We start from the raw sequence: 57,671 nt of genomic DNA, 5'->3' as shown, positions 1-57,671 counted from the left end.
GGAGATGATCAAAATTGGCAAGTCTATAAAGGGTTAATTACTGAATCTACAGGAACCCAGTCAGCAGTGAATGCCACCCGGGGACAGGTTTTAACCCATAACGGTCAAGCTATTTTGGCAGCATTTCATTCTGCTTCTGGGGGACATACCGAAAATGTTGAGGATGTTTGGAATGAACCCTTACCCTATTTACGGGGAGTCCCTGACTTTGACCAAGGAACTCCGGTGTTTGAATGGACAAAAACCTTCTCACAAGCGGATTTAAGCAAACGGATTTCCGGTGTCGGGAATGTTACGACGATGACCCCCCAACGGACTTCGGCCTATGGCAGTATTTTAGCGATGAAAGTGGTTGGGGACAAAGGAACGCGGGTGATGAGTGGGGATGATATCGCCTCAGTCCTGGGACTTCGCAGCACCCGATTTCAAGTCAGTCGCAAAAGTGGAACCACCAGTTTTCAAGTCACGGGTCGCGGTTTTGGTCATGGGGTGGGCTTGAGTCAATGGGGAGCCTATAACTTAGCGCGGGGTGGATACGGTTATCAACAGATTCTAGCCCACTATTATCGGAATACGGCTTTAGCAAAAATTGATGTTCGTTAACCGTAGTAAGTCCTTTAGGACTCTCTTATGATATTTAGAGATAGGAAAGAAGCCCTGAAGGGCTTACTACGGAATCAAGAAGCCCGGTCGGGCTTACTACGGGATCAGGGTTTCTGTCACTGCTAAAATTTGATCAAATTGAAATTCATTGGCTAATTTTGTCAGGGCAAACGCTAAAGCTGAATAGGGTTCAGGGATTTGCTCAATTAACTCAAAAATCCGTTTTTCTTTGGTACAAAGTACCGCTTCATGAAATTCCTGAATCCAAGTTGGAGGCATTAATACTAAGGAATCTAGGCTTAGGTTAGAAGGGTCGGATATTCCCTGTAGATTAGCCGTTGAACTTCCTGAATCATCGGAGTCGGCATATTCATATTCTAATCCTAAATAAGTTGCCATTTTTTCAAAAATAATATAATCTCGGAAGGGTTTACTCACAAAATCATCACATCCAGCCTGTAAAACTTGGGCGCGTTCTTCTTCAAAGGCATTGGCAGTTAATGCAATAATAATCGGGGAATTTTCCTTCTGGGAATAGTCTCGAATCCGCCGAGTTGCTTCCATTCCACCCATCACCGGCATTCGCATATCCATCCAAATTAAATGGGGTTGCCAACTTGACCACAATTCAATCGCTTCTTGACCATTAACCGCTTCTTGAACTTCAAACCCCGTCATCGATAATAATTGCACCAACACTTGACGATTTTCGATCGCATCTTCCACTACTAAAATTCGATAGTTGGGTTGTCCTGGGGCTAAACGAATCACGGATTTTTTAGGTGTTTGGGGTTGAATATCCTCGCCTTTTGCTAAACTCGCTTGAACAAAAAATCTCACGATTGTTCCTTTTCCTAAAATACTATTAACGGTAATATTTCCTCCCATCATTTGTACAAATTGTTGGCTGATGGGTAAACCTAACCCCGTCCCTTCCTTGGATTTTCTACCCGTTTCCGTTTGCCCAAAGGCTTCAAATAATAAATCAATTTCTTCGGCGGCAATACCGGGGCCAGTATCCTCTACTTCAAAGGTAATAGTCACGGATTTTTCAGTTGATAATCTTTTTATTTCTTGTTTAACCCGCAGAATCACAGACCCAAATTCAGTAAATTTGAGCGCGTTTCCCAGTAAGTTAATCAGAACTTGACGAAGTTTACTTTCATCTAATTTTAAATATCGAGTTACGGTTTGATCTCGTTCAAAAATTAAATTTAATCCTTTCGTTTCTGCTTTTAATTCCAGCATTTCTTCCAAACTATTCAATAAATGATAAAGATCACAAGTCGTTTCTTTTAAGGTGAGTCGTCCCGCTTCAATTTTTGACATTTCTAAAACATCATTAATTAAATCGAGTAAATGTTCTCCACTACGTTCAATAATTCCCAAAAATTCCCGTTGTATAGAGCTCAATTGGTGATGTTTAGCTAAAATTTGGGTAAAGCCTAAAATCGCATTCAAAGGTGTTCTTAATTCATGACTCATATTCGCTAAAAATTCACTTTTAGCCCGGTTAGCGGCATCGGCGGTTTCTTTAGCTTCTTGCAGTTGAGCTAAAAGTTTAGCCTGCTGAATAGCAACCCCCAACTGATTAGCAACTTGGGTTAAAAGACTCACTTCTCGTAAAGCCCAATGACGAGAATTACTATGTTGATAAGCTCCTAATAATCCCCAGAGAATTTCCCCCACAAAAACCGGAACTAAGATATACGCACGAATCTGAAATCCCTCTAAAATCCTGAGAGTAGACTCAGACAAAGAAATATTTAAAATATCATCAATAATTAAAGGTTCATGGTTTTGATATTGATTAATTGTGGGGTATTTTAAATGGGTATCTAACCAGAGGTTTTGATGTTCAGCTTCTGCTAAAGGAATTCCCCCAGAAAGCTTAGATTCAAAGATAAATTCTCCCAGACACTCTGAGATAAAATGATAGACAACAACCCGATCACATTGAAGAATTTGGCGAACTTCTTGGGTGGTGGAACTAAAGATAGTATCAATATCTAAGGTTTGACGAATTCGGTCAATAACCCTTGCTAAAGCTCTTTCCTGTTCGGCAACTTTTGCCTGTTCTTCTGAACGTTTTTGAGCTTGACTGAGGAGTTCTGCCTGTTGTAATGCTACCCCTAATTGTATAGCAATTTTCTGTACAAATTCAATTTCTTTTTTTTGCCATTGACGGGGTTCTGAACATTGATGAATACATAATAATCCCCATAATTCATCGCCTTTGAGTAAGGCTACAACTAAATTAGCCTGAATTTCAAATTGAGCTAAAATCTGTACATAACAATCTGTTAATCCTGCCTGATGAATATTAGGTAAAACCTGAACATGACCCAGGGGATAATTCTGAGCAAATTTTTCTCCAAAACAGTGATCTTCTATATGAGTTTCTAAGAGAGAACAAAAGCTAGATAAAACATTTTCTGAGACAAATTTTCCTTGATTCCAATTGGAATGGGGTTTAAATTTAAACACCGCCACTCGATCCGCATTTAAGAGTTGACGAACTTCCGCCGTCGCCGTTTCAAAAATAGTATTAATATCCAAAGTCCGGCGAATTTTATCAATCACTTGAGCTAAGGCTATTTCTCGTTCTGCTTCTTGAATTAAACTTTCCGATTGACGATGGAGTTCTGCTGCTAATATGGTTTCTAAATCTCGTTTTTGCTGTTCCGCTAGGGCGAGTAATTCCGCCTGTTGAATGGCTACACCTAATTGTCCACCAATTTGAATTAAAAAATTAATTTCTGATTTTTGCCAATGTCGAGGGCTTTGATTTTGATAAGCTGCCAATAAACCCCATAAATTTTTCCCTTGATAAATCGCAATAATCGCATAGGCTTTAGCTTCATACTTCTCTAATATTTCAATATAGCAGGGGGAAAAATTGGCTTTATAAATATCATTACAAACCCTAAATACTTCGCCTCGGGTGAAGTTTCCTCCTTGAGTTTCCTGTAAATAACTATCACTGCTGGAAAGATTAGCTAAGTATTTGACACTACATTCACTCACATTGCGTTTAAATTGTGGATCATACTGTTGTTCTTCAATTAAAGATTTCCATTCTTCTGTTTTCGATTCCACTAAAAATTCTCCAGTCCAATCAGAATTAAATCGATAAATCACCACTCGATCCGCTTTTAAAAGTTGACACACTTCTTGGGTTGTGGTGGTAAAAATCGTATTCAGTTGGAGGGATTGACGAATTTTATTGATAATTGCAGCCACGGCTATTTCTCGTTCAACTGCTTGATTAACCGCTTGGGTTAAATATTCTGACTGCATTTGTAACTGTTTAACAAATTCAGCGTGTTGTAAAGCTATTCCTAAATGGGTGGCAATTTGGCGGACAAATTCTATTTCTGACTCGTGCCATTCTCGAGGGCCAGAACATTGATGAATGCAGAGTAATCCCCATAAGTCCTTCCCTTTAAGCAAGGGTGCAACTAGATTAGCCCTAATCTGAAATTGGGATAATACCTGTACATAACAACGGGGTAATTTTGAGTCATAAATATCATTAGATTTCCAAATTTTGCCATGAAGATAATAGTTAATATAATGTTCCCCAAAACAATGATCTCTAATTTTGGCGGATAACGCCGGACGAAAATCGGGCAAAACATCCTCAGAAACAAATTCTCCCCATTCATATTTAGAATCGGAGTCAAACCTATACATCCCAACGCGATCAGCATTTAAAAGTTGACGAACTTCCGTGGCAGTAGACTTAAAAATACTATCTAAATCTAAAGATTCCCTAATTTTACTAATCACCGCAAACAAAGCTTTTTGTTGCGCCACTTGATAGGGTTCTGTACTCTTGATTTGCTCCAGTTGTAGGACTTGTTTTCGTAGACTGATAACTTCCTCAATCAATTGTTCTTGGGTGGCTGTATTTAGGGAAATGGGTAGATTTTCAGACATGGCTTTATTTAAGTAATGTAATAATACAATTTCGCCCCTGTTTTTTGGCTTGATAGAGAGCGCGATCTGCTAATTCAATCAATAGGAATGGACTAGAATCTAGGCAAGGAATCAGAGAGGTTATACCTAAACTTAAAGTAATATAAGAACTGGCTTTAGATCCGGCATGAACCAGTTGTAAATTTTCCACTTCCTGTTGGATTTTTTCGGCAATTTTATGGGCTTCTGATCCTTGGGTTTGAGGTAAAATAATCCCAAATTCTTCTCCCCCATAACGAGCAACTAAACCGGAATAACTGCTCATGGCTTGACTAATTGCTTGGGCGATCGCTCGTAAACAATCATCCCCCGCTTGGTGACCATAGGTATCATTATAGGACTTAAAATAATCGACGTCACACATAATCAAGGATAAGGGATTTTGTTCAGAACTGAGTCGCTGCCATTCCTGCTGTAAATAGTAATCAAATTGCCGTCGGTTAGCTGTTTGAGTCAATCCATCTAAATGGGCTAACCGATCTAATTCTTGGTTGAGTTTCTGTAGTTCCAGTTGAGATTTTTGCAAAGCTGCTTCAATTACTTTGCGAGCTTGAATTTCCTGTTGTAACCTTTCATTTTGTGCCAGTAAAAGTTGATGTTGAGTTCGTAAAGTTAAGTGATTTTTAACTCTGACTAATACTTCTTCCACCTGAAAAGGCTTAGTAATATAATCAACTCCTCCCACACTAAAGGCTTTAACTTTATCTAAAACATTATCTAAAGCACTAATAAAAATAATCGGAATTTCCGCCGTAATCTGATCGGATTTGAGGGATTCACAGACTTGATATCCGTCAATATCGGGTAACTTAATATCCAGAAGAATTAAATCCGGGGGTGCTGCTTTAGCTGTTTTTAATGCCATCACCCCTTTTGTCACCCGCCTAACTTCATATTGATGTTCTGTTAACATTGTAGATAATAGTCTTAAATTATCAGGTTTATCATCTACTAATAAAATGCTTCCCAAGGGAGATTCTGAATTTGCAAAATCAATCATTATCAATATTGGGGGAAAGTTTAAAATTAATTATGAACGAATTAGTATCTAAATTTTAAGGATTTAAAAAATCAAAAAATTTGATCATCAGTTATTGAGTTTATTTTATCATAATTCTACACCGTTTATTAACAAAATGATGCTTCTGATTGTGATCAATTAAACTGACAATCCGTAAAATTACTTAATTCTGCTTAATACTAAAATCTTCATCTGGGTGTCATACCTTTGCCACAGTAATGTCATATTCAACCTGTAACTTAAAGAATATCGGGGCAAAACACCGAACAACCCCTTAAATCCTTATAAATAGAGGTATTAATATGAAATCTGATTTTGATGCTTTAAATTCTTCCGTAGAATCCCCCCGTTTAGAATGGACGCAAACACCCCGTCCGACTCAACATCCGAGAACCCAATCTTTAACTTCCTTATCTTTAGTTTTATTAGGAGTAGGGGCAGGAATTGCCGGGATGTCTATTCTACCTCAACTCCAACGCCCTCAACCCACCCCCGCGACGGTGACATCCCCCGTACCTCCGACCGCCCTTGGGGCTCCGGTCAGTGCCAACCCGGGGACAATTGCCACTCCCGACCTCGTGGCTTCCGTGGTACAGCGTTTTGGGCCAGCCGTTGTCCGAATTAACGCGACCAAAACTATTGAAAATCAGATTCCCCAACAGTTTAATGATCCCCTTTTTGAACGTTTCTTTGGTTCCCAAATGCCCAATACTCCTAAACAGGAAATTGTTCGGGGTTCGGGGTCAGGATTTATTGTTAATTCCAATGGTCGAATTATTACTAATGCTCACGTTGTTGATGGGGCAACAAAAGTATCGGTTGTCTTAAAAGATGGTCGTCAATTTGAAGGAAAAGTAATTGGGGCTGACCCGGTAACAGATGTTGCTGTGATTCAAATTCAAGCGGATAATTTACCGACTTTAACTATTGGTAATTCTGAGACTTTACAACCGGGGGAATTAGCGATCGCCATTGGCAACCCATTAGGATTAGATAATACCGTCACTGTAGGTATTATTAGTGCCACAGGTCGTTCGGGAAGTGAAGTTGGTATTCCCGATAAACGAGTCAGTTTTATTCAAACCGATGCCGCTATTAATCCGGGTAATTCCGGTGGGCCGTTACTCAATCAAAACGGTGAGGTAATTGGGATGAATACCGCAATTATTCAAGGCGCTCAGGGCTTAGGATTTGCTATTCCGATTAATCAAGTTCAACGCATTGCCGATCAAATTTCCACCACAGGAAAAGTCGAACATCCCTATTTAGGAATTCAAATGGTCACGCTTTCTCCTGAAGTCAAAGAAAGTTTAAATCAAGATCCAAATAGTCCGATTAGTGTGAATGAAGATCAAGGAGTTTTGATTGCCCGCGTTATGCCTAATTCACCCGCCCATCAATCAGGATTACGCGCCGGAGATGTGATTATTCAAGTGGATAATAACCCCGTCACAAAAGCCGATGAAATCCAACAAATTGTTGAGAATGTAACGGTAGGAAGTCAGTTAAAAATGCAAATTAAACGTCAAGGTCAACCCCTGAATTTAGACGTGAAAACCGCAGCTATCCCCATTAATCAGTAATCACTAATCAGTTGATATAGCAAATCTAAATCAACTGTATAAATAGAGACGTGCCCGAGCGCAGCGATGCCGTAGGCTATTGGCGCGTCTCTACGTCATGTTAAAGATGAATGATTACTAATTACCGATAGGATCATGAACAGTAACTAATTTTGTTCCATCGGGAAAAGTGGCTTCTACCTGTACGTCATGAATCATTTCAGGAATCCCCTCCATCACATCTTCCCGCCTTAAAATTGTTTTTCCATAACTCATTAATTCCGAAACTGTTCGTCCTTCCCTAGCCCCCTCTAAAATAGCAGCAGTAATATAAGCAACGGCTTCAGGATAGTTTAATTTTAGTCCTTTTGCTTTCCTTCTTTCTGCTAATAAAGCAGCCGTAAAAATTAATAACTTATCTTTTTCTTGCGGGGATAATTGCATAGATTTATCTTAATAATTTTTAAGCCATTAAAGTTGCCAGACGCGAGGTTTGACAATTGATTTTCCCGTATAATTTTGACGGAGCAACTGCCAAACATCCGTAAACCAGTGTATCACCTCTTGGGTCGAATTTCCTCGATAGCGACAGAGTAATCCTGATATTAATTGGGTCACTCCAGCTTGACTAGAAGTTTCTCGCTCTGACCACAATTGTCTGATACTATTAATAACATCTTCAGAAACAGATTGTCCCACCCAAGTTAAGGTGGCAATTACAGGTTGTCCTGCCAAACCATGGGGACTATTCAATATTTCTTCATTGGCTATAAACCCCTGTCGATCAATCCAAACCGGACAGCCATTTTGCCAGATTTCTGTACAGGATTTCCACTGTCCTTGATTGAATATTTCTCCCCTCGCTGTGCGTCCAAATCGGGTAATTTCCCATCCCAAATAACAAGCGTCAGGAGCTAAATTAACTCGGAGATTTTGACTAAAAATAGCTCCATTAAAGATAATTACTTCCCTGGGAATAAACTCTAAATAGGCTTGTTTTTGGACTTCAATATTAATAATATTGTGAGCCGTTTCTCCCGAACTTCGATAAATTTTACTAGCTGCGGGAGTGGTTAATACTACTTGGGTTGTGGGTTGTAAATTAATAGTTTGGCAGAGGCGATCGCCCCCGACCATTCCTCCGGCCGTATGTAATATAATACTATGGCAGATCTCCTGACCTTCGGGATAAAAAGAACGTTGAATTTTTAATGGAGCTTGACTATAAGCTTTAACTAACTGAGTAGAATTGTTAATTTTTTGATAATCTAACTCCAATATTCCTTGCCATTGGGAGGCATTGATTTCTAAATTTTTCATAAAAGTAGTAAGCCCGACCGGGCTTCTTCAAGTTTTTATCATTGCTAAACCAATAATTATACATCGTTATTAATGTTAGTTTTTACTATTAACTCTAGGGAATTAATACAGCCCTAAAGGGCTTACTACGGGATATCGTTATTAATGTTAGTTTTTACTATTAACTCTAAGGAATTAAGACAGCCCTGAAGGGCTTACTACGGGATTAAGTGAGACTTAATAAATTTAATGATAGCATCTAATCCTTGTTGGGTTTTTAAATTGGTAAATACAAAGGGTTTGTTTCCTCGCATTTTTTTCGCGTCCCTTTCCATAATTCCTAAATCTGCACCGACTAAGGGCGCGAGGTCAATTTTATTAATCACTAATAAATCGGATTTGGTAATTCCTGGCCCACCTTTGCGGGGAATTTTATCTCCGGCGGCTACATCAATAACATAAATCGTAATATCCACTAATTCCGGGCTAAAGGTTGCCGCTAAATTATCCCCACCACTTTCTACAAATAACAGATCTAAATTATTGAATTTGGTTTCTAATTGTTCAATGGCCGCTAAGTTTAAAGAGGCATCTTCTCTAATAGCTGTATGGGGACAACCTCCGGTTTCTACTCCTAAAATACGATCGCTTTCTAAGGCTTGGGAATTAACCAAAAATTGAGCATCTTCTTGAGTATAAATATCGTTCGTAACTACCGCTAATTGATAGGAGGTTCGCATTTGCTTACACAAAACATCAACTAAGGCTGTTTTTCCTGAACCCACTGGCCCGGCAATTCCAATTCTTAAACCAGACATAAAATTAAGAGAAAAACTATCTAAATTAATTATACCATAAATTGATATAATTAACTTCTAAATAATCGACTATATTGGGTTTCATGGGCCATACTTGCTAAGGCTAACCCCCAATTACAACTCACTAAATCCTCATCTTCTAATTGTAAAATAGCTGTAGCTGTTGATTCTATTTCCGGGTGTAATTGTAAGAGTAAAGTTTGACCCATAGTTTGACCCAAGGGAATTAGTTTTACCCCAGCATTAATTAAATTAGTCGCCCAACTATAGAGATATCCCAGTAGGGCATTTTTGAGATCAAGATCCCAATATACTGCACCTAGTCCAAATGCGATCGCATAATTACAAGGTTTGCCCACTTTTTCCGTCCAATCTTTCAGAGGAGGTAACTCTAAATCTGTTTTTTTTACCTTTTCCAAATTAACTAAAAGCTGGATTAAAGTGTTCCCCATCTGCCAACTTTGTTGGCGCAATTCTGCCGTTTCTTTCGCCGCCGTTGACCATTGATTCCAATAATTAAATTGGTTATAATCTTGATTAATCACACAGCGATAAGCCCGAACCATTAAGGCAGCTTCTAACCGAATTGCGCCATAATTCAAGTCTTGAATTAACCACTGTAATAAACTAGAATGATCAGTAATAACTTGAGTTTCCACTAAGGTTTCTAAACCTTCAGAATAACTATAAGCACCCAAGGGTAAAGCCGGACTTGAAAGTTGTAATAAATTTAAAATCATTATTCGTAATTCGTAATTCGTAATTATTAATGATCATGTCCATAAGCTCCCCGTTCAGGATAAAAAGGAGCAATTTCTTCTTGAATTGTTAATCCTTGATGCACTAACATTGAAGATAATACAGGATCGGGGGAAAATCGTAAATAGTCGGCGGTAATTTCTAACTGAACATGACGATTTCCTAAGTGATAAGCCGCTTTTAATAAATCGAGGGAATGGTTAGCCCTGACCGTAATAATAGGTTCAGGTTTAGCAACAACTTTCGCCCAAATATCTTGAGCATCAGAGGTTAATAAATCCCCCGCCTTTAAAATTATTCCCCTGGGAAGACGAAGATAATAGGTTTCACCCTCTAAAGTTTCAATATATTGACGGGTTTTTGTCCGTTGTTCTGCGGTTAGAGCGAGATGAACTGTAACTTGTTGATTCTCTTTCTCTAAAACTAATTGCGTAAAAATAATCATAATTGCAGGTAATATGCCTTCAGATAGATGAATTTAAGCCAGGATTTTAGGTACATTAATTAGGACAATCTCATCTAAATCAATTCGTTTTTAATTGAGATGAACCTTGGGAAAAACCTATGAATAATCAACCTCGAAATCAACCCCATTCTAATCGGGAGAATCCTGACCCCGTAAGGGATGAATCTATTCGTCAAAATGAAAGAGCTAAAGTCAATAATGAGACCGCTTGGGGTACATTAATTGGTATAGGAGTTGCCGTATTATTATCACTAGGAATTGGTTCTTTAGTTTGGCCGACTTTATTTAAACCCGATGCTTCCAAAGCCCCAACCGTAGGGCCAGGACAATCGGAATCTAATCCCCCCAAAACCCAAGCCCCAGGGCGAGATACGGTGATTATTGAGAAAAATCGAACTCAAGTTGTCCCTGTTCCCGTACAAGTGCCCGAACCTAAGCCCAATGTTAACGTAACAGTTCCCCCTGTGGCTCCCCAACCCGCTCCCAATGTTAACGTAACAGTTCCCCCTGTAGCTCCCCAACCGGCTCCCGATGTTAATGTAACAGTTCCTTCGGCGGCTCCCCAACCCGCTCCCAATGTTAACGTAACAGTGCCTCCGGCCGCTCCTGAAGCTGAACCAACGAAGGATGAAGTATTACCAGAAACCAATTCTAGTCCCACTTCTGAGCCATCTCCCCCAGCGTCTGGGGACACTGAAAATTAAAACCCTATTCCGGTGTTCCGGTATTCCCTGTTCCCTGTTCCCTGCTATATAATGGAGAATTGTCTAAATTCAATCAGATTCAATGAGTCCAGTAATGGTTAATACGGGTTTGTCTCCGATTCGGGTAGGAATTTTAGGATTTGGCGGGCTAGGACAGGCAGCAACAAGGGTTTTAGCCCCAAAACAGCAAATGCAGTGGGTAGCTGTGGCCGATCAAAAGGGTTATGCTTATGATGCGGACGGACTGAACCCGAATCGCTGTATTGAGATCTATCAATCTCAAGGGTCGGTGGGATATTTAGAACCCCATGGGGTTTTGAGTAATAACAGTATTGAAGAATTAGTGAAAACAGCCCCAGGGGTTGAGGGGTATTTTCTGGCTTTGCCGAATTTACCTAATGATTTTATGGCTAGTGTGGCTAAAACCTTTATTCGGTTGGGATGGCGAGGGGTCTTAGTCGATGCGATTAAACGCACCAGCGCCGTGGAATTATTATTAGAACTCAAAGATGAGTTACAAGCCGCCGGAATTACCTATATGACCGGATGTGGGGCTACCCCCGGGTTATTAACCGCCGCCGCTTCCCTCGCCGCCCAAAGTTATACGGAAATTCACAGCGTTAAAATTACCTTTGGAGTCGGGATTGCTAATTGGGAAGCCTATCGCGCTACCATTCGAGAGGATATTGGTCATTTACCCGGATATACGATTGAACAGGCTAGGGCGATGACCGATGCAGAAATAGAAGCTTTATTAGCAGAAACTGGCGGGTTACTGACCTTGGAAAATATGGAACACGCCGATGATATTATGTTAGAGTTGGCGGGTATTTGTTCACGAGATCGCGTTACTGTCGGTGGAATTGTAGATACTCGCAACCCCAAAAAACCTTTAAGTACAAATGTTCAAATTACAGGCCGAACCTTTGAAGGGAAAGTTTCAACCCATACCTTTACTTTAGGGGATGAAACCAGTATGGCGGCTAATGTTTGTGGGCCAGCTTTCGGTTATTTAAAAGCAGGAATTCAACTGCATCGTCGAGGGATTCACGGTTTATTCACGGCGGCGGAAATTATGCCTCAATTTGTTAGATAGTAGGGAATACTGCAACGGAAAGAATTAGGAAGAAAAAGCGATCGCTAACTGTTAAAAAACTCAGGGAGATTAACATTCTACCTGAGTTATAACTTTATTTTTTATACCCTTATAAATAGATTAATGCACCCTTAAATCTAATTTTAACAATGGATTCAATTGTTTAATTACAGCCTAACTTAAAGTTATTGATTTTAACAATAAAGTAGCGGCATGATGAGTACCGCTACTATTAAGTAAGATGAGATAAAGGCTGAGGGTCTCAACAGTGTGAGACAGATATTAACGTCATTTCTAAGGAGTTTGGGACGATTAACTTAATCATCGCTTTCCTAGTGAGATTGACGACGACGGGAAGCCAGCATTCCACCGAAGGCTAAACCTAAACCAACGAGTGTGGCGGGTTCGGGAACTTCAACGGGAGGAGGAGTAACGGTGGTGACGTTAGCAACAAACAAGGAAGCATGGGACAAAGCCCGACCTTTACCCTTATTAGCCGAAACACCAACGGTGTCGAATACTCCATTTAAACCTTTAGACCAATCATAATCTTTGAACAGATAAGCACTGTAGGTGGTGCTGCTTTTCAAACTGACTACAAATGTGTTGAATGTTGGTGGTGTTGTGGTGAAACCCCAATCCCCTTTAGAAGAATCATAGTCTGCATTAAAACCAAACAGTCCTGTTTGACCTGCTTCCGACTTACCGCCGTCTGACCAACTTACTGTTTGATTACTATTAAATTCAGTGGTAAATAAACCGGCGTTGAGTTCAGTCAGTAAAGGATTCCCTGATCCTGTATCGTTTCCTGTAAAAGAACCCTTACAAGCGGTAGAGTTGACTCCACCTAATGAGATATTACTGGTGCTACAGAGGTCTTTTCCTAGGGTCGCTGCTTGTGTTGGGGCTGCGACTAGGGAAACGGCGACTCCGGTGGCGAGTAAAGTGGAACCGATAATTTTAGATAGTGTGGTGTTCATCTCAGCCTCATCCTTTTCATATTTTGGTCTGGCGCTTGGGTAGAAACAAGGGTCTTGAACTGTGCGGTTCTTGATTTCCTTGTTCTACCTTGTTACCAATATTACGCAATCGGTTTGGGGTTGTCTATAGGTTTTGGCAAATATTGGTTATTTTTACAGAAGGTTTACAGTGGGTCGGTACAAATATAAAGGGATGATGAAATTAGCTCAAAAAACCTTTCTATAGGATGTGTGGACTTTATATCTACTTCTAATAAACATGAAGGTTTGAAGATAAAAGTTGTGAGTGCGATCACAATATTCCGTACAAACCTCTCCGTATGTAGGCACTAAATTATACTTAATCCCCTGCAATATCCGCAAAAAAATGAAGATCAGCATCAAGTTTTTGACCGTGGGAGCTTTTTTGAGGTCTTAAATGGGAAAACTCAAGCCTTTAAGGGGAATTTGTGGTTGAGAGGGACTTAAGCCTTTGGATTGTAGAAGGACACCAAAGTTGCCTAAACCCATCGGATCAATTAAAGAGTGTAAGCATTCTCGTCGTTGTAATACTTCCGAAATAGAATAGTTTGAAGGTTGGGAGAGCGCGGCGATGCGATCACCTAACCCTAAAGCCATTAAAAATAAAGCCTGTTGTGTAAACCCAACCGCATCAATTCCCCAGTCTTTCCCATACCGTTCTAAGGCGGTAAAGTTAACATGGGCGGTAATATCTTGGCGACCAATATTCAGATAGGGATCGTTATGATGACTATGTTGATAATAACATTGTAGAGTTCCTTCTTTGCGACTGGGAAGGTAATATCTTTGGGCGGTGTAACCATAATCAATTGTTAGAATAAAACCTTGATTCAGTTTAGTGGCTAGGGTTTTGATCCAGTCTAGGGCGACTAAATTAACCTCAGTTCGATATCCTTCTGGATAAAGATTAGAGCATAAATCAATATCGATTAATTTAAAATATTCTGTAATTTTTTCTGTAGAAACTTCAGCAATAATTTCTTTAAATTTAACCTCTGCATCTAAGGTAATATAAATTTCTTGAAGTTGTTTGTTTTGAACAACAATTTGATGGACGGGAAAAGCATCTACTAATTCATTAGAGAAAAAACAACCGATGATCTGATTATTGGGAATATCCTCTAGGTTACACCATTGAATTGATATTGCATCGGAGAGAGTTTTTTTGAGTTGGTGTTGTTGTTGAGCTTTGAGGAAGTTAGATTTTTCGATAATAATATAATTTAACCTTTTAAAAAATTCAGGATATTTTTTTTGTAAATATAACAGAATATCGCTGGCTAATATTCCCTGTCCCGCCCCCATTTCTACCAAAGTAAAGGCGTTAGGACAATCCAAAATTTCCCACATTTGGAAAAATTGTTCTGCTAACATTTCCCCAAAGTCTGACCCTAAATAGGGAGAAGTAACAAAATCTCCTTCCGCGCCCAATTTGGGCTTATTAATGCTATAATATCCATATTCTGGGTGATATAAAACCCAGTTCATATAATCAGCAAAAGTAATTCTATTTTGAGGATTATCCTTAATTTTTTGAGCAATAAAATCACATAAATTCAAATTGTTTTGATGATCCATATTCAATAATTATTCATAATATTAATAAAGTCCCCGTTGTTGTGCTTCAGCACTTCTTGAAAGAGCGGCTAAAGCCCAACAACAGCACAACAACAGCTTAACAACGGATTAGGGTTGATACCGAATATTAGCATCTTTTAGGCGGTTTAAGGCTTCTCCCAAGCGATCGCAATCTGCAATTAAACTAATTCTAAAATAGCCTTCTCCACCCATACCAAAGGCATTTCCAGGGGTAAAAACTACACCCGTTTGTTGTAAAACCGTGAGGGCAAAATCCGTGGAATTCATCCCCGGAGGACAGGGAACCCATAAATACATTGTAGCTAAGGTTTTAGGCACATTCCAACCCAATTCTGCTAACCCTTTAATTAAAAAATCTCGCCGGGTACAATAGCGTTCCTGTACTTCTTTGAGGTAAGAATCCGGTAAACTTAAAGCCGTTTCTGCGGCCGCTTGTAACGCCGAAAATACCCCATAATCTAAATTAGTTTTTAAGGTTCTTAACCCCTGTAAAACCTTAGAATTTCCCACCGCAAATCCCACTCGCCAACCTGCCATATTATAGGTTTTAGACATAGTGTGGAATTCCACCCCAATTTCCTTTCCCCCAGGAATTTCTAATAAACTGGTAGGTTGATAACCGTCAAAGGCTAATTCGGCATAACATAAATCGTGAACCAGCAGAATTTGATATTTATGGGCAAAGGCAACAATTTCTTCAAAAAATTCCCTGGGGGCGGTTGCACCCGTGGGATTACTGGGATAATTAAAATAGAGAATTTTAGCTTGTTCAGCCACAGAATCAGGAATCGAACCTAAATCAATTAACCAGTTATTTTCCGGTTTCAAAATAATAGAATGAACCTTTCCCCCGGCAATAATTGGCCCGCGAAAATGCACGGGATAGGAAGGACTCGGAACTAACACTAAATCCCCCGGATTAATATAAGCTAAAGCTAAATGACCTAATCCTTCCTTTGACCCTAATAGGGGTAAGGCTTCTCCATTGGGGTCAAGGGAAACACCATAACGACGGTGATACCAATTAGTAATTGCTAGTCTAAAATTAGCCGTTCCTTCAAAGGGTGGATAGCCATGATTCGCCGGATTTCTTAATGCTTGAATTGCGGCTTCAACAATCGGTTGAGGGGTGGCGCCATCGGGATTTCCCATGCCTAAATCAATTAAATCTAAGCCCTGTTGACGGGCGTTGGCTTTCAATTCATCTAAACGGGCAAAAACATAAGGAGGTAAGGCTTGTATTCGGTCAGCAGGGCTAATCCAATCTAATGTCATTGGTCGATGTGTGAGGTTAAAACTAATGTGTTCAGTAGAAGAAAAAAATCGATTCTGATTTAAGGTTTTGACAATGAAACAGAATAATTCAATCTCTAACCCTAATCGGTGATTCTTTATTTTCCCCTGATCGGGTCTGCTTTTTTTCTTCCCTTCTCAATTCTTAATTCTGATATCGCAGTTTGTCTACGACTCTGGGTAAGAGTCTTTGGTGTTCCCCACTCGTAATTCGTAATTGGTAATTCGTAATTCCCCTGGGGAAGTTGTTGATACCATGGCCGCCATTAACTGTTCGGGAACCACTTTAAAGGGTAAACGGTGAATATCAGAACGCTCATTACAAGCAACTTCGGCAGCTTTTCCCAGTTCAGCTAAGGTGATTTCCCCCATCCCCAAATCATTCAGGGTTTGGGGTAAACCTAAATCGGTGTAAAACTTTAATAATTGTTGTCTAGCAGTGGCTGCGAGTTGGTTGCCCTGTACCATTTCTTCTAAACGCAGTTGTACTAAAATCCCAAAGGCGACTTTTTCCCCGTGTAAAGTCCCATGACTAGCCGCAACATGGGTTAAACCATTATGAACGGCATGGGCCGCCACCGTGCGACATTGAGCGCCCCCAATGCCACCAATAACTCCGGCGAGTAATACCGTTGCATCGACAACTTCCCGCCAAGTTTCGCCACCGTTGTCTTGTAACGCGGTTAAGGATTTTTGTAATAATATATCTCGCAGAACTCGCGCCTGTTGTACCGCAGCGATCATGAAGGTTTGCTCGGAATTCCCACTACTGACCGAGGCTTCATACCATTTCGCGATCGCATCTCCAATACCCGCTACTAACATCCGTTGGGGGGCGGTTTGAATTAAGTTATAGTCCAAAATCAATAAATCGGGACAACGGGCTAAACTGACATCATATAAAAACGCCCCATCCTCGGAATAAACGTTAGAAAGGGCTGTCCAAGCGGCGCAGGTCGCCCCAGAAGTGGGAATGGTAACGATGGGGAGATGGCATTGATGGGCGATAAGTTTAGCCGCATCCAGGGCTTTTCCGCCCCCCGTCCCAATAATAAAATCTGCTTTATGGTTGGTGACGGCTTGACGTAGGGTGGTTAAGCTAGTTTCGCTACAGTCAACCCCATAGGACACTTGAGAATATTGGAGTTGATGACGTTCTAAAATTGGTTGTAGAGCTTGGAGGGTGAGGGGTAAGGAGCGATCGCCCCCAATGATTAAGGGACGTTGACCAAAACCTGCGATCGCCTCTCCTGCTTGTGTTAAGGCGTTATTGCCGCGTAAAACTTGGGCTGGGGCAATATTTAAACTCACAACCGAAGTCGATATTAGATTCTGGGTTGAGGCGGTTTGAGGCATGGCAAGTCTAGTCAATGGTGCTAAATCCCTGATTGTAGCGTATTGTTTTGGTGATTTGGGTAAAGAGTTAGCAATTTTATCAGCCGTTTTTAATTTAGGGATTTAAACAATAATATTGTTGTAAAAGTCTATTAGATTTATTGATTATGGCTCCAAAATAAATACATCCATCGGAAAGTCAAGATGAAATTGCTGAAAATACAATCACGGCAGAATTTATCATAATTAGTGGAACAGTGGTTACAGCAGTGGTTTCCCAATTCCTAGTATCAGCCTTTATAAAAAATAAACACTTCTGTCAGCGACATATAGCAATCCGCGCCTTCGAGACGGAGGTTATAACATTTTAATACTGATAGAAACAACCAGAAGTATTGCCCCAGATCCGGCGTTCCTTGTTCCGTTTTGCTCAAGAATTTTGAACACAACTCAAATAGGATTACTATATCAAAAAATTCGCTCTGGCAGAATTTATATTTAAGATTTATCTTAAGAGTGAAACCTATACAGAGAAAACAAAAAGCTAACAAAATCCAATCTGAATTTCTGAAATATATATATTTAATTTTGATTTTAGTTATTAGAATTATCTCATTATTCACTTGAGTTGTATTTTTTAATATAAACAAGATAGATAGGTAAAAACTGAAAGTTTTTTTATATAAGTAGGTGGTCATAAATAAAGTCAACAATAGAAAAAATTGTTTAGGATAATTCTTGAGAGTTACTCAGGGAATTAAATCGCAAGCGATCGCAGGTACAATCATTTCTTTCGTTTCTATCTTCAATGGCTTGAATCACAGCTTGGCTCAAATCATATTCATCTTCAAACATTCTTCCCGCCAGTTCATGAGTTTTTAATTGATGCCATTCTGGTTCGATTTCATTTAATTCAGGGCTATAAGCAGACAGGAAAAAAAATTCTAATTTTTTGTCTTGCCACTCCCTTTCTTTTTCTTGTATTTTTTGACTTTTATGGACGCTATAGTTGTCTTGAATCAGTACGGTAATTTGTCGAGTATTTTGAAAATGCTTTTCAGCTTTTTCCGCTTGCCAATCTATAAATTTTATGTAATTCTCACTTGTAATTCCTGACAAACTTAAACCGTACTCAAAACTTTTTCCTTTTTCTAATACTCCAATTACATTCAATCTTTTTCCTCGCTTTTTCGTCTGGTTTATTTGTTTCTGCTTCCCCTTTTTTACATAGGTGTAACTCACAGGACTCCATAAACAAAAACCTGCCTCATCTAAATATTTTAATCTGACCAAACCCTCTTCTTCATAACGCTTTAACGTCTCCAAATCTCTTTTCTTGCTCGCTGTTTTTTCGGGATTCTGTTTTTTCTTTAAACTGGCTTTTGTTCTTTTCCAGCGCCAGTCTTTTTTTTTTAAGATTTTTCTAATTCTTTCTGCGCTTAGTGCGCTCCATCACTAAACATTAATATATCTATTCTCTGCCTTGTTCTTTTCGGAACTTTCTCTTGCTGATACAGAGTTAGTAGCTCTTGTTTTTCTTCTTCTGTTAGTTGAATTCTTAACCTGAGTGGCATGACTATTCCTCTGATATTTATTCATTTCTGATTTTAACTCTATTTATGACCACCTACTTACAGGAAAGCAATTCTGTTAAGTTTTCCAATCATCAACAATGGAATCAGAAAAGTGGATGGAAGAATGCTCTAAATAATCTGCGCTTAATTGTCCAACCTCTGTTACTATTGGGATTGATTTATCCCTGGTTAGATATTTTTCCTAACTCCGATTTGTTGCTGGGATTCAATCAACTCATTGGTATAATGAATGAATTTAAACCCTTTTATTCTTCTGGATAAATTAGTTGATTTACTACTAGCTTAATTCGGAGAGTGACAAAAGAGGGATATATAGGAATCCGCGCCGAGGTTTTAAGATTTGCTCCTTGCTGTGCTTTAGTTTCCGAGTGATTTATGATTATGAGTTATTCAAAATTTTGTATCAGTTTGATATATTTTATATCGGTTTGATATATATTTTATATCGGTTTGATATAAAATTCTGTGGCTGTATACTTGTACGGATAAATTAAGGGTCTTAATTAAACCTTAACCCAGCATTTTTGTAAAAGTTCTGTAAAATCATCCGGATAGTTTGATGGCAAGTTTGACAACATGAGAATTTTCTTATAATTTTAAGTTAGCTCAGAAGACAATCTCTACTGAGTGATAATTACTGGTTTTAATTAATACCATTTTGTTTGTTGGTGCACGCAAATTTTTGCTTTATGCCAATTTTATGCACCCATTTTTTTTGCAAAAATTTTAAAGGAGAATCCTTCAAAATGCTTACATTCAAATTGAGAGAGCAATGACTTACAGCCAATGACTATAGTGATCTAAGCCTCAATGGATCAACATTTTTCAAGGCTTAACTTAATAATGTCTAATGTGTTGAAACAGCTTTAAGAGTCACTAACTTTGAACAAGCAACGTTACTCAATAGCGATTACTTGTCCTAAAAACTTAACCCCACTCATTCTTTAACCGAAAACGTTAAAGCTGAGTTTCAAATATTTCTCAATTCCTTAAACTTTCTTGGAGACTTGCATCTATGACCGCCTTAAACTTTGCAGAACAAAACTTAGTCGGAAACAACTTCCGAGGTCAAAATCTCAACGGTTCCACTTTTTTCAAAGCTCGACTGGAAAATGTCCGATTCGACCCTAATAGTTCAGGAACTCGCACCCAACTCCGAGGAACTAATTTTTCCGAATCTTCTTGGATTGGTGTTAACGCCAGTCAAGCAATCTTTGCCCCTAATGCTAACTTTAGTGCCGTCAATTTATCCCTAGCAACATTAGAAAATGTAAATCTTAGTGGTGCGGATCTTAGACAAGCCAATATGTCGTTGATCAACACAAAATTGATCAATTTATCCAACGCCAACCTGACCAATGCTAATCTGCACAAAGCGAATATCAGTGGCGAACAATCCGAGCGACCTAACTTGACAGCAGCCAACTTTACCGGGGCTGATTTATCCGACGCTAATTTAAAAGCATCTGACTTAACCAATGCCACCTTAGTCAATGCTAATTTGCAAGGGGCAAGCTTAGAAGCGACCCTATTGATCAATGTGAACGCCACAGGTGCTGATTTTCGGCTAACCAACTTTACCGATATAACCTGGCAAAATACTATCTTTGACCGGGCTAATTTCAGTGATGTTAACGTCAGTGACGCCCCACTCGAACCCGGACAAATGGCAAATATCAAGTTTCGGGGTGCAGATTTAACCAACTTCATGATCGATGATGCCATTTTAACCGGGAGTGATTTTAGCCCTTCGGGTAACACACTGACAACCCTAACAGGTGCGAGATTTATTGATACCGATTTGAGTGAGGCTAACTTCACCCAAGCCGATGCAGAAGGGTTATTTATTAACGGAGTTGCCATTGGGGCTAATTTTACGAATGCTAATTTAAAAAATGCTGGCTTTTCTAAAGGCAACTTTGAGAATGCTAACTTTACCGGGGCTGACTTAACAGGGGTCACATTAGTTGATGGAATTGCCCTCGGAGCAAATTTCACCAACGCCAAACTCAATAATGCTGACCTGTCCAAAGTTGACTTCACAGGAGCTACTTGGGTCGGCGCGGATCTCAGTGGTGCGATCGCTGTGGATGCCATTGGTCTGAGCTTAGGAACTTCCCTTGCTGATTCGATAACCGGGACAGGTGAGAAAGATAATATCTTCGGTTTGGAAGGCAATGATAACCTCACCGGACTGGGAGGAAATGATTATATGGACGGGGGTGCAGGCGATGACATCCTGAATGGCAGTGGCGGTAATGACACATTACTAGGCGGGACGGGAAATGACTCCATTACTGGGGGTGCCGGTAGCGATACCATCATCTACCGCAGTGGCGATGGTCGAGATAATATTACCGGATTTATCACTGGAAGCGGAACTGGAAAAGATTTCCTTTCCTTTACTGATATTGAAGATATTGATGTGCGTGTTGTGAATGGCAATACTCAATTCCGAGTCGGAGATGGCATTTCGGGCAACACCGGGTTTGGAACTGGTCAAATTTTAGTGGTGTTAGGAAATACCACCTTTACCCAAGCCGACGTCAGCAGCAACATTATTAATTCACCCGACACGACCTTTATGTTCTCCTAAATCGAATTAGGCGAAATAATTTGATTCTGAAAAAGGAATTCCCATCGATCACCTCGATAAAAATACAGGGAGTCTACTTCCATGGCTAACTTTTTATTGCTCCTATCCATGTCTTGGACACCCTCCTAAATGTGGGGGAGGGGAAAGGATCAGGAGATTAACAAAAAGAACCAACCCATCGCCGGATGTTTATTCCATTAATCATCTTGAGCTTAACCAACAGCAATTTTAATTAACGAATAAAAAAAAGGAGTCAATCATGGCAATCAGAAACGGAACAGAAGACAAGGATACCCTCACAGGTACAAATAATGCGGACACACTGCGCGGCTATGGGGGTGACGACGAACTATCCGGTTTGGGCGGTAATGACTTACTCCGAGGCGGGAACGATAAAGACACCCTTTCTGGGGGCGATGGCGCTGACAGACTTTTTGGGGAGGCCGGGGAAGACGTACTCTCTGGTGAAGCCGGCAATGACACCCTCTTTGGCGGGACAAACGCTACTGATATCAACGACGGCAAAGATGTCCTGGATGGCGGTGGGGGTGCCGACTGGGTATATGGCGGTTTGGACGATACCGCACTGGGTGGCGCTGGGAATGACAAGGTTATTGGTAGTTTCTATAATGACGTTTTGTATGGGGACGATGACCTTGGTTTCGCTGCCGGTGGTGCTGACTCCCTCGTGGGTGCAGAGGGCAATGATACCATTTTCGGCGAAGCTAACGACACCATTTTCGGCGGTAACGATACCCTCGACGGTGGCGAGGGCGATGACAAACTCTATGGCTATGTAGGGAATGACTACCTGTTTGGCGGTGACGGTTTGGATATCCTGGATGGTGGGGATGGTAATGATATCCTCGATGGCGGTGCTGGGTCTAGCACTCTCCTAGGTGGTGCTGGCTTAGAAAACATCACAGGTGGTGTTGAAGGTGACTATATTGATGGTGGTGAGGGCGCTGACAACCTCTTGGGACTGGATGGCAACGATACCATCTATGGCGATCTCGGTGTCGATGTCACTCTCGCAGGCAACGATACCATCAATGGTGGCACTGGCGATGACTTCCTCGATGGTGGTGCAGGGGTTGATCGGGTTATTGGTGGTGCTGACATGGATTTTATCTTTGGTGGCGAAGATGCAGAAACCCAAACTGTCCGCGATACCTTGACAGGCGGGGCTGGCAGCGATTACTTCCAACTGCTTTACACCGAATTTGTACCCGAACCCATTACTCCAGGTGAGCCCATTATCGCTCCTCCTGTTGGCGACTGGATCACTGATTTCCAGAATGGAACTGATTTCTTCGTGCTTGAGGTTCTTCAATTTGAGCAGCTAGGGTTCCAGACCACCACCATTACTAATAGTGCGGGAATTAATGTGACAGGAACTCGCATTTACGTTGTGACTGAAGGAGTTACTCCTAATCTATCTGAACAAATTGCCTTTGTGGCTGGCGTCAACCCAGGTGCGTTTGATGCGTCTGATTTTCTGACGTCTATCTAAAAAATGAGCGTGTATATCTAGCGCCAACTGGATACACACACTCTGATACTCAAATGCACTGAGCTAATTTCACATTCGTTCTGTTCATCTCCTACTGTCTCTGGCTAAAGGGACAGTAGGAACTTATTCTTTAAACAAAACGAGCCTAATCCTGATTGTGGCATATTAAAGTAGGCGAAGATCAAGAATGCGAATCTTAATTACAATTGCTCATTGCTTTAAACCAGAAAAAAATAGTCTATATGATTCTCAACGCCGAGATCCTCAGCCTCGTTTGGCTGCATTAAGTCAAAGTCTGGCAGCTTTACATCAACTTTTTAGTAAATCCCAAACTATTATTAATATTAATCAACGATTAGCTGTTCCCGTTAACAATCCTCTGGCTAACGATCTTGATATTGTAATTTGTACAACTCAAAATTATCATTTATTAGAAAACCTTCCTATCCCCACTCATTTTTATCAACATTATCCCACACAAGTTGAACCCATGTTGTTAGGGTTTGAGTGTCAAGCCGTATTGCGAGATGGTTTAGGTAAGTATGATTATTATTGTTTTTTAGAAGATGATTTAATTATTCATGATCCTTGGTTTTTTGTGAAATTATATTGGTTTACCAAGGAAGCGGGCGATCGCTGTTTATTACAACCGAATCGTTATGAACTTTCTACCGATGGCCTTTCTTATAAAGTTTATATTGATGGGGATTTAGCACCTAAAGCAACAGCCCAGTATCAAAATATTAGCAATCGCTCGGAACTTAAGAGTAAGATTATGGGAGTACCAATGGTATTTCGTCGCACCTTAAACCCCCATTCCGGGTGCTATTTTTTAAATGCCAATCAAATGAATTATTGGAGCAGTCAACGGAATTTTCTGGATCGGGATACCGATTTTGTTGGCCCCTTAGAAAGTGCGGCTACTTTAGGAATTATGAAAAATTTTTTAATCTACAAATCCATTCCTCAACAGGCAAATTTTTTAGAAATTCAGCACTACGGAACAAAGTTCTTGAGCATGATTGGGAAACAGGTTGATTTAAAAATACAGTAAATCTCAATAAGTATAACCACAGGGAACAGAATTAGGAACAGAAAAATTAATGTTATAGCAGGGAATAGGGAACAGGGAACAGACAGGAAAAGAGTTCTTTGCCCACGGTTTTAGGATCAGTCTATGTCCTAAGTGCCCTGACGACTGCTATATATCCCATATCAATTATCGAGATACAGGTTTAACCTGCTCTAACAATTGTTGTAATTCATCCCCTTCTATGACTTCTGTTTCTAATACTTTTTGAGAAATTTCCGTTAATAGGTCTCGGTTATAATTCAAAATTGCTAAGGCTTTTTGATGAGCATTATTAACAATATCCTTGACCTCATCATCAATGGCTTCTGCGGTTTTTTCACTCATGGGACGGCGAATATTAGCCTCCGAATTGCCCAAAAAATTATTCTGTTTAGGTCTTTCATAGGCTAAGGGCCCCAAGGCTTTACTCATGCCATAATTTAGTACCATTCTTTCAGCTAATTCTGTTGCCCGTTGCAGGTCATCTGAAGCACCATTAGTCACATTTCCAAAGACTAATTCTTCGGCTGACCGTCCCCCTAATAGCATGGCAATTTGTTCGCGAAATTCGATTTCATCCATTAAAAAACGGTCTTCGGTTGGCATTCTCAGGGTATATCCTAAAGCTGACATTCCCCGTGGCACAATGGAAATTTTAGTCACCTTTCCGCCGCCGGGCATTAATGCCCCCACAATGGCATGACCCACTTCATGATAGGCGACAATTTTTTTCTCTTTTTCATTTAACACGCGACTGCGTTTTTCTAACCCGGCAACGACCCTTTCAATGGCTTCATAAAAATCCTCTTGTCTGACGGATTTTCGTTGATTTCTAGCGGCTAATAGGGCAGCTTCATTAACTAAATTAGCTAATTCTGCGCCGCCAAAACCCGGAGTTCTGGTCGCAACGGTGTGTAAATCAACATTATCTTCTAATTTAACTTTTTTAGCATAAATTTCTAATACGGCTTTGCGTCCAGCTAAATCTGGTCTATCGACTAAGACCTGTCTATCAAAGCGTCCTGGGCGTAATAATGCCGCGTCTAAAGATTCGGGGCGGTTGGTGGCAGCTAAGACAATTACCGTGGCATCTCCGACCCCAAACCCATCCATTTCAGTTAATAATTGATTCAGGGTTTGTTCTCGCTCGTCGTTACTGCCACTTTGGAAACTTCCACTACTTCTGGACTTACCAATAGCATCTAATTCATCAATAAAAATAATACAGGGGGCTTTCTTTTTCGCCTGTTCAAATAAATCGCGCACCCGGGCGGCCCCGGTTCCGACAAATAATTCTATAAATTCTGAACCTGATATACTAAAAAAGGGAACTCCCGCTTCTCCAGCTACGGCTTTTCCTAATAGGGTTTTTCCGGTTCCTGGGGGGCCAACTAATAACACGCCTTTAGGAATTTTTGCCCCAATTTCGGTAAATCTTTGGGGACTTTTCAGGAAATCAACAATTTCGGCTAATTCGGTTTTAGCTTCATCAACTCCCGCCACATCGGCAAAGGTAATATTATCGGTTTCACCTTTAACAAAAACCTTGGCTTTACTTTTATTAATGGATAATGCCCCTTGGGGATCTCGTTTCATGAAATATTGAAACGCGATTACTAAAATTAAAGGCGGAATCACCCAATTTAAGATCACATTCACCCAATTTTGTTGAGGAGGAGGAGAGGCTCCAAATGCAACGCCTTTAGCTTCTAAGCGTTTGGGAAGTTCTAAATCAAAAATTGGGGTTGTGGATAAAATTGTTTCCGGTTGTTGATTTTCCGATTTAATTTTGAACAGAATTTCATTTTCTCTAACTAAAACTTCAGCGACTTTACCCGATTCTACTTGTTGAATAAAAAAACTATAAGGAACTTTAGGAAAACGAGGGCGAGTCAGTTGAGGTAATAACCAATTTCCAATTAAGATTACCCCGGCTGCAATTAATAAAAATTGGGCAATTTTTTGAGAACTGGGTAATTTAGGTCTTTTTTTAATACTCATAAAATTTGGTTTCGATTTACTCTCATTAACCTCGTTAACCTCGTAACCTCGTTTCTAGGTTCTACCTAGAAATGCCCTAAAGGTGGCTCTGCCACCATTAAAAATTCTCCCAGAGCCACCCTGCCACCATTCATTCTCCAGATAGAATAGCATGGTCAGAGGGAGGCAGAGCCTCTGATTGTCATTCCCTGGTGGAACCAGGGAACGAGGGGGGGATAGATTAATTATGCGATCGCCGTGGCAACATTAGCCTGATATTTAACTTGATTTAACAAGTGTTGCAGATTTTCTCCTTCAATCACTTCTGTTTCTAAGATTTTTTGGGCAATTTGCTCCATTAAATCCTTATTTTGGTTGAGAATATCTAGGGCAATTTCATGGGCATCTTCAACTAATTGTTTCACCTCATCATCAATGGCTTTTGCAGTTTCATCACTGACATAACGGCGAGGATTCATCATCATATTATCACCCAGGAAGTTATTTTGTTGACCCTTTTCATAGGCCAAGGGCCCCAATACTTTACTCATCCCATAACTGGTGACCATGCGTTCAGCTAAATCCGTTGCCCGTTGCAGGTCGTTTGTTGCCCCGGTGGTAATACTTCCAAACACCACTTCTTCCGCCGAACGTCCCCCTAATAAGGTGGCAATTTCGGCTTTAATTTCTTCTTCACTGAGTAAGAAACGGTCTTCAGTAGGCAGTTGTAAAGTATATCCTAAAGCTGCCATTCCCCGTGGCACAATCGAGATTTTAGCAACTTTATTTTGACCGGAAACTACCGATCCCACAATGGCATGACCGACTTCATGATAGGCGACAATTTTCTTCTCTTTTTCGTTAAGAACACGGGATTTTTTTTCTAACCCAGCAATCACCCGTTCAATGGCTTCGGCAAAGTCGGCTTGACTCACAGTTTCCCGTTTATTTCTAGCAGCTAATAAGGCAGCTTCATTAACTATATTAGCTAAATCTGCGCCAGCAAAACCAGGGGTACGAGTAGCGATCGCTTTTAACTCTACATCGGGCCCTATCTTAACTTTTTTAGCATAGATTTCTAGGATCATTAAACGGCCGGATAAATCAGGGCGATCAACTAAAACTTGGCGATCAAATCGACCGGGACGCAATAAGGCCGGGTCTAAAGTTTCCGGGCGGTTGGTAGCAGCTAAAACAATCACCGTGGCTTGTCCGGCGGCAAACCCATCCATCTCGGTTAATAACTGGTTTAGGGTTTGTTCTCGTTCATCATTTCCCCCATACATTCCACCACTAGAACGGGATTTTCCAATGGCATCTAATTCGTCAATAAAGATAATACAAGGGGCTTTCTTTTTGGCTTGTTCAAATAAATCTCGCACCCGCGCCGCCCCGGCACCGACGAACAATTCCACGAATTCAGAACCAGAAATGCTAAAGAATGGGACTCCGGCTTCTCCGGCTACGGCTTTAGCTAATAGGGTTTTTCCTGTTCCTGGAGGGCCGACTAATAACACCCCTTTAGGAATTCGGGCTCCTATTTGTAAAAATCGTTGGGGAGTCTTTAAGAATTCCACCACTTCTTCTAATTCGGTTTTGGCTTCTTCTACCCCGGCTACATCTTGAAACGTGACTTTAGTGGCTTCATTTTCGACATAAACCTTGGCTTTACTCTTACTAATAGAAAGAGCTCCTTGTGGCCCACCCAAACCGCCGGCGCGACTTTGCATAAATTGTCCGACGGCGACCCAAATTCCGACAAAAATTAAGGGGGGAATTACCCAACCGAGTAAACTAGAAAACCAAGTATTCCGAGGGGGAGGAGCGGCGGCAAATTCAACTCCCTTGGCTTCTAAACGTTTGGGTAAATCCATATCAAAAATTGGGGTAGTTGATAGGATTTGTCCGGCTTCTTCCTGTTCTCCTTTGACTAAATAGCGGATTTGATCCTGGCTGAGATAGACTTGGGAAACCTGCCCATCTTCGACTTGTTCAATGAATAAACTATAGGGAACTTGAGGAATTTGTGGCCCGAATAATCCGGGTAAAGTTAGGTTGGCAATTAAAAAGATAATTCCTAACCAAAATAAAATACTTCCGATGGGAAGATTACGGGGAAATTTAGGTTTGTCTTTTACACTCATTGTATTTAATTAAAGATTGACTATTAATCAGTTAAGGGAGCCTGAGAACCGGATCACAGTTTGAGTCTGAGTCTTGGTGTATTCTGGAATCTGGCGATGATGTGATCATCGGATCAAGCCCTGCAACTCTCGTGTTTCAACTATAATTTCTACCATAGCGTGATTTCCCCCCTGGGTGGGGCGAGGATAAGCTGATCAAAGGATCGTTTTTTGGCACTTGACAAAAGTGAACGCAGGATCATCTGTCCAGAAATATTGTTGGCAGAATTACTGTTGTAAGAATAAAATAATTATTTAGTTTATATTAAAAATTACTTCTTTTTCTTGACTTGTATTTAATTTTGTATCAAATTAGAAGATAGGATTCTGGCTATACAGAGGAAAGTAAAATGCCGACCATTAATTCAACCTGGGATGACTTAATTCTCCAATGTGACGGGCGATATTTGACCAATGCAGAACTCAAGCCCCTGCATCAGTATGTTCAGACCTTGAATGCTCGCACCAAAACCTATGAAGTCCTGCGGGTAAAATCCGCCGGTTTAATCAAACAAACTTTGAAGAAATTCATGCTGTCCCATCCCGAAATTATGCAAAAGCATTCAAAACGCTGTGTGTATGATATGTCGATGACGATGTGTTTGATGTCCGTGGCTTTGTTACGCGATGACCCTCACTTTTTTAAGGAATCTTTAATGTTGTGGTTAGCTAATATTTTGGCTGCCCATGAAAAAAACACCCAATGTCTGCAAGCCTATACTTATCTTAAAGAAAGCTTACAAGAACAATTACCCAGTGTGTGTAATCAATTATTAAAGCCCTATATGGACATTATTTTAGAAGTTTTAGACACGCCCCCTAAACTCCTCGCTAATGTTCAAAGAAGTGGAGTTTAATCCAAATTTTTGTTTGCGCTATCAGGGTGTTATTTAATTTCAAGCTACTGCTCATTTTATTGTAGATCACTCCAAATTAACTTGGAATACTGATGCACATAGGAGTTTAATTTATGTCCCTAACTCAACCGGTTACAACTCGTCATGACGCTTCCCCAGAGGAACGAGAGTTTGTTTTAAAACAGATTTATCAACAAGTGATAGAACGTCAACTCTATGAGTCTGAAAGAAAACAACTAACGGATTTAGAGAAAGATTTTATCAAGGGAAAAATTGGAATTCGCCATTTTTTAAAAAGCCTGGCGGTTCGTTCCGTTTATTTAGAGCATTTTTATGAGAATAGCTCGAATATGAAGTTCATTGAAAATGCCTGTAAACATTTTTTAGGACGGGCACCGAGAAATAATGAAGAAATTCAAAAATGGGATGATATTTTAGTTCGCCGAGGTGTGGGAGCTTTTGTTTCGGAGTTAGTAGATTCGGAAGAATACCGCAAATCCTTTGGTTATTTTACCATTCCCTATTGGCATGAACACCGTTATGAATCCGCGAGTGAATATATCGAAAATGAACGTTTAGGTCATGAACACGCCGGACAAAGGGGCTGGGCAATTCCTAACCATTATCAACGTGAATTACACATTGATTGTGATGGGGGAACCTGTGTTAGAGAGGAAGATAAATTAGCCGTTAAACCTGTACAAACTGCCCCAGAAGTATTAGAATTAAATCCCGATACTAAGATTACACCTAAGCATATTCAACGGCTATCTTTCTATGTGAAAGAAATTGCAGATATTCTTTCATTTTATCCTCAACCGGTGAGTCAACAAGAAATTGAAAGTGATCTTCAGCAAAAAGTCTTGGAGTATGTCAGCGCCACTAATGCCAGTTTAATGTTTAAAAATTAAAACCAGGGTGGGTAAGGCCCACCTTTAAAATCTATTCACCCATTTTGTCAAAATTTTGGGATTTAAACTCTAACTTAATTCTCTATTCCCTTGTTACTGAGCGAAGTCGAAGTATTCCTTTTTGATCAGGAATTTTCAACACAACTCAAATAGGATTGCTATATATTATTATGTTTTTGTATATTATGCAAATTAATCAATATCTTCATACGGCAATTTTGGTTTCTGATTTAGAACAGTCAGAAAAATTTTATGGTGAAATTTTAGGCTTAGAAAAGGTTGAACGTCCGTTAAATTTTCCGGGGATTTGGTATCAAATCGGTGAGTTTCAAATTCATTTAATTCAAGCGGAAACTCTAATTAATGATCAAGTTAATCATCAGAAATGGGGAAGAAATCGACATTTAGCTTTTTCTGTTGATAGTTTGGAAGCTGCAAAACAACAGCTAGTCAGTCATAATTGTTCGATTCAAATGAGTGCTTCCGGTCGGGCTGCGTTATTTACAAAAGATCCTGATGGGAATATTATAGAATTAAATGAAGCATGAAAATTATCGCCTATTGCTATACTGATCCTCTGTTTGAACAGCCTCCTGATCGGATGATTTGGGGTTGGGAAGTGGATCGGGTTTATCAAGATTTAGGAGAAAGACAGGAACTCGAACAATTGTTAAAAGATTGTGATTTAGAACCACCGGACTATTTATTAATTCGACGGTTAGAGGAGTTAGGAAATTCGGTTTTAGAAGTGAGCGATCGCTTACAAAAATTAGAATCTTTCCAAATTAATATTATTGCCATTGAGTCCGATTTTAACACATCTGTGGGTGCAATTAATCGATATGATTTAATTCAATTATTTCTGGAAATTCAAACTCGCCAACGTAGTCGCCGGATTCTCACGGGACACGCTAAAAACAGAATTAAAGCCCTACCTCCCCCTGGAAAAGCACCCTATGGATATCGACGGGGAAAAGACCGTTATATTTTAGATCGGAGTGTTTCACCGATTGTTAAAGAGTTTTTTGATCGGTTTTTAATTTATGGATCTTTGCGCGGTGCGGTGCGGTATTTGGAAAAACGTTATGGGAAAAAAATATCAGTAACTACCGGAAGAAGATGGTTAACTAATCCGGTTTATCGAGGAGATTTAGAATATAAAAATGGGGAAATTATTTCTAATACCCATATTCCAATTATTTCCCGGGATGAAGCCGCCCAGGTGGATCGATTATTACGGAGAAATCAACGCCTTCCTCCTCGCACAGCCAGTGCACCGCGTTCTTTAGCGGGTTTAGTAATCTGTGGAGAATGTCAATCTTTAATGACTGTTTCCCGGGTTACGACCTATCGGAAAGACAGAGAATATTTATATTTACGTCCGATAAATTGTCCGAAAAATCCTAAGTGTAAAGCCCTATCTTATCAAAGGGGATTAGAGTTGACAATTGAACGCATTTGTCAAGATTTACCTCAAGCGGTTTCAGGTTTAAATTTACCGGATTTACAAATAGTTAAACATGGTATTATTCAAGAAATTAATCAAAAACAAGAGATTTTATTACAAATTACCGATTTATTAACTTCTGGGATATTAGATTTAGAAACAGCAGAGTTAAGACGTTATAAACTGCGGATAGAGATTTCTCAGTTACAAGGAAAGTTAGCGGAACTTCCTCCAGTTAATTTAAAAGAAACGGCACAGGCGGTTTGTATTTCGCAGTTTTGGTTAGATTTATCAGAAACCGAACGCAGGTTTTATTTTAGAGAATTTATTAAAACAATTGAGATTATTAGAGATGGAGATAATTGGGAGTTAAAGGTAGTCTTTATTTTTTAATTCAACTCTAACACAATATTGATTTCGACCTTTTTGTTTGGCTTCATAAAGGGCTTGATCAGCAATTTTTAATAACTGTTCTGGGGATGTATCTGGTTGGGGAATTTGATAGGAAATCCCAATGCTGACAGTAACAATAGAATTAACCGTGGAATAGTTATGATCAATTTTTAGCCGTTGTACTTCCTGATGGATAGTTTGAGCCACTTTAAGCGCCCCTTCTAAATCCGTATTCGGTAGAATAACCGCGAATTCTTCCCCACCATAACGAGCCACTAAATCCTGATTATGACTGACTGATCGATCTAGGGCTTGGGCGACTAATTTTAGACAAATATCTCCGGCGGGATGTCCGTAATTGTCATTGTAATTTTTAAAACAATCTAAGTCACATAATAGCAGACAAAGGGGTTTTTGTTCCTGCATCATTTGTTTCCAGGTTTCAGCAAAATATTCATCAAAATGACGACGATTAGCCAGGGTGGTTAAACTATCATAGGACGCTAAATTTTGTAATTGACGATTAACTGTTTGTAAACTTTCTTCTGCCTGTTGACGAATTCTGACTTCTTCTTCTAATTGACTATTTTGTTGTAACAGTTGTTGATTTTGTTCAATAAGTTTCTTTTTTAAATCACAAATAGTTAACTGATTTTTAACCCGAGCTAAAACTTCATCAACTTTAAACGGTTTAGTAATATAATCTATTCCTCCAGCAGAAAATGCTTGGATAATATCTTCAACTTGATTCAGTGCACTAATAAAAATTATCGGAATATCATGGGTTTCTAAATTGGATTTTAGCCGACGACATAACTCATATCCATTCACACCCGGCATCCGAATATCTAATAAAATTAAATCCGGTTTTATACTCTCAATTGCTATTAGTGCCATTTGGGCATTTAAGGATTTGCGAACATAATATCCCTGTTGACTTAATAAGGCTGATAAAACTCGAATATTATCCGGTTCATCATCAACAATCAGCAGATTATGATGAGAACCAATGCTATCTTGATTCATAGTTCACCACTGGGGAGTTGAGGACAAAAACTTAATCAATTCTTCTCCAGGTAGGGGTTTGGCAAATAAATATCCCTGACCTAATCCACAATTTAATTCTCGGAGTATTTGTAACTGTTCGGGTAGTTCAATTCCCTCAGCAACCACATTCATATTCATGGTTTTAGCTAAACTAATAATCACAGGAATTAAGCCAATATTTTCCGATTCTAGGTTCAGTCTTTGCACAAAGGATTTATCAATTTTCAGGGTATCCACTGGAAAAGAATGCAGATAACTCAAAGAAGAATATCCCGTACCAAAATCATCAATACTGATGAGAATACGGCGTTTTCTCAGTTCTTTGAGAATAGTAGCAACGTCCTGATGATTGTCCATAATTGCACTTTCGGTAATTTCTAGTTTTAAACAGTCGGGATTGAGTTGACTATCTACTAAAACTTGATCAATTTGTTCTAATAAATTGGGTTGAGCAAACTGTTTTACTGATAAATTAACACTCACAAATAAATGGGGATCAATTAAATCTTGTTTTTGCCAAGCCCGCAGTTGATGACAAGATTCTGATAAAACCCAATAGCCAATGGCGGTAATTAAACCCGTTTCTTCAGCAATGGGAATAAATAGATTTGGTGGTACTAATCCTCGTTGGGGATGGCGCCATCTAACTAAGGCTTCAAACCCGGAAATTTTGCCACTATTTAAACAGACAATCGGTTGATAATGAACCACTAATTCCTGTTGTTCAATCCCACGACGTAAATCCGTTTCTAACTGTAATCGCTCTAAAGCCGCGGTGTGCATCACCGGATCAAACAGATGATATTGTCCTTTTCCTAGGGCTTTGGCTCGATACATCGCCGTATCTGCATCTCGGAGTAAATGTTCCGGTTCGTTATAGTCACAATTGCCGACGACAATGCCAATACTCGCATTAATAAAAATCTCGTGTCGTTCTAAGTTAAAGGGTTGAGAAAAACACTGTAAAATCTGATCCGATAGTGTGATTACCGAATGAAAATCAGGAATTTCTGTTAATAAAATGGCAAATTCATCACCCCCCAAACGGGCTAATGTATTTTGAGGTTTAACATAACAGCCAAGACGGTGAGCAATTAAAACTAACAGTTCATCCCCGACTAAATGACCCAAGGAATCATTCACGACTTTAAAGCGATCGCAATCTAAAAATAACACCGCAAACTGATAACTAGAATTAGCTTTAGCTAAATGAATAGATCGGTGTAAATCCGTCATCAATAAAGCCCGATTGGGTAAACCCGTCAAGGAATCATGCAGTGCCATTGCTAATAGTTTAGTGTTGGCTGCTTCTAGTTCCTGAGTGCGTTGTTTCACCCGGACTTCCAGTTCCTCATTCAAGACCCGGATTTCCAATTCTGCTGCTCGTAAAGCTAACTGATTTTGAACTCGGATTAAGACTTCTTCAAACTGAAAAGGTTTAGTAATATAGTCCACGCCTCCGACTTGAAAACCTTTAACTTTATCGAGAACATCATCTAAAGCACTCAAAAAAATAATCGGAATTTCTGCGGTTTTAGCATCGGCTTTTAAGTGTTGGCAAACCTCGTAACCATCCATCTCCGGCATCATAATATCTAGGAGAATTAAGTCGGGAGCAACGGTTTGAGCCGCCATTAAAGCCATGGGCCCACTCAAGGCTTTACGAACATTGTATCCCTGACGGGTGAGCATTCGGGACAATAAATGCAGGTTATCTGGGGTATCATCAACGATGAGAATGTCTTCAGTTTTTGTGGGATTAAGGTTGTAATCATTCATTTGGGAATCAGATTGGATAGGTTATGGATTTAAGGCATAGCTCAATCACTACAGGTTGGGATGAAGACCCCTGTTGATTTTTCTTGTGGCTATGGGGTGAAATTTCTCGAGTAGTTATGGTATTTCACAAAACTGAACAGTCTCAATCCTATTTATTGTCGAGGTTTTAAACTCGGTTACTTTGATCCTCGAAATAATCCACATCCCAAAGCTCATTTTTTCTGATAATCCTTCGTATCAAATACAATTTATAATCATAACATTTTTTTGCTACTTGACTCAAGCCCGTTGAGGTGCGTTTAGATTAACATTTGTGTAAGGGTTGATAAAAACAATATTAACTAGGAATAGCTCCTTCTGGGAGATCTTTTTTCTGCTCTTGCTTTTGAATATCAGGTAATTTGAAAAGTACACCCGCTAAAAACCAATAATATACCGCCACTGGATCGGTATCCAGAGGATACCAGTAGGGATTATAGCTAATTAGAACAATAAAAATCCAGAAAATAATTCCATAGCCCCACAGACTATGATCCTGTAATTGATGATAGGATTTAAACCCTAAAACCGTAATATTAGTTACTAAGAACAGGAAAGCAGCTACTCCAAATGGCCCAATTTCATAGAACAATTTAGGATAGTAGGCTTCAATTAATCGAGTTTTTCCTAAGGCTCGGGCTGAAGTTGTGGCTTGCCCTAAACCATTGCCTAAAAAGCCTCGATGGGCTTCCAAACTAAAGTTAGTTTGCTTAGTTAAAAACACCACCGGAGGATCGGCATTCCAACGTCCAATAAAGTTATCGACTCGTTCGGTCATGACTTGGGGTGCGATAATCCAGGTTCCCACGACAAAAATAACCATCCCCAAAACAATCACTACAAGCCGCTTAATTCGGGAAATGTGACTGGTGGCAACTAGCAGTAAAATCACAATCGAGGGAGAGGCTAAAAGGGCCGTTCTTTGACCGGAAACAATGGCATTCAGTATGACTAAAGCCAGGGAAAATAAGCCCATTAAACGCCAGCGTAATTTAGGATCACTAAAGGCCGTAGCAAAACAGAAAAACGTGCTGGAAACTAAAAACCAAGCCCAATGCCAAGGAGCCACAAAGGTTCCAGGTAAACGAATAAAATTTTCTGCGGGTAAATATCCTAAAGCCCCTCCTACGAAACATTTTCGCTGTATATTTGCCCTCAATAATAAATGTTCGGGTAAACCCGTATTATCAGGACAGTATCCGGTGACAACTAATCCAAATTGAATTAATCCTAAGATGCAGCAAATTAAGATTAAAATCACTTGTAACCGAGTAAAAAATTCCAGATCTTGACGATGGCGAATCAGATAATAACCACAGATGATCAGGGGAATATATCCCATTAAAACTTTTAAGCCAAAGAGTCCTACGGCAAAGGGTTGATTATCGGGGGTGGCGTGTTTTTGTAGGACACCATTAACAGCAATTAAGGTAACGATCGCAATTATAAATAAAATTAATAGGGGAATTTTAAGTTGGGGGGGATTAATCAGGGGTAACTTTTTTTTTCTTAATTCCATCACCAAACCGATTAAAGCCGGAATATATAGCCCATCTTTGGCTAAATGAAAAAGGAAATGATCGTTACCCACCCAATAGGAAATTGTCCCCGCAAAGGGTAAATAAATTAAAAAAGCCCATAGTCCTGGGCGGGGATAGCGCCAACAGAGCGCCATAATCATCAGTGCCAATGTAATGAGGGTAATCGTAATTACACTCAACCCATTGGCAAATAGTAGCAGTCCGACTAACAATCCTACAGCACTAATCACGCCCAAAAACCGCAGAAAATCCGATCTCGTGGGGGGCAGAGTCTCACTTTCCATAACAGGATCGATTTCGTTAAATTCAGGCTGATCCTGACCCTGAAGTGGGGATTTTGGGGGGGGGCTGTGGAAGTTAGACATTAGGATCTAATAGTTATTTCCAACGGTCAGAAATTTCGACTTCCCAAAGTTCCTGTACTCGCTGTTGCTCAGGAGAGGAAAGTTGTTCAAAGGCCTGCATAATCTCAAAATGGGTATGATTAATAATCAAAGCCGTGAGTTCACCCACTGTTTCAGCTTGTGATAAAGCTGATTGCAACAGTTGAATTTCCAGGGTATGCAGATTCAGGTTTTTTTCTAAAGGTAAAAGTGTTGTTGCCATCGGATTTAAAACCAAGCATTACAGAACGTTGAAACCAGGGGTAATTTTACGACTTAAGCGAAAGAATCACTCCAACTATAGCACCACCCAATAGGGTAAAACTAACTAAAGAACCGATCGCAAATCCTAAAGTTCGTTTTTCGGCGGCTTGGTAATATCCCCAAGCAAATAAAATTCGTCCGATGATCCAAACCCCCCCTAAACCCCCAGCCCAAATCGGGTTGACCCATTGGGAAAACAGCCACAGAGCCGGAAGAAATAAAACTAATTGTTCTAGGGTATTTTGTTGGACTCGTACCACGCGCTCAAAATTCTCGTCTCCGGTCATTTCCGGGGGCATAATTTTGTATTTGATTCGGGCTCGTCCGACATTAATCGTTACGACCAAATACAGCACTAAGGCACAAATTGTAACTAAACTCGGCCAAATTGACATAGACACCTATTTTCTTTGATTCAGTACATCAACCTTTTCTATCCTACACCCGACTCCCAACCTAGGGGGTGAGAGAGAGGTCACACAAGTTTGTGATCAAAAATTTAGCCTCCACCCCTCAATTCCCCTAACCGGGGAGACTTTGATACTGTGGTTTTTGCCACCCGCCCCTTGCTTGTTTGTGATCTACGTCACTAATAATTTGTGATATCAGTCATATTTGATCTTACCTGGTCGTCACATTAAAGGTTTTAAACTATCACAGGTTTATCCAAGCTCTATCACTGCTAGTCGAAACCAAACATTAGATACTTCAGTCAGTTCGATGTCATTAATTAGGTCAAAATGCTGAACTTAAATTTCCCAGGTTGCATACCAATCATGAATCACCGTCTCTTAAAACCCTATATTATTATTGTCATTGAGGAAACCAACTCATTCAATTTTACAGCATTTGTTAACCTATTAAATCAACTTAACTTAAATTTTGTCATTTCTCCCGATCCAGAAAGTGCTATTTTTCATGCTGAATATAGTAATCCTGATCTGATTTTGATTCCCTGTGATCCCAATAAAGCCAATCCTCAAGAAACGCATCAAAAATTAAAACAAGCAAAATTTACTCAAAATGTTCCTTTACTCTGGATGAATCATTATTCTGCTATTAACAATTCTAACCTCCCGTCTTTAGCAACAACCATGAATACTTTAAATCCATTGATAAATTTGAGTAATTTAGAGGACAAACCATTGCCAGATACTACTATTAATACTCTCAAAAAACAACTTAAAGTTCAACAAGAATTACTGATCAAATTACAAGCTGAAAATCAACAACTCAAGCGTTTAGCCTCCCTGGATGATCTGACTCAAGTGGCAAACCGCCGTCAGTTTTATACCTATTTACAAGAACAATGGCAATCCTGTGAAGGCGACTATCTTTCCATGATTTTATGTGATGTGGATTATTTCAAGTTTTATAATGATACCTACGGTCATTTAGCCGGGGATTATTGCTTACAAAGAATTGCTAATGCTATTGAAACTGCTGTTAAAAGAGTTAGGAAAACTGAAACCTATTTAGTGGCTCGTTATGGTGGCGAGGAATTTGCTGTTATTTTACCTCGAGTCGATATAGAAAGTGCTGAAAAAATTGCCCAGGAAATCCAAATTCAAATCCGTTCTCTGCAAATTCATCATGATTCATCGCCGATTAGTTCTTTTGTTACTAATAGTTCCGGTGTTGCTTGTGCTATCCCTGGAGATCAAGACTATTTACAAGAGTTAATTAGTACCGCAGATAAAGCCATGTACAAGGCAAAATTTCAAGGGCGTGACCAGGTTCAGGTTGCACCAAAAACCATTAAATAAATGGGGAATGGGTAATTACGAATTACGAATTACGAATTACGAATTCGGAATAGTTATTGACCACCCGATTCTGATTAATGATTAATGTTTTTGATTAAATTCCCCAAAATTTTCATCGCTTGATCCAGTTGATCTGACCAAGGTAAACCACAATTTAAGCGAAAACAGTTTTGATAGGCGACCGATGCCGAAAACATCGAACCCGGAGCAATACTAATTTGATGTTGATAGGCTTGTTCATATAATTCTAAAGCGTCAAAATGAGCGGGCAATTCTAGCCACAATACATGACCACCAGAAGGGCGAGAAACCTTAGTTTCTGGGGGAAAATAATCACAAATTGCCTGGGTCATTCGCATCACCTGTTCATAATAAGCTCGCCTTAATTGGCGCAAATGTCTTTCATAGCCACCATTAGATAAAAAAGCCGCGATCGCTAACTGATTTACCGTCGCCGTAGCCATATTAGTAAATAGTTTTAATTGTTCGACTTGAGTTTGATATTGTCCCGCTACTAACCAACCGACCCGTAATCCTGGGGATAGGGTTTTACTACAGGAAGCACAATATAAAACTAATCCTTTTTGATCAAAGGCTTTAATAGCTTTGGGGCGATTTCCTTGAAAACATAAATCCCCATAAACATCATCTTCTACTAAAGGAATATTATATTTTTCTAGGACAGTTACTAATTGTTTTTTATGTAAATCACTCATACAAGTGCCTAAAGGATTACTAAAATTAGAAACCAAGGCACAAGCGGCAATTGAGCCTTTTTTTAGGGCTGTTTCTAAGGTGTCTAAACAGAGTCCCTCCCGGGGATGGGTCGGTAATTCTAAGGCGCGTAAATTCAGTGAGGCTATGACTTCTAATAATCCATAATAGGAGGGGGATTCAATAGCCACAGTATCTCCAGGTTTGGTGATCGCTCGTAAGGATAAATACAGGGCTTCGGTAGTGCCGTTGGTAATCAAAATCTGATCCGGTGTGATCGAACATCCGGCTTCCATTAACCGACGGGCGACTTCATGCCGCAGGGGTTCACAACCGGGTAGGACATCATAGGAATGGCAGCGCTCCGGGTCATTTCTCAAGGTTTGTCCGATCAAACGGTTTAGGGTAGCCAGGGGAAGCAGGGACGGATCGGCCACCGCCGCGCCTAGTTTAATGATATTCGGTTCCCGCAGGGTGCGATTAATCCGCACAGCGAGAGAGGTATCAACCTTTAGGGCTCGGTGGGGCGGGGCGGAGGGGTTGGGTTCCTCTCGATGGGATAGCAAGCCTGGACGGACAAAATAACCGGACTGGGGACGCACGGCAATTAGTCCCCGATCTTCTAATAAACGATAGGCTTCTAAGACCGTAGAAATACTCACGTTCATCTGTTGGTGCATTTTTCGCACGGAGGGAATGCGATCGCCCACCTGCAAAGTGCCTTCGTTAATTAAGCCCTCTATTCTATGGGCTACCTGTTCATAGAGGTTTGTACCATTTTCCGTTTCCAGGGGTCTAACTTTCATGGGGTTGGTCGGGGGGTAACAGTTGAGGGTGAGAACTAGCATAACAGTTCAGTTCAATCAAACTGTTATGGTTACAATTTAGTATAACTGCATCTGTACGGGTGAGAGAGAAACCGCAAGAATAGGAATAGAACAAGATTAGTTTTCCCAAGTGGGAATTAAGCAAGGATTGAACCGGACAAAATCAGGTTTTTTCGGGTGAGGTGTACTGAAACCAAACACCCCGGTTTGTCATCGGTATTTGTTTAATTTCGGGATAACTCACCATCGATTTTTAGTGAGGTGAATCGGATGAAAATGACCAGAAGTTCATCATTAGCAACGCTGCACACATCTTTTCCTGTATTGCCCAGTTATCAGGATAAAGGGTTAAGTCTGGGGCAAAATATTATTCACAGTCTCAAAAGTATTACGGCAATATTTATGAATGCCTTCGCCTCACCAACTGAACCTAAAATCTGGCAAAAAAAAGACGCTGACGGCAATATGATTTGGCAGATTTATGATCCAGTTACGGGTTATAAAGCCCGCTTTGATACAGAGCAGGAAATTAGAATTTGGTTAGAAAAACGTTATAATTTATAAGAAAATAAAATCATCTAAATCCTCCTTAAAAAGAGGATTTTTGATCTGTTCCCTGTTCCCTGTTCCCTGTTCATCAACAAGCTTAAATAGGATTACTATAGCTATAGTTATTCTTCAAACCATTCTTCTACTTCTTGCCAGCCTTGACCTTTTCTAATAATTACAGGTTGATCAGTTGTTAAATCAATAATGGTTGAAACATGATATCCTGGGTCTGAGGTATCATCCACAATAATATCGACTAACTTGCTTAAACTATCATACAATCTGGCTTTATCAACTTGATGTTCTATGGGTAAAGCAATCGGGGCTTGACCTTCTTCTTCTGTGGTAATATGGGCAGAAGTTGAAATAATAGGATTGCCTAAAGTTTTAAGAATGGACAAACAACCTTGATGATTCGGGACACGAATACCGGTGGTTTTACGTTTAGGAGACATGACTAATTTAGGAACTAATTTAGTCGCGGGTAATAAGAAAGTGTATGTTCCTGGGACTAATCTTTTAATTAAACGATAAGCGGAGTCACTTACAATTGCATAATCGGTAATATTGGATAGGGAAGAACACAGAAAAGTTAGGGGTTTATCATTGGATAGTTGTTTGATGCGTCGGACTCGTTCAATGGCTGACTTAACGGTTAAATCACAACCAATAGCATAGACCGTATCGGTCGGATACAGCATCACCGCCCCATCTTTGAGGTCGTCTTTGATTTTTTCCAGGATGCGTTCTTGGGGGTTTTGGGGGTGAATTTCGTATAGAATTGCCATGGTAATATGTTGTATTTTAGAAAACAAATTTTATTTTAAGACTAGCAGACTAACGACAAATTATGGCTAAGATTGCTTATTTTCAATGTCCGACAGGAATTTCTGGCGATATGTGTCTGGGAGCCCTAGTCCACGCGGGTGTTCCTATGGATTATTTAAAAGAAAAGTTGCAGTTACTGGGAATTGGCGCGGAATATGAGTTAAAATCCGAACCTGTTCGTCGTCAAGGGCAGTTAGCCACAAAAGTTTCTGTTAATTTAACTCAACAAAACTCTGATGATCATGATCATAAACATGATCATCATTCTAGTGCTACCCGGCATTTATCACAAATTGAAGCCATTATTCTACAAGCTAAATTGCCTCAACAGGTGGAAATTTGGAGTTTAGCTATTTTTCGCAAGTTAGCCCAAGCGGAAGCGGATGTTCATGGTATGACCGTTGAAGAAGTGCATTTTCATGAAGTTGGGGCGACGGATGCAATTGTTGATATTGTCGGGACTTGTTTGGGTTTAGATTGGTTAAATATTGAACAATTTTATTGTTCGACATTACCCACGGGCGGAGGAACAGTTTGGGCAGCCCATGGTCAATTACCTGTGCCGGCTCCGGCGGTTTTAAAGTTATTTCAAATGGGGAAAGTTCCAGTTTATAGTAATGGGATTGAACGGGAATTAGTGACACCAACCGGGGCGGCAATTGCGGTAACTTTGGCTCAAAGTTTTGGGGAACCCCCGGCTTTATCTATTCAAACCATTGGATTAGGTGCAGGTTCTAGGGATTTACCGATTCCTAATATTTTAAGACTATGGGTGGGCGAACAACATCAATCTCTGGATTCTGATATTTTTTCAACAGTTAATACAGAAATTCAAACGATTGCCGAAACTATTTCTGTACTACAAACTCAGATTGATGATTTAAGTCCTCAAGTGATTGCTTATACTTTTGAATTGTTATTTCAAGCGGGGGCTATTGATGTTTTTAGCCAACCGATTACTATGAAAAAATCCCGTTTAGGAGTATTATTAACGGTTATTTGTCACCCTGAACATCATCAAACCTGCGAAGCCATATTATTTCGAGAAACCACAACTTTAGGCATTCGTCATACCCTACAAAATCGTAGTATTTTGAAACGGGATATTCAAACAGTTGAAACCCAATATGGTGCAGTCCGAGTGAAAGTTGGTTTTTCGGGGAAAAAAATCACTAATGTTCAACCGGAATATGAAGACTGTGCCAAACTCGCTAAACAGTATAAAGTCAGTTGGTTAGAAGTCCATCGATTAGCGTTACAAAGTTGGTATGGTTTACCTTAAAAATGGGTAATAGGTAATAGGTAATAGGTAATGGGTAATGGGTTTAGGATAATGGGTAATGGGTTTAGTTGGATTTTAGTTTGTTGATTATGGATGTTAGTATTTTGATGATTGTGATTATTTCTTCTTCCATTTTGGAAAAACTTTGTTGGGAAACTAAATCAGATTTAATCATTATCTTAATCCAATATTGGGTTTCTGACGCTTCTTTTAGGGCAATGGAATATTTGGAAATAAAATCATTTGTTGATTGAGCATATTTGGCTTCAGCACAATTTGCACCAATACTTGTACCACTTTTTAAAAATTGTTTGGCTAATACTTTTCCTGCATCATCAAAATTTCTTTTACTCAATTCGCCATAAGCCTTTATTACCCGAATCGCAAAATTTTCTGTTCTTTCTTGAATGTTAACATCATTATCATACATAATCAAAAATCACCAATAATAAACCATTACCCATTCCCCATTACCCATTACCCATTACTCATTTCCTCTTTCCACTGAAGAATTATATTTTTTTCGTTTTGCATAGGGAACTTCCACTAAAGAATAAGTAACAGCCGATAAAATAATAGATAAAACCAAAACCACGGAAAGTTTATGAAAAAACGTGGTTAAGGGGTCAGTAACTTGAACAATAGGGGCTATATTTTGAATTATATGGTAATGCCATAAATAAATTCCATAGGATAATACCCCCATAATTTCCAAGACCCTAGCTGGATTTTCCAGACAGGTTTCAAAGGATAGCTTTTTATTTTTAACTCCATTATTATACTGACCATTACGTTCAAAAGCATAGATAAAAAATGTTGTACAAATTCCAGTGATTACGGGCATAACATAATAACTAAAGGGCGTAATAAATAGACTTCTCTGCATTAATGTAGCCGGACGAGTTGCGAGATTCCATAATTCTTGATGGTAGCCATGATAGGCTGAAAGTAGGTATAAACCGACCATGACAAAAATTGCCATAGCTTTTAAAGAGATGAAGTTTTTAAACTGTTTCTTCAGGGGAAGGAAAATTGAAGGTTGCGTATTTTTCCGGGGTTTACACTGAAACCAAGCATTCAGTAAAAAACCGGATAGAAATACATCTAAACTGAGGATAAGAGAGGTATGATGGGGAAAGAATAGTAGGGAAAAACCTCGACAGATTGATGTAATCCCAATAATGACTAGGGCGGTGATTAAAATTTTAGTCCGATTAACCAAAATCGGTCGAAGCGCGGTATATAAAAACGGGACAATCAGATAAAATTGAACTTCCGTTGATAATGACCAAATCACTGGATTAAAATTAAAATCTGGATGATTGGGCGATAAAGGCAAAGGAAAGGTATAGGTAAAAGTTAGAATTCTGAATAATTCAAACCATTTTTCCGCTTTTAAAATTTCAGGATAAACAAAAATAGCCGTAATTAATACGGAAAAGTAATAAAGAGGACAAATCCTTAAAACGCGATTCATAAAAAACGCTTTATATCCCGATACCGTGGGTAAATATCGATAGGTATAAAAGGCTTTCCCCATTAAATATCCTGAAAGGGCAAAAAATATCCAGACGGCAACAATCCCATCTCCTAATAGTAACCAAGAAAAATCATAGGGGGGATAAACAATTAATTCCCGTGAAATACTACAATGGAATAATACAACGACTAAACAGGCAATTCCTCGCAGGCTTAATAAAGCATCAACGGAGTTGGAAACAGCAGGTGATGATTCTGAGGACAAAGGATTCATAAAATTTTTAATTTGGGATTCCCCCAAAAATGATCAAACCGATGGAAAATCATATCATAAAAATTAACTCCCCTAATCATAAAATAATATTAAGAAATTAGGCTTAACTTATAGCACTATTTATAATGGAGTTAGGATTGGAGATCAAAAAATCATGAATTATGTCTTTGGCTCTTTCTTTATTGTACTGGCTTATTTAACCATTAGTGGGTTTAAATTAGATCGGGAATATCAACGGGGAGTTATTTTTAGATTAGGACGAATTCAAGCCATTAAAGGGCCGGGTTTATATTGGATTATTCCCGCCATTGATCAAAAAGTTCAAGTGGATGTTAGAACCAAAACCGTTGATATTGAACCGCAAGAAACCATCACATCTGATAGTGTAACCATTCGAGTGAATGCTGTTCTTTATTACCGTTTAGTTGATCCTACTAAGGCAATTGTTAAGGTAGAAAGTTATGAAAAAGCAGTGTATCAAGCCGCCTTAACAACCCTGCGAAATGTGATTGGTCAGAATATTTTGGATGATGTTTTACAAAATCGAGATAAAATTAATCAGAAAATTCAAGAACTTGTAGATGAGATGACAGAACCTTGGGGAATTGTCATTGAAGCAGTGGAAATGAAGGATGTGGAAATTCCCACCTCTATGCAACGAGCTATGGCAAAAGTAGCCGAAGCCGTGCGAGAAAAACGCTCCCGTTTAATTAAAGCAGAAGCGGAACAGGAAGCCTCAATTAAGTTAGCAGAAGCCTCTCAATTAATTATGGCAAATCCCGCCGCCCTGGAGTTAAGACGGTTACAAATGCTCTCGGAAATTGGGGTAGAAAATAATACAACAACGATTGTGGTGCTTCCCTCGGATTTATTACCATTTGTTCAAAATTTGAGTGTTCCACCTACACAAAAACCCCCACTTCCTCCGAAAGTCTAATTCTAAGTAAAACCCTCAAGAAAGTTTAGAGATCTAACCCCTAACGTTATTTGAGGGTTAATGATAGTCAATATTAATATGCAAAGTCACCCTTTTAAGATTAAGCTATAAGTTTAGATGTTGTTTCTTTCCTATCTGTTATGGACTTCTCATTCTCAACCGCAGAATTGCTAAATTTTGCTAAATGGATCGGAATTGCTACTTTAGTTCTGGCTATCATTACCATATTCTCATTTATTTTTAAATGGGGCATTCGGTTTAGGTTAGTTGGAATTACAGCCTTTACAGGAGTTTTAACGGGTGGAGTTTTTGGTCTAAGTTTGGGTTTATTTCATCATGTTCAAGTTCCTGGGGCGGCGCGCTATAGTCGGGTATTTGATGATGGTAGTAGACAGATTGTAATTGCGGTTGCGCCTAATATTACGAAAACTGAATTAGACGCCACTTTACGTCAAGCCGCCTCGGATTTATATTCTTCTGGACGGGGGGGGAAATTTCAAGCACCGCTTTTAATTCGCGTCAGAACTCTGGTTCACCCCGATAAAAATCTCTCTCAACCTCTCTATTTAGGTCAAGTTAAACGTTCTGTATCTGAACAAGAAAACGAAAACTTAGATATTCAGATATCCGAGAAAAATTTAGCCCGTTTAAAACAATTTCAATCTTAACTTTGTGGTTTCTTGACAATTAAATGGGTGGGTTGATATTCGAGAATAAAGCTTGTCATTATCTCTCGTTCTTCTATAGTTGGCGTGGCTAAACATCCCGATGTTCCCGTTTCAGAAACATATAACAAAGCCGAGGGATCATAATGTACGCCTAACCCGACTCTTTCTGTTGGAAAAGTCGGTGTAATTGCTGACCAAACTCCGCCAAATTCTCCGGGTGCATCTTCCACGATACCCGGAGAATCAAAGGTATAAATCCCAAAGGGTAAAGGGGTTTGAGAACCCGATTTATCCGAGGGAATTTGTTGACCAATACGACCCGAAACACAGCGCACGGTATTAATAATTATACCTTTATGATCAATTAACTTAGTTTGGTAAACTTGTAAACCGCCTCCGATTTGTTCCTCGGTTTGTGTGGATATAATTTTAGCGCCGGGAATGGCTAAAATTTCGGCATCAATAAGCATTAAGTATTTCGCAGACACCCAACGATTTATCCCAATGGATGTCCAAATTTCATTCTCAATATTAACAGAATCTCCACTAATTTCAACCTGGGCTCCATCGTTCAAAATATCAACAATTTCACCGTTAGGAGTAGAACGCACATTCAGGGTATCACCGGGAGTCGTAACAATAGCGATAGGATTCATATTAGGATTTGTCAGTCTATTGATTTTATTTTATCCTATTCTTTTGAATATGCCCTCTCTCCCATAATATAGGTGGCTTGAATGGCTCGGTCATCGCCTAATATGATTAAACTAAAGACGGTTTCGGCAATTTTTGACCGGGTTTGTGTTTCAGAAATTTGTTGATTTCTGAATTTTATTAAGGGTGTAGAATTATAGTCTAAAACAATAAAATCCGCTTCTTTACCGATGTCAAAATTACCGATTTTATCCTCTAATTGTAAGGTTTTTGCTCCTCCTAATGTGGCTAAAAATAAGGATTGAAAAGGCGAGAGAATTTGATTTTGTAGTTGAGCAACTTTGTAGGCGACCTTGGCGGTTTGCAGGAGGGAAAAACTGGTTCCGGCTCCAATATCAGTCCCTAAACCGACTTTAATAGGATGGGTTTTAGACTTGGCTTGATGGAGTTTAAACAGTCCACTTCCGAGGAATAAATTAGAAGTGGGGCAAAATGCGATCGCTGATTTAGCCTCTGATAACCGTTGAAATTCAGCTTCTGTTAAATGAATACTATGGGCAAAAATTGAACGTTCTCCGACTAAACCCGCTTGGTCATAAACCCCTAAATAATTAGGAAATTCTGGGAAAAGTTCGGCGACTAATTCAACTTCTTTGAGATTTTCTGAAAGATGGGTTTGTAAATAAACATCGGGAAATTCTATTAATAATTTCCCCGCTATTTTTAACTGTTCAGGACTAGAAGTTATGGCAAAACGAGGCGTAATAGCATAGAGTAAACGTCCTTTTTTATGCCAAGTTTGGATTAATCTTTTGCTGTCTTGATAGGAGGTTTCGGGAGTGTCTTTTAAATAATCCGGTGCATGACTATCCATCATCACTTTACCCGAAATCATCCGTAAATTTCGGCGATAGGCTTCTTCAAAGAAAGCATCAACGGACTGAGGAAAAACCGTGGCAAAAACTAAGGCGGTTGTGGTTCCATTTTTGAGTAATTCATCTAGGAAAAATGCAGCGATTTGTTGAGCATATTCTTTACTGCTAAATTTACGTTCTGTGGGAAAGGTATATTGATTTAACCATTCTAAGAGTTGTTCTCCATAGGAGGCTATCATTTCGGTTTGGGGGAAATGAATATGGGTATCAATAAATCCTGGTAATATTAATAAATCAGGATAATGAGTAATTGTAAACCCTTGATATTTTTCTTTTAAAATGTTATAATCATCGAAGTCTATAATAATTCCAGATTCTACCACCAATAATCCATCGGCAAAATAACGAACGCTGGTTTCTTCGGATTCATAAAATGGGTCATTAATAAAGTCTAAAAATGAGGAGCGAAATAGTTTTAAGTTAGTCATCAGTGAGGGGTTTTTAGGTTGGTAAGCTGTTGTGTATTTAAATCGATCAAAGGTATTGGAGGTTCAAAATTGTATATAGGTTTATCAAAAGAAACAACCCATCTCATTTTCTAATAGGTAAATCAACTGTAATTGGTTGTTTGCCTTGAATCATCTCATCAACTATTTGATTAGACGCCGCTAAAATTTAGGCAAATTGTTTTTGACTAATCTCTAAATTCTCCATTACATACTCTACTATTTTAATGGTAATCTTCGAGTTTTTGCTATTGATAAGCTGAATCATGATCGTAATGTATGGATAATATTCTCAGATAATCTGTCTCTCTAGTTGCAACACCTCGGCATTTTTGGGTAATTCTAAAACTGTATAATTTTTCTCCTATTTTTCCTTGTTTTGAGTAAATTAATTCCCATTTTAATCCCTGATCTTCATACAATTGTTGCCAAGTTAATTGAGAAATCTTTTTTAAGGTTTTTAAGACAGCCAGGGATTCTGGTTTTGGTAAAGCAAATAAATCTTGTTGAAAAACAGGATTATTTAAGTCTAGTAACACTTTATTCATAATCATTTAATTGTGTTTCTAAATCTTCTAAATCCGAAATTTGAGGTTGATGATTACAATTCCATTCTAAGGCTTGATCTAGTTTTTCTTCCATCTGGGGTTGATGTAACCAATCTTCTTTACTGGAAAAATTTTTCAACAGAATTTCGGAGAATTGTTGCCATAAATTTCCCCATTCTTTTAAATCAATCACAACGGCGGTTTTTTCCCCATTTTCATCGACAATAAATTGGATTCCTTTCATATTTTGGGTGAGATTTTAATTGTTTATTTTGGGAAGTCTAAAGTAATCAGAATAACTACCAAAAAAATATTAGCAATCATCATGATACTTTTTAACTAAAATTGTGTCTGATTAAGCGATTATAGCGTATCTTTAAGTATTGAAGTGAAGCACCCGGTGAATAGTGACACTCACCAACACGCCTGTCTTTCTGGAATGGCGATGACCTAACTCTTTGAGCAGCAAATTGGGTTGCTCTGCAAACTCATAGACTAAGCTGTTGTGTATTTAAACTGTTTTTTCATAAAGACGAAATTGGGCGATTTTATAAATTTCTTCTAGGGCGGTTATTTTTTCCTGCTCTTTTGAATGATTTAACCGTTGTTCAAACGCCGCTAAAATACTGGTTTTGGTCTGATTTTTAACGGCAATAATAAAAGGAAACCCGAATTTATCTTTATAGGTTTGGTTGAGTTGATGAAAGTGTTCATATTCAGCAGATGTTAGACGGTCTAACCCAACTCCAGCTTGTTCTTTTACCGAAGATTCCGCCATTTTTGCTTTACTTCCTAAGTCGGGATGGGCGCGAATTAAGGCTAATTGTTGTTGTGAATTACTATTTTTAACGACGGCAACCATTGTTTGATATAATATTTCTATAGTCTCAAAGGGTCGTTTTAATTCCGCTTGTTCTGCTACCCAAGGAGACGCTTCAAAAATTTCGCTTAATGCCGCGATAAATTCCGCTTGAGTCATTTGATTAATTTGGGACAAGGAATAGGTTTGCATGATGTTTAACTGCCTCGATAGGTACTATAAGACCAGGGAGAAACTAATAGGGGAACGTGATAGGCAACGGTGGGGTTAGCAATGCCAAATCGAATGGGAATATTATCTAAAAATAAGGGATAATCTAGGGATTCATATTGGGTTTTAAAATAGTCCCCAACGGCAAAGACTAATTCATAAATTCCCTGCTTTAATTCGGTTTCTGTTAATAGGGGGATATCGGTTCTACCATCCTTATTTGTAATAGCAGTTTTGAGGAGGATTCTTTCTCCTGTTTCGGTGTCAATTTCCCATAATTCAATTTTTAAATTGGCAACTGGACGACCTTGGGCGGTCTCTAATACATGGGTTGTGAGTTTACCAACCATAGAAAGTTAAGGGTTAAAAGGATAGTAGGTAATGGGTAATTACGAATTACGAATTACGAATTACGAATGGGTAATGGGCATTTAGTGAAAGGGGCCGCCTAGGATGGTTTTAGATAGAGCTTGGGTAACATCCTGTTCGGTTTCTTGTTGGAGTTGTTGATACCATTGTTGGGTTAAATGGGGGTCTTTTCCATAAATTATATCGGCTCGTTTTCGGGCTTTGAGAACTAGGGTTGAAGTCCGTTCTTTTCGTTCGGCTTCATATCGTTTTAAAGCATATTCTACTCCTAAATTAGTAGTTAATAGAAATCGAGATAATATTTCTGCATCTTCCATGGCTTGACAGCCGCCTTGTCCGAGGGTTGGGGTGGAAGCATGGGCGGCATCTCCTAACAATGCAACTCGACCTTTAACGATTGTTTTTAAGGGGTCTAAATCATGAATATCTAAACGGTTAGATTCCTGGGGCTTGAGATTTTCAATTAAATATTGAACGGGAGACGGCCATTGGGCAAAAATTGATTTTAACTCCCGTTGACGATGCTCGGGTTCAACAATTGTTCCCCTTTCCATCGGACAACCAAAGAAATAATAAAATCGATTATTTCCTATGGGCATCATCGAGGCTCGTTTACTTTCTCCTACATAAATAACCCAAGTATTTTTATCTCCTAAATCGGGATTAATTTCAATTAAACCATTCCAATTAACATAATCGGCATAACGCAATTCTACCAGATGACCCACCACATAATCGCGCAATTGAGAATGAATTCCATCGGCGGCAATTAATAGGTCGCCTCGGGTTTGATATCCATTAGCAAAATAGGCGGTAACACCCTGGCTATCCTGTTCAACTCCAATACATTGAGCATTAAGTTTAACTGTTTCAGTATTCTTAAAAGCATTTAAAAGCAGGGATTGTAATTCCGTTCGAGACACGGGATAGGGTCGCTGTCCCACGGTTTGGGTCATAGGATGGAGATTAATTTGATTGTATAATTCATTGGTATGACTGCGATATTCTATCTTGTCCATCTGTCCGCCAATTTTAGCAATTTCATCCCCTAAACCTAAACTATTGAGAACTTTAACCCCATTTGACCAAATAGAAATTCCTGCTCCGGCGGGACGAATTTCGCTAGTTTTTTCATAGATTTCTACGGTATATCCTGCGCGTTTTAGGGCTAAACCCGTGGTTAAGCCGCCAATTCCTGCACCGATAATAATAATTTTTAGATGATTCATAATTTCACGGGTTAGAAGATTGTTCTAGGGCAATTTGACTATAAATTTTTAAGGCAGAACTCCAAACTAAATAACCTTGTTGATTTAGATGTAAACCATCGGTGCTTAATTCCGGTCTTAAATTGCCATCTGCATCGGTAAATAGGGAATGTAAATTAAAAAAATAAGCCCCTTCTTCCTGGGCAATAAATTTTAACTCTTGATTTAAGTGACGAATGCGTTGATTGGGAATTTTTAACAGGTTTTCCCGTCCTTCCCAGTTAGAATGTTTGTCACTATGGGGAAGAATAGATTGCACCACAATTTGAGCATCGGGATGTACCCAACGTAAATCCCTAATAATTTCTCGATAATTATTTAATAATGTACTATCATCTATGCCCCGAATTAAATCATTAATGCCAATCATGACAAAAATAGTTTCCGGTTGAGTGATATCAAATAATTTAACCCGCTTTAATAATCCCGTGGAAGTTTCCCCAGAAATACCTTGATTTAACCAAGTTCTTTCCTGGGGTAAAAGTTCCGTCGGAAACCACAAACTTAAGGAATCTCCCGCTAAAATACTTAAACGTTCTGGGGGGTTGCTGGCAACGGCATTAGCTTCGCGCCTCAACTGTTCCACCCATTGTTCATAAGTCCAACGATGACGGGGAACACCTGTCAACGCCGATTCTGGAGGGGGTAACTGATAGGTTTGAACCCCATCCGTGGCCGATACAGCGGTGGCATCGGAAATAGATTGTCTGTGCATCATCAATCCCAAAATGATAAACAAGAGTAATCCATTGCCGATTAAGGATACCCAAGCCCAATACGGAATTGTTTTCGAGCGAATAAACACTGGATTCCAATGCTGCTTAAACAAGACTAACTCAACCTAACCTGTTCATTTAATATTTAACCTTGGTTTCTTCCAATCTACAAAAAATCCCCAGCTAGGAGAAGCCAGGGAAGGAGTCGGGGGAGCACCGGATGCTCCCTAATCGCCACTAATACCTGAAATATTAGTAACGACTTTTGAAGGTACTGCCTTCGGAGGGAAAGCTAGAACCAGAACTGCCTAATCCTGGGCCCACTTCATCCTTGAGGAATCCGGCGTAGGCTTCCATACCGTGTTCGGCAATGTCTAGTCCTTCAAATTCTTGTTCTGGATGCACCCGTAAGCCGACAGTGGCTTTTAGGGCTAACCAGAAAATCGTACTCAGAGCGACGGTAAATCCGCCAACGGCAAGAATACCCAGGATTTGGATACCCAAATTAGCACCGCCGAAAATGCCCGCGGCTAAGGTTCCAAAAATCCCACAAACCAAGTGAACAGAAGTAGCACCCACGGGGTCATCAATTTTGATGCTGTCAAAGAAACCCACGGAATAGACCACTATCACCCCAGCAATCGCCCCAATAATTACAGCGCTGAGGTAGCTAACGGAATCACAACTGGCGGTAATTGACACTAAACCGGCTAAAACCCCGTTAATAATCATGGATAAATCGGGTTTACCATCCTTCAACCAGGAGGTGGCCGTGGCAGTGATGGCTCCGGCGGCAGCCGCTAAGTTGGTGGTGACAGCGATGTAAGGAACTAGTTCATTAGCAGCTAAGGTGGAACCGGGGTTAAAGCCAAACCAGCATACCCACAGAATTAAACATCCCAGGGTGGCGATACTCATGTTGTGACCTGGAATCGCGCGAGATTGTCCATCGGCTCCATATCGACCCAAACGGGGCCCTAGGAAAGCAGCACCCATTAATGCTGCCCAACCGCCAACGGAGTGAACGGCAGTTGTCCCGGCAAAATCCTTGAATCCTGCTTGAGCTAACCAGCCCGAAGCATCCCAAATCCAGTGACCTGTAATTGGGTAGGCAATCCCCACCAACAGTAAACTAAAGAGTAAAAAGGCAATAAATTCAATGCGTTCGGCAACTGCTCCCGACACAATCGTGGCTGCGGTTCCAGCGAAGGCAACTTGGAACAAGAAATAGAGAGAAACAGGTAATCCCGCCGGAAAGGGCGATAAACCGTAGGTTTCTGGCTGTCCCGTCAGGAAATAACCGCCTCCGCCAATCCAAGGGTTCTCTCCCCCAAACATAAAGGAGAATCCAAAACTCCAAAAAATTAGGGTGGCTAAGGCAAATACAATTAAGTTTTTTGACAAAACGTTAACAGCATTTTTCTGGCGACAGAAGCCCGTTTCTAACATACAGAAACCCGCATTCATAAAAATCACCAGAATTGAGGCGATTAAAACCCAGGCAATGTTTAAATAGCCCTGAACCATTTCAGCAGTCAAGGGGGGAGCATCGGTTTGAGCAACGGCTGCAAGACTCCAAACTCCAACAATAATCGCTGTTAGGGGAATACAGGCTAACCAAGTCGGAGACAGCCATCGAGAATGCTGTAATTTTGAAATTGCCGTATTAATTTTAGCGGTCAAACGACTCACATTTCTGTGTTGTCGGTTTCCTGAATAGGCTGTTTTTTTCGAGATAAACATCATGTTGGGTTTATGAATCGATATTCGTAGAAGAAACCAATTGCACACATCTATTGAGGTATGAAAAATCGGCTAAAGATTAATCAGAGTTTTTTGTGTTTTACGTTCAACGTTATCTCAGAGAGATTGTCCATCAGGCTAATGTTGAATCTTTAGCTAAAGTGCTAACAATTTTTGATAGATTATTAACCAAATTTCTGTATTGCTTAATACAGAAATTTGAGTGGTTTTGGATTATGAGGCAAAGTTCAGTTGTGGGTCAACTGTCAATGGTCAAAAGCTGTTCACTGGTTTTGTGAACCTTAGACTCCAGGATTTGTTTGACCGGAATTTCGATCAAAAATTTAGTGTATTCTCCCACTTCTGACTCGCACCAGATTCGACCTTTATGGTGTTCAACAATAATTTGATAGCTAATTGATAATCCTAAACCTGTGCCTTTGCCGACGGGTTTAGTGGTAAAAAATGGGTCAAATAGCTTAGACCGAATCTCTTTAGGAATCCCCAAACCATTATCGGCAATTTCGACAATAATTCGTTGGTTATTAATCGATAGAGTTCTAATCAAAATTTGAGGTTGAATCTTAGACTTATCACAGGATATCAGAGAAAACTTATCCTGCATCATCGAATCATGGAGGGCATCAATGGCATTACTAATCAGATTCATAAATACCTGATTCAGTGGCCCCGGATAGCATTCAATTAAGGGAATATTCCCATATTCCTTAATTACTTCAATTCCGGTTAATTTCCCCTGGGGTTTCAGTTTGTTTTTCAGAATCATTAAGGTACTTTCTAATCCATCATGAAGGCTCACTTGTTTTAATTCGGCTTCATCATGGCGAGAAAAGGTTCGTAATGAACGCACAATATCCCGAATCCGGTCAGCCCCGACTTGCATTGATTCGACAATTTTGGGAAAATCTTCCTTGAGAAATTCTAAATCAACAGATTCAATCTCTTGCTGAATTTTCACACTAGGATTAGTATATTCTTTTTGATAAATATCTAATAAATTCAGCACATCCCGAGTATAATTAGTAGCGTGAATCAAATTACCATAAACAAAATTAACCGGATTATTAATCTCATGGGCAATTCCCGCCACTAACTGACCTAAACTCGACATTTTTTCGCTTTGAATCAGTTGAATTTGAGTGTGTTTAAGTTCTTTCAGGGCGTGTTTGAGTTGGTCATTTTTGCGCTTTAACTCCAAAGAAGTTTTTAACCGTTCTTCGGCTTGTTGTAGGGCTTCTTCGGCTCGTTTATGGGCAGATAAATCCCGGAAGGTTCCCAGGTAAAACGATTGATAGCCGAGTTTAGCTTGATTAATCGTGGCTTCGAGGGGAAAACAAGAGCCATTCGCCCGACGACCCACAATTTCTTGACGTCCTTGTAATAGGCATTTTTCCAATAAGGTTTTCTGCTCTTGAATCTGGGAAGTGGGCCAGTCCAATAAATGTAATATCGAGGTTCCGACTAATTCCTCGGCTGAATAGCCAAATATAGCTTCCGCACTAGGATTAGTCCTTAAAATTTCTCCCGATGGGTTACTAAAGGTAATCATGGCATCCGTGGCATTTTCAATAATTGCCTCGGTTTGGTTTAAGGAATCTTCTAAGGCTTCCATCACTTGGTTATACCGACAACCAATTTGACCAACTTCGGTAAATTGATTTTGGGGAACCCGTCGTTTAAAGTCCTGGGTACGGGCTTGATATTCCATGACTTCAAATAAATCATAAATTTCGGTTTTGGCTCCATGTTCAGAAATATTTAACCCCGTTGTTTCTGCCTCCAGAGAAACCCGTAACGGGAAATAATGATTGATAATCGATAGAATCAACCAAGTTAAGCCAAATCCCCAAATAAAAGAAACTCCAATCCCCAAAACTTGAACCAGCAATTGTTCGCCGCGGGATAACCCAGTATTCAGGAGATGGATATTTCCAAACAGACCCACGGCGAGGGTTCCCCAGACTCCACCCCCCGCATGAACCGCAATCGCATCAACGGCATCATCAATGCGCCACCGTTGCAAGGTCACAGACACTAACACCATGACGGCCGCACCCACGCCGCCAATTAAGGGAGCCATGGGAGTCGAAATCACATGGGAAGATGCGGTAATAGCCACTAAACCCGCCAAGGAACCATTAATAATCAGTTCCACCTCCGGTCGGCGATGTAATATCCACCCTAAGACCGCCCCGACCAACATTCCCGCCGTCCCGGCCAGGATGGTATTGACAATCACCGTGGCGACTCGAATATCTAAATGTAAATAACTGCCCCCGTTAAACCCTAACCACCCTAACCACAACAACATCGCCCCCAATACCGATAACTGAAGGTTAGAGCCACGCATCGGTTGGGGGGATTTATCCGGGGTAAAACGCCCCAACCGGGGGCCAATGACCAACAGAACCGCCAGAGAAACCCATCCGCCAATACTATGAACGATGGTAGACCCGGCAAAGTCCACAAACCCAATTTTTCCTAACCACCCGATTAAATGGTTGGTTTCAATCCCATTCCAGGCCCAATGACCAAAAACGGGGTAAATTATCCCAGAGGTTAAAGCCGCGACTAATAAATAAGCTCCAAACTTCATCCGTTCCGCCGATGCCCCTGAAACGATTGTTGTGGCGGTACTACAAAACATAGCTTCAAACAGAAAAAATGCGGCTTGCCCCGGATTCGAGGTGGTATCAAAAAAGAAAGCCTGGAGGTCAATCCCGCCCATGGCCGCTCTGCTAAACATAATGGCATAGCCAAAAGCCCAAAACAGGGCCACGGAAATCCCAAAGTCGGCAAAATTTTTGACGGCAACATTAATACTATTCTTAGAACGGGTCAAACCCGATTCTAAGCACATAAATCCGGGCTGCATCAGAAAGACTAAGCCCGAACAGACCAGCAGCCAGAGAATATCAATCACTGAATTATTGGTTACTCAATCAACCCGATATTGTCTCAATTTCTATACTAAGTTTTTGTGGACTTTGATACCGTTACGCAATCGGGGTCAATTTTACTAAGCTCAAATCAGAATCCATCAGCCCGAAACCCTGATTTTACGACCTAAAACCCTGAAATTAGAAAAAAAAATATTTTAGGTGTTGACAAATGTGATCGGGTTTGGATAGAGTAACAAGCGTGTGAGGAGCGAACCAGTTAAGGACACCGAGACGAAACACGGCCAGTCGCCGGTGTCCTTTCTGACGAAAAGGAAACATACGTTTTTTGTGAAACTTCCAATTTTGAAGAATGTATCGAGATTAATATTGCTAGGTTCAAGGCGGTGGTTTATCCCGTTTTTGGCTATTTTGAACCCTAGTTTTTTTATGGGATTATATAGCAATCCTAAACAGATTGTAAAATTTTAATACCGATATCAAACAGCCAGAAATATTATCCGGTGTTACCCATTACCCATTACCCATTACCCATTACCCATTACCCATTACCCATTACCCATTACCCATTACCCATTAC

50 protein-coding genes and 1 pseudogene (1 of these 51 running past the window's edge) are annotated in these 57,671 nt (G+C 39.8%); 17 read left to right on the top strand and 34 right to left on the bottom strand.

Going from position 1 to position 57,671, the window contains the following annotated elements; translation table 11 throughout:
* Positions 1-603, top strand: partial view of a SpoIID/LytB domain-containing protein gene (locus PL9631_RS14475; RefSeq protein WP_083621387.1) — the 3' portion only. Its footprint begins 549 nt before the window's first position; the window shows 603 of its 1,152 coding nt (coding positions 550-1,152); its start codon lies off the left edge, out of view; it ends in the stop codon at positions 601-603.
* 96 nt (positions 604-699) lie between these two features.
* Here the strand turns inward: PL9631_RS14475 and PL9631_RS14470 are convergent, their stop codons facing one another.
* Positions 700-4,545, bottom strand: a complete 3,846-nt coding sequence (locus PL9631_RS14470) for a GAF domain-containing protein (protein ID WP_083621386.1) — start codon at positions 4,543-4,545, stop codon at positions 700-702.
* 4 nt (positions 4,546-4,549) lie between these two features.
* Positions 4,550-5,584, bottom strand: a complete 1,035-nt coding sequence (locus PL9631_RS14465) for a diguanylate cyclase domain-containing protein (protein ID WP_083621384.1) — start codon at positions 5,582-5,584, stop codon at positions 4,550-4,552.
* Positions 5,585-5,907: 323 nt separating this feature from the next.
* On the opposite strand from PL9631_RS14465, the gene PL9631_RS14460 reads away from it, so the two are divergent.
* The gene (locus tag PL9631_RS14460) at positions 5,908-7,188 is read left to right on the top strand and encodes an HhoA/HhoB/HtrA family serine endopeptidase (protein ID WP_083621383.1); all 1,281 of its coding nucleotides are present in this window, start codon (positions 5,908-5,910) and stop codon (positions 7,186-7,188) included.
* A gap of 117 nt (positions 7,189-7,305) precedes the next feature.
* Here the strand turns inward: PL9631_RS14460 and ureA are convergent, their stop codons facing one another.
* The 5 genes from ureA to ureE all read right to left on the bottom strand — a co-directional run bounded on the left by ureA (position 7,306) and on the right by ureE (position 10,488).
* Positions 7,306-7,611, bottom strand: coding sequence for an urease subunit gamma (gene ureA / locus PL9631_RS14455; RefSeq protein ID WP_083621381.1), 306 nt, complete (start codon positions 7,609-7,611; stop codon positions 7,306-7,308).
* 27 nt (positions 7,612-7,638) lie between these two features.
* Entirely contained in the window at positions 7,639-8,487 is an 849-nt protein-coding gene (locus PL9631_RS14450; protein WP_083621379.1) for an urease accessory protein UreD, read from the bottom strand.
* 197 nt (positions 8,488-8,684) lie between these two features.
* Positions 8,685-9,284 carry an urease accessory protein UreG gene (ureG, locus tag PL9631_RS14445; protein WP_083621378.1) on the bottom strand — a complete coding sequence of 200 codons (600 nt, stop codon included), beginning with the start codon at positions 9,282-9,284 and terminating at the stop codon, positions 8,685-8,687.
* A 50-nt stretch (positions 9,285-9,334) separates the two neighbouring features.
* On the bottom strand, positions 9,335-10,024 hold the full coding sequence (locus tag PL9631_RS14440) for an urease accessory protein UreF (RefSeq protein ID WP_083621376.1): 690 nt from the start codon (positions 10,022-10,024) through the stop codon (positions 9,335-9,337).
* A gap of 26 nt (positions 10,025-10,050) precedes the next feature.
* Positions 10,051-10,488: an urease accessory protein UreE gene (gene ureE / locus PL9631_RS14435; RefSeq protein WP_083621374.1), complete on the bottom strand. Its 438-nt coding sequence runs from the start codon at positions 10,486-10,488 to the stop codon at positions 10,051-10,053.
* 119 nt (positions 10,489-10,607) lie between these two features.
* On the opposite strand from ureE, the gene PL9631_RS14430 reads away from it, so the two are divergent.
* Both PL9631_RS14430 and bioU read left to right on the top strand, forming a co-directional pair.
* Positions 10,608-11,213 carry a hypothetical protein gene (locus tag PL9631_RS14430; protein ID WP_083621373.1) on the top strand — a complete coding sequence of 202 codons (606 nt, stop codon included), beginning with the start codon at positions 10,608-10,610 and terminating at the stop codon, positions 11,211-11,213.
* 82 nt (positions 11,214-11,295) lie between these two features.
* Positions 11,296-12,309 (top strand): (S)-8-amino-7-oxononanoate synthase BioU, encoded by a 1,014-nt coding sequence (gene bioU, locus PL9631_RS14425; protein ID WP_083621371.1) that lies wholly within the window; start codon positions 11,296-11,298, stop codon positions 12,307-12,309.
* Positions 12,310-12,641: 332 nt separating this feature from the next.
* On the opposite strand, the gene PL9631_RS14420 is transcribed toward bioU, so the two are convergent.
* From PL9631_RS14420 to PL9631_RS27040, 6 genes are all read right to left on the bottom strand, one after another.
* The gene (locus PL9631_RS14420; RefSeq protein ID WP_083621370.1) at positions 12,642-13,289 is read right to left on the bottom strand and encodes a PEP-CTERM sorting domain-containing protein; all 648 of its coding nucleotides are present in this window, start codon (positions 13,287-13,289) and stop codon (positions 12,642-12,644) included.
* A gap of 414 nt (positions 13,290-13,703) precedes the next feature.
* Positions 13,704-14,888, bottom strand: coding sequence for a class I SAM-dependent methyltransferase (locus PL9631_RS14415; protein ID WP_083621368.1), 1,185 nt, complete (start codon positions 14,886-14,888; stop codon positions 13,704-13,706).
* Between the two features lie 108 nt (positions 14,889-14,996).
* The gene (locus PL9631_RS14410) at positions 14,997-16,184 is read right to left on the bottom strand and encodes an aspartate aminotransferase (protein ID WP_083621366.1); all 1,188 of its coding nucleotides are present in this window, start codon (positions 16,182-16,184) and stop codon (positions 14,997-14,999) included.
* A 186-nt stretch (positions 16,185-16,370) separates the two neighbouring features.
* Entirely contained in the window at positions 16,371-17,558 is a 1,188-nt protein-coding gene (locus PL9631_RS14405; RefSeq protein WP_083621365.1) for an iron-containing alcohol dehydrogenase family protein, read from the bottom strand.
* Between the two features lie 705 nt (positions 17,559-18,263).
* The gene (locus tag PL9631_RS14400) at positions 18,264-18,956 is read right to left on the bottom strand and encodes an IS630 family transposase (protein ID WP_231516636.1); all 693 of its coding nucleotides are present in this window, start codon (positions 18,954-18,956) and stop codon (positions 18,264-18,266) included.
* A 20-nt stretch (positions 18,957-18,976) separates the two neighbouring features.
* Positions 18,977-19,111, bottom strand: a complete 135-nt coding sequence (locus PL9631_RS27040) for a hypothetical protein (protein ID WP_269321681.1) — start codon at positions 19,109-19,111, stop codon at positions 18,977-18,979.
* Between the two features lie 78 nt (positions 19,112-19,189).
* On the opposite strand from PL9631_RS27040, the pseudogene PL9631_RS14395 reads away from it, so the two are divergent.
* The 4 genes and pseudogenes from PL9631_RS14395 to PL9631_RS14380 form a co-directional block, all read left to right on the top strand.
* Positions 19,190-19,393: pseudogene (locus tag PL9631_RS14395) on the top strand (IS701 family transposase); the annotation flags it as partial.
* 754 nt (positions 19,394-20,147) lie between these two features.
* A complete protein-coding gene (locus PL9631_RS14390) occupies positions 20,148-21,728 on the top strand; it encodes a pentapeptide repeat-containing protein (RefSeq protein ID WP_083621361.1) in 1,581 nt (526 codons plus the stop codon).
* Positions 21,729-21,987: 259 nt separating this feature from the next.
* Positions 21,988-23,241, top strand: a complete 1,254-nt coding sequence (locus PL9631_RS14385) for a calcium-binding protein (RefSeq protein WP_083621359.1) — start codon at positions 21,988-21,990, stop codon at positions 23,239-23,241.
* Positions 23,242-23,428: 187 nt separating this feature from the next.
* Positions 23,429-24,295 (top strand): hypothetical protein, encoded by an 867-nt coding sequence (locus PL9631_RS14380; protein ID WP_083621358.1) that lies wholly within the window; start codon positions 23,429-23,431, stop codon positions 24,293-24,295.
* Positions 24,296-24,460: 165 nt separating this feature from the next.
* On the opposite strand, the gene ftsH is transcribed toward PL9631_RS14380, so the two are convergent.
* Complete coding sequence (ftsH, locus tag PL9631_RS14375; protein WP_083621356.1) at positions 24,461-26,314, bottom strand: ATP-dependent zinc metalloprotease FtsH; 1,854 nt, start codon at positions 26,312-26,314, stop codon at positions 24,461-24,463.
* 224 nt (positions 26,315-26,538) lie between these two features.
* Complete coding sequence (gene ftsH4 / locus PL9631_RS14370; protein WP_083621354.1) at positions 26,539-28,437, bottom strand: ATP-dependent zinc metalloprotease FtsH; 1,899 nt, start codon at positions 28,435-28,437, stop codon at positions 26,539-26,541.
* A gap of 389 nt (positions 28,438-28,826) precedes the next feature.
* Between ftsH4 and PL9631_RS14365 the strand changes: the two genes are divergently transcribed.
* The 4 genes from PL9631_RS14365 to PL9631_RS14350 all read left to right on the top strand — a co-directional run bounded on the left by PL9631_RS14365 (position 28,827) and on the right by PL9631_RS14350 (position 32,084).
* Positions 28,827-29,333, top strand: a complete 507-nt coding sequence (locus tag PL9631_RS14365) for a globin family protein (RefSeq protein WP_083621353.1) — start codon at positions 28,827-28,829, stop codon at positions 29,331-29,333.
* A gap of 113 nt (positions 29,334-29,446) precedes the next feature.
* The gene (locus PL9631_RS14360; protein WP_083621351.1) at positions 29,447-30,244 is read left to right on the top strand and encodes a phycobilisome rod-core linker polypeptide; all 798 of its coding nucleotides are present in this window, start codon (positions 29,447-29,449) and stop codon (positions 30,242-30,244) included.
* 185 nt (positions 30,245-30,429) lie between these two features.
* Positions 30,430-30,792: a VOC family protein gene (locus PL9631_RS14355; RefSeq protein ID WP_083621350.1), complete on the top strand. Its 363-nt coding sequence runs from the start codon at positions 30,430-30,432 to the stop codon at positions 30,790-30,792.
* Complete coding sequence (locus tag PL9631_RS14350; protein WP_083621348.1) at positions 30,789-32,084, top strand: recombinase family protein; 1,296 nt, start codon at positions 30,789-30,791, stop codon at positions 32,082-32,084. The genes PL9631_RS14355 and PL9631_RS14350 overlap by 4 nt, the downstream gene beginning before the upstream one ends.
* Here the strand turns inward: PL9631_RS14350 and PL9631_RS14345 are convergent.
* The 5 genes from PL9631_RS14345 to PL9631_RS14325 all read right to left on the bottom strand — a co-directional run bounded on the left by PL9631_RS14345 (position 32,061) and on the right by PL9631_RS14325 (position 37,532).
* Positions 32,061-33,110: a diguanylate cyclase domain-containing protein gene (locus PL9631_RS14345; protein ID WP_083621347.1), complete on the bottom strand. Its 1,050-nt coding sequence runs from the start codon at positions 33,108-33,110 to the stop codon at positions 32,061-32,063. The genes PL9631_RS14350 and PL9631_RS14345 overlap by 24 nt on opposite strands.
* Positions 33,111-33,113: 3 nt before the next feature.
* Positions 33,114-34,910 carry an EAL domain-containing response regulator gene (locus PL9631_RS14340; RefSeq protein ID WP_083621345.1) on the bottom strand — a complete coding sequence of 599 codons (1,797 nt, stop codon included), beginning with the start codon at positions 34,908-34,910 and terminating at the stop codon, positions 33,114-33,116.
* 337 nt (positions 34,911-35,247) lie between these two features.
* Positions 35,248-36,774 (bottom strand): hormogonium polysaccharide biosynthesis protein HpsL, encoded by a 1,527-nt coding sequence (gene hpsL, locus PL9631_RS14335; protein ID WP_156090575.1) that lies wholly within the window; start codon positions 36,772-36,774, stop codon positions 35,248-35,250.
* 94 nt (positions 36,775-36,868) lie between these two features.
* Complete coding sequence (locus tag PL9631_RS14330; RefSeq protein ID WP_083621342.1) at positions 36,869-37,096, bottom strand: hypothetical protein; 228 nt, start codon at positions 37,094-37,096, stop codon at positions 36,869-36,871.
* Between the two features lie 46 nt (positions 37,097-37,142).
* The gene (locus PL9631_RS14325; RefSeq protein WP_083621341.1) at positions 37,143-37,532 is read right to left on the bottom strand and encodes an MAPEG family protein; all 390 of its coding nucleotides are present in this window, start codon (positions 37,530-37,532) and stop codon (positions 37,143-37,145) included.
* A gap of 381 nt (positions 37,533-37,913) precedes the next feature.
* Between PL9631_RS14325 and PL9631_RS14320 the strand changes: the two genes are divergently transcribed.
* Positions 37,914-38,903: a GGDEF domain-containing protein gene (locus PL9631_RS14320; RefSeq protein WP_197046378.1), complete on the top strand. Its 990-nt coding sequence runs from the start codon at positions 37,914-37,916 to the stop codon at positions 38,901-38,903.
* A gap of 74 nt (positions 38,904-38,977) precedes the next feature.
* Here the strand turns inward: PL9631_RS14320 and PL9631_RS14315 are convergent, their stop codons facing one another.
* Positions 38,978-40,423, bottom strand: coding sequence for an aminotransferase-like domain-containing protein (locus PL9631_RS14315; protein WP_083622096.1), 1,446 nt, complete (start codon positions 40,421-40,423; stop codon positions 38,978-38,980).
* A 291-nt stretch (positions 40,424-40,714) separates the two neighbouring features.
* Here PL9631_RS14315 and PL9631_RS14310 point away from each other — a divergent pair, with 291 nt between their 5' ends.
* Positions 40,715-41,008 carry a hypothetical protein gene (locus PL9631_RS14310; protein ID WP_083621338.1) on the top strand — a complete coding sequence of 98 codons (294 nt, stop codon included), beginning with the start codon at positions 40,715-40,717 and terminating at the stop codon, positions 41,006-41,008.
* A 107-nt stretch (positions 41,009-41,115) separates the two neighbouring features.
* On the opposite strand, the gene PL9631_RS14305 is transcribed toward PL9631_RS14310, so the two are convergent.
* Positions 41,116-41,781 carry an L-threonylcarbamoyladenylate synthase gene (locus PL9631_RS14305; RefSeq protein WP_083621336.1) on the bottom strand — a complete coding sequence of 222 codons (666 nt, stop codon included), beginning with the start codon at positions 41,779-41,781 and terminating at the stop codon, positions 41,116-41,118.
* 62 nt (positions 41,782-41,843) lie between these two features.
* Here PL9631_RS14305 and larC point away from each other — a divergent pair, with 62 nt between their 5' ends.
* The gene (larC, locus tag PL9631_RS14300) at positions 41,844-43,103 is read left to right on the top strand and encodes a nickel pincer cofactor biosynthesis protein LarC (protein ID WP_083621334.1); all 1,260 of its coding nucleotides are present in this window, start codon (positions 41,844-41,846) and stop codon (positions 43,101-43,103) included.
* A 64-nt stretch (positions 43,104-43,167) separates the two neighbouring features.
* Here larC and PL9631_RS14295 read toward each other — a convergent pair whose 3' ends face one another.
* Both PL9631_RS14295 and PL9631_RS14290 read right to left on the bottom strand, forming a co-directional pair.
* The gene (locus tag PL9631_RS14295) at positions 43,168-43,533 is read right to left on the bottom strand and encodes a four helix bundle protein (protein WP_083621332.1); all 366 of its coding nucleotides are present in this window, start codon (positions 43,531-43,533) and stop codon (positions 43,168-43,170) included.
* 54 nt (positions 43,534-43,587) lie between these two features.
* Positions 43,588-44,856, bottom strand: coding sequence for an acyltransferase family protein (locus PL9631_RS14290; protein WP_083621330.1), 1,269 nt, complete (start codon positions 44,854-44,856; stop codon positions 43,588-43,590).
* A gap of 154 nt (positions 44,857-45,010) precedes the next feature.
* Between PL9631_RS14290 and PL9631_RS14285 the strand changes: the two genes are divergently transcribed.
* Positions 45,011-45,793, top strand: coding sequence for a slipin family protein (locus PL9631_RS14285; protein ID WP_083621329.1), 783 nt, complete (start codon positions 45,011-45,013; stop codon positions 45,791-45,793).
* A 140-nt stretch (positions 45,794-45,933) separates the two neighbouring features.
* A complete protein-coding gene (locus PL9631_RS14280; protein WP_083621328.1) occupies positions 45,934-46,461 on the top strand; it encodes a Ycf51 family protein in 528 nt (175 codons plus the stop codon).
* Here PL9631_RS14280 and PL9631_RS14275 read toward each other — a convergent pair.
* The 10 genes from PL9631_RS14275 to amt form a co-directional block, all read right to left on the bottom strand.
* A complete protein-coding gene (locus tag PL9631_RS14275; RefSeq protein WP_083621327.1) occupies positions 46,458-47,117 on the bottom strand; it encodes an SH3 domain-containing protein in 660 nt (219 codons plus the stop codon). The two genes, PL9631_RS14280 and PL9631_RS14275, sit on opposite strands and share 4 nt — an antisense overlap.
* A 35-nt stretch (positions 47,118-47,152) precedes the next feature.
* Positions 47,153-48,478: a guanine deaminase gene (gene guaD, locus PL9631_RS14270; RefSeq protein ID WP_083621326.1), complete on the bottom strand. Its 1,326-nt coding sequence runs from the start codon at positions 48,476-48,478 to the stop codon at positions 47,153-47,155.
* A 266-nt stretch (positions 48,479-48,744) separates the two neighbouring features.
* The gene (locus PL9631_RS14265) at positions 48,745-49,044 is read right to left on the bottom strand and encodes a hypothetical protein (protein WP_083622094.1); all 300 of its coding nucleotides are present in this window, start codon (positions 49,042-49,044) and stop codon (positions 48,745-48,747) included.
* Entirely contained in the window at positions 49,037-49,288 is a 252-nt protein-coding gene (locus tag PL9631_RS14260) for a hypothetical protein (RefSeq protein WP_083621324.1), read from the bottom strand. The genes PL9631_RS14265 and PL9631_RS14260 overlap by 8 nt, the downstream gene beginning before the upstream one ends.
* Positions 49,289-49,555: 267 nt before the next feature.
* Positions 49,556-50,056 (bottom strand): 2-oxo-4-hydroxy-4-carboxy-5-ureidoimidazoline decarboxylase, encoded by a 501-nt coding sequence (uraD, locus tag PL9631_RS14255; protein WP_197046377.1) that lies wholly within the window; start codon positions 50,054-50,056, stop codon positions 49,556-49,558.
* A 5-nt stretch (positions 50,057-50,061) separates the two neighbouring features.
* Positions 50,062-50,424 (bottom strand): hydroxyisourate hydrolase, encoded by a 363-nt coding sequence (gene uraH / locus PL9631_RS14250; RefSeq protein WP_083621323.1) that lies wholly within the window; start codon positions 50,422-50,424, stop codon positions 50,062-50,064.
* Positions 50,425-50,505: 81 nt separating this feature from the next.
* Positions 50,506-51,672, bottom strand: coding sequence for an FAD-dependent urate hydroxylase HpxO (hpxO, locus tag PL9631_RS14245; protein WP_083621321.1), 1,167 nt, complete (start codon positions 51,670-51,672; stop codon positions 50,506-50,508).
* A gap of 4 nt (positions 51,673-51,676) precedes the next feature.
* Positions 51,677-52,516 (bottom strand): SGNH/GDSL hydrolase family protein, encoded by an 840-nt coding sequence (locus PL9631_RS14240; protein WP_083621319.1) that lies wholly within the window; start codon positions 52,514-52,516, stop codon positions 51,677-51,679.
* 163 nt (positions 52,517-52,679) lie between these two features.
* A complete protein-coding gene (locus PL9631_RS14235) occupies positions 52,680-54,170 on the bottom strand; it encodes an ammonium transporter (RefSeq protein ID WP_083621318.1) in 1,491 nt (496 codons plus the stop codon).
* Positions 54,171-54,429: 259 nt separating this feature from the next.
* Positions 54,430-57,114, bottom strand: coding sequence for an ammonium transporter (amt, locus tag PL9631_RS14230; protein WP_083621316.1), 2,685 nt, complete (start codon positions 57,112-57,114; stop codon positions 54,430-54,432).
* Positions 57,115-57,671: the final 557 nt, after the last annotated feature.

The sequence above is a fragment of the Planktothrix paucivesiculata PCC 9631 genome (genome assembly GCF_900009265.2).
Taxonomy (GTDB): domain Bacteria; phylum Cyanobacteriota; class Cyanobacteriia; order Cyanobacteriales; family Microcoleaceae; genus Planktothrix; species Planktothrix paucivesiculata.
The sequence above is the reverse complement of the archived record's forward strand: the minus strand, read 5'-3'. Positions and strand labels throughout refer to the sequence as shown.

Coding starts and splice junctions, on each gene's coding strand:
- PL9631_RS14470 (WP_083621386.1), bottom strand. CDS start 4,545: ATGTCTGAAAATCTACCCATTTCCCTAAATACAGCCACCCAAGAACAA.
- PL9631_RS14465 (WP_083621384.1), bottom strand. CDS start 5,584: ATGATTGATTTTGCAAATTCAGAATCTCCCTTGGGAAGCATTTTATTA.
- PL9631_RS14460 (WP_083621383.1), top strand. CDS start 5,908: ATGAAATCTGATTTTGATGCTTTAAATTCTTCCGTAGAATCCCCCCGT.
- ureA (WP_083621381.1), bottom strand. CDS start 7,611: ATGCAATTATCCCCGCAAGAAAAAGATAAGTTATTAATTTTTACGGCT.
- PL9631_RS14450 (WP_083621379.1), bottom strand. CDS start 8,487: ATGAAAAATTTAGAAATCAATGCCTCCCAATGGCAAGGAATATTGGAG.
- ureG (WP_083621378.1), bottom strand. CDS start 9,284: ATGTCTGGTTTAAGAATTGGAATTGCCGGGCCAGTGGGTTCAGGAAAA.
- PL9631_RS14440 (WP_083621376.1), bottom strand. CDS start 10,024: ATGATTTTAAATTTATTACAACTTTCAAGTCCGGCTTTACCCTTGGGT.
- ureE (WP_083621374.1), bottom strand. CDS start 10,488: ATGATTATTTTTACGCAATTAGTTTTAGAGAAAGAGAATCAACAAGTT.
- PL9631_RS14430 (WP_083621373.1), top strand. CDS start 10,608: ATGAATAATCAACCTCGAAATCAACCCCATTCTAATCGGGAGAATCCT.
- bioU (WP_083621371.1), top strand. CDS start 11,296: ATGAGTCCAGTAATGGTTAATACGGGTTTGTCTCCGATTCGGGTAGGA.
- PL9631_RS14420 (WP_083621370.1), bottom strand. CDS start 13,289: ATGAACACCACACTATCTAAAATTATCGGTTCCACTTTACTCGCCACC.
- PL9631_RS14415 (WP_083621368.1), bottom strand. CDS start 14,888: ATGGATCATCAAAACAATTTGAATTTATGTGATTTTATTGCTCAAAAA.
- PL9631_RS14410 (WP_083621366.1), bottom strand. CDS start 16,184: ATGACATTAGATTGGATTAGCCCTGCTGACCGAATACAAGCCTTACCT.
- PL9631_RS14405 (WP_083621365.1), bottom strand. CDS start 17,558: ATGCCTCAAACCGCCTCAACCCAGAATCTAATATCGACTTCGGTTGTG.
- PL9631_RS27040 (WP_269321681.1), bottom strand. CDS start 19,111: ATGCCACTCAGGTTAAGAATTCAACTAACAGAAGAAGAAAAACAAGAG.
- PL9631_RS14390 (WP_083621361.1), top strand. CDS start 20,148: ATGACCGCCTTAAACTTTGCAGAACAAAACTTAGTCGGAAACAACTTC.
- PL9631_RS14385 (WP_083621359.1), top strand. CDS start 21,988: ATGGCAATCAGAAACGGAACAGAAGACAAGGATACCCTCACAGGTACA.
- PL9631_RS14380 (WP_083621358.1), top strand. CDS start 23,429: ATGCGAATCTTAATTACAATTGCTCATTGCTTTAAACCAGAAAAAAAT.
- ftsH (WP_083621356.1), bottom strand. CDS start 26,314: ATGAGTATTAAAAAAAGACCTAAATTACCCAGTTCTCAAAAAATTGCC.
- ftsH4 (WP_083621354.1), bottom strand. CDS start 28,437: ATGAGTGTAAAAGACAAACCTAAATTTCCCCGTAATCTTCCCATCGGA.
- PL9631_RS14365 (WP_083621353.1), top strand. CDS start 28,827: ATGCCGACCATTAATTCAACCTGGGATGACTTAATTCTCCAATGTGAC.
- PL9631_RS14360 (WP_083621351.1), top strand. CDS start 29,447: ATGTCCCTAACTCAACCGGTTACAACTCGTCATGACGCTTCCCCAGAG.
- PL9631_RS14355 (WP_083621350.1), top strand. CDS start 30,430: ATGCAAATTAATCAATATCTTCATACGGCAATTTTGGTTTCTGATTTA.
- PL9631_RS14350 (WP_083621348.1), top strand. CDS start 30,789: ATGAAAATTATCGCCTATTGCTATACTGATCCTCTGTTTGAACAGCCT.
- PL9631_RS14345 (WP_083621347.1), bottom strand. CDS start 33,110: ATGAATCAAGATAGCATTGGTTCTCATCATAATCTGCTGATTGTTGAT.
- PL9631_RS14340 (WP_083621345.1), bottom strand. CDS start 34,910: ATGAATGATTACAACCTTAATCCCACAAAAACTGAAGACATTCTCATC.
- hpsL (WP_156090575.1), bottom strand. CDS start 36,774: ATGGAAAGTGAGACTCTGCCCCCCACGAGATCGGATTTTCTGCGGTTT.
- PL9631_RS14330 (WP_083621342.1), bottom strand. CDS start 37,096: ATGGCAACAACACTTTTACCTTTAGAAAAAAACCTGAATCTGCATACC.
- PL9631_RS14325 (WP_083621341.1), bottom strand. CDS start 37,532: ATGTCAATTTGGCCGAGTTTAGTTACAATTTGTGCCTTAGTGCTGTAT.
- PL9631_RS14320 (WP_197046378.1), top strand. CDS start 37,914: ATGAATCACCGTCTCTTAAAACCCTATATTATTATTGTCATTGAGGAA.
- PL9631_RS14315 (WP_083622096.1), bottom strand. CDS start 40,423: ATGAAAGTTAGACCCCTGGAAACGGAAAATGGTACAAACCTCTATGAA.
- PL9631_RS14310 (WP_083621338.1), top strand. CDS start 40,715: ATGAAAATGACCAGAAGTTCATCATTAGCAACGCTGCACACATCTTTT.
- PL9631_RS14305 (WP_083621336.1), bottom strand. CDS start 41,781: ATGGCAATTCTATACGAAATTCACCCCCAAAACCCCCAAGAACGCATC.
- larC (WP_083621334.1), top strand. CDS start 41,844: ATGGCTAAGATTGCTTATTTTCAATGTCCGACAGGAATTTCTGGCGAT.
- PL9631_RS14295 (WP_083621332.1), bottom strand. CDS start 43,533: ATGTATGATAATGATGTTAACATTCAAGAAAGAACAGAAAATTTTGCG.
- PL9631_RS14290 (WP_083621330.1), bottom strand. CDS start 44,856: ATGAATCCTTTGTCCTCAGAATCATCACCTGCTGTTTCCAACTCCGTT.
- PL9631_RS14285 (WP_083621329.1), top strand. CDS start 45,011: ATGAATTATGTCTTTGGCTCTTTCTTTATTGTACTGGCTTATTTAACC.
- PL9631_RS14280 (WP_083621328.1), top strand. CDS start 45,934: ATGGACTTCTCATTCTCAACCGCAGAATTGCTAAATTTTGCTAAATGG.
- PL9631_RS14275 (WP_083621327.1), bottom strand. CDS start 47,117: ATGAATCCTATCGCTATTGTTACGACTCCCGGTGATACCCTGAATGTG.
- guaD (WP_083621326.1), bottom strand. CDS start 48,478: ATGACTAACTTAAAACTATTTCGCTCCTCATTTTTAGACTTTATTAAT.
- PL9631_RS14265 (WP_083622094.1), bottom strand. CDS start 49,044: ATGAATAAAGTGTTACTAGACTTAAATAATCCTGTTTTTCAACAAGAT.
- PL9631_RS14260 (WP_083621324.1), bottom strand. CDS start 49,288: ATGAAAGGAATCCAATTTATTGTCGATGAAAATGGGGAAAAAACCGCC.
- uraD (WP_197046377.1), bottom strand. CDS start 50,056: ATGCAAACCTATTCCTTGTCCCAAATTAATCAAATGACTCAAGCGGAA.
- uraH (WP_083621323.1), bottom strand. CDS start 50,424: ATGGTTGGTAAACTCACAACCCATGTATTAGAGACCGCCCAAGGTCGT.
- hpxO (WP_083621321.1), bottom strand. CDS start 51,672: ATGAATCATCTAAAAATTATTATTATCGGTGCAGGAATTGGCGGCTTA.
- PL9631_RS14235 (WP_083621318.1), bottom strand. CDS start 54,170: ATGTTTATCTCGAAAAAAACAGCCTATTCAGGAAACCGACAACACAGA.